This window comes from Dokdonia sp. MED134 (genome assembly GCF_000152925.2).
GTDB lineage: Bacteria > Bacteroidota > Bacteroidia > Flavobacteriales > Flavobacteriaceae > Dokdonia.
In genome coordinates this window covers 57,672-115,342 of the sequence record NZ_CP009301.1, presented here as the reverse complement: position 1 = coordinate 115,342, position 57,671 = coordinate 57,672, and the positions used below count along the sequence as shown (strand labels likewise).

Genomic DNA, 57,671 nt, shown 5'->3' with positions numbered 1-57,671 from the left:
AGTGACAATCCTAATAAAGGCCGTTTTATTTATGATGAACTTAAGGGATATTTCAATATTCACAGTTACGAACCAGCAACGCTATCACAAAAAATAATTAGGGAAACCAAGAATCAGATAGAACGGCATAATGCTCAAAGCATAGCAATTATTAAGGAAATGAATAGTTGCCTCTATCATAATTTCAAATTAATGAAAGAGGATACTAAAATCCCTGATGATGTAATTACAATACCATCTATTTCAAAAGCTAGTACTATCGTGGATACTGAAAACCTTGTGCTATCAAGCGACTATCCTACTGGTATTAAAACTACACTCATCTTTGAGGAAGTTTACGATAATAGTGATTTTGTGGCAAATCCATCTATACTAGGTTTACCTAATGCTGAAGACAAATATCAACTAGAAAAATTTCTAAAGTGGATAAAAGTAAATAGCTATGCGAGATATAAAAGAAGAACAAACATCACCTCAAACCTCGTAGACTATGTAAACTATGTACAAAGCTATGATGGTTATACAAATAGGTCGTCTTACAAATTAGAGTTTCTGTACATCACAGATTTTGAAGAAATACTGAATAGATTATCTATAGAAAAACTAATCCTATGGGTTTATTATGATGATAGGTTAAAACGACAACTATATGATAGCGCCAACGAAGATAAATACGAGTACTATTATTTTAATTACAAGACAGTTTATACCAAGCCTTCCTACATTAAGTATTACTTAACTAAAAATTATAAGTTCAAATTTTCAGACCTTCTTATAGATGAAAAATACTCTTGGGTGAATGATTTTAGAATCAATTACAACCAGCTTATTAATCTAGAGCAGAACCTCAATAAAACAAAAATTAATGAAATCTTAGTCAGCTTAGGTGCTACAGATGATTTTAACGACCTATCAATTAAAAGAGTGGCAGAAATCATCAATAAATTACCTAATATTTATCCGTCTGGTGCTAAATCACAGACATTCTACAAAAGAGCTCTTAGTCACTACAATAAGAACAATGTTGAAATCGAACAACCGTTATCATTATTTGCCAGCAACGGTAATGAATTAAGGTTGTATCCTCAAGAGCAGATATATTTCAGCGATAAAATAAAGCTGCCTAATAAATTAAGAGAAGCCTACCCAATATTTAATTACCCAGCACGCGCAGGTGGAGCAGATGCAATAAAGTTTTTTGGTATAAATGATCTCAAAACAATTAATATCAATATCACTTATAAGAATGAAATTGACGGACTTACAGCAGATTTTGGCAATCTTTTAGATGAGTTAAAACCACTTTTATTAAGCTACAGGTTAAATGTTATCGAGGATATAGAGCCAAGAAAAACGCAAGCATCCATTTGTAAAAAAATTGAGATAATACTATGCTCTGAAATTAAGTATGAAGTATACGATAAAAGCTTTGTGGTATCAGATTACGAGTTTCTTCACCGTTCAGAACAAACGTATTATATAAAAATAAGCGAACACGACACAATTGACTCTTTAAAACGAAATGTTGAGTTCACAAATAGTTTTGCAAATTGTATCTCTCTAGCATTTGACGTAAATAACGATAAAAATGAATACAAGTATATTTTAAGAAGTGATATTGATGATGTGCAAAATAGTATCAAAAATGACCTAGGAATAGATACTTTTAATGATGCTAGAGAATTATTAGGTCTTGCAGACTACAAGCAAGCGTTTTGGCAGGCAGTATTCTTATCAAAAGACAAAGTCTATGATGACTTCTTGGACGATTTAAGTCTTGAAAAACGGATTGCAGAGATCTTTGGATTAGAATACGATAGTAGTTCCATAGATTATGAGCAAATTAATACCGAAAGTGAACTAGTTAAAATAGAGGGGTTATTCAATAAATTGGATATTGAGTTAAGTGTATTTGCATCGCATTACAGCTATAAGATAAGTTTAGCGCAATGGCATTTGTCCACAATAAAAGATGCGATTTTATCAAAAAACCAATTGGTAAAGGCTTCTATTAGGGAAAATCTAAGAAATAGTGACCTAGAGAAAAAGGCACAGTTCTTAGATATTTGTAATAGATTTAACAATTATCTACAATTTGCTCAACAAAAAGCTCACGAATTAAGGCATAACTTCAAAGTGGATAAAACGGCTGTTTACAGGGAATATATCGCTCTAATATATCCTACAATCAAAATAGAATCTAAAGAGAATATCGCTTTAATAAGAAGTAAGAATGAAGAAAAATTTACAACTACTGAACTATATGAAATCAGCCTAAATCCAAGATTGAAAAGTTTGCTTTATTTTGAGGATAAAATAGATGAGATAAAAAAAGAATTGATAGCCGAAAAAGCCAACACCAAGGAAGAAACCATCTCCAACGAGACGTCTGGTCCATCTACAAGACCTAATACAACCAGAGTCTTAAGCAGCAAACTATTAAAACCAAAAAAGGCTGGAATTTTTAAAGGTAGTAATAATGTTTTCACACCTGGAGAAAAAGACCAAAGGAAACTTAAAATAATTGGAAATACATCAGAACAAATTGTTTACGATGAATTGGTGAAAATGAGGTTCACTAACGTAGACCATATAAGTAAAGATAATGAAGGTTTACATTATGACATACGATATACAAATGCAGAAGGTGTGGTGAAATATGTGGAAGTAAAGACCTTCGATACAGGTTCTTTTTTTCTATCAAAATCAGAGTATGATTTTGGTAAACAGAATCTAAAAGATTATGAAATATGGCTTGTTAAAAACAAACAAGACATCATTCCGATTTATGACTTTTTTACGAATAAAAAATACCAAGTAATAACTAACGAGTACATCGTGCATATGAAACTTGATAAAGATTAAAGAATGAATGACAACACCAACGAACAAGCTTTAGAAGCTGCTATACAATTAGCTCTGTCAGGAACTACAATTGAGACTTTAAATGGCGTGCAAGAATCAAATTCGCAATACCTGAAGCAAGGAGATTATTACATAGGCCACCGTAAAGATTATGATGCTACTTATGCCATTGATAAAACTCGTTTTTGGGATTTTCTTGAGAAAACACAAGAAGAAGAACTCAATAAATTAAAGCGCAGTAATGACTGGCAATTAAAAATACTGCAACGCTTAGATCGCATTATTAAAAAGCACGGGATTATTCACGTGCTTAAAAAAGGGTTACCTATAGATGATGCTTTTTTGAAATTCTTTTATCCACTACCCTTAGGTAGCAGTAGTGAGCGTGTTCAAAAGCAGTTTGAAAGCAATCAGTTTAGTGTAATGCGTCAAGTGCCCTACTCTGCCAGTAATCCTCGTGAGGATATTGATATGGTACTTTTTATAAATGGCCTACCTATCATTACTATTGAGCTCAAAAATCAATGGACAGGTCAGTCTGCCAAACTTCACGGGCAAAACCAATACAAAAAGCAACGAGATACCAAAGAGACCCTTCTTCATTTTGGACGCTGTATGGTACATATGGCAGTAGATACAGATGAAGTTTATATGACGACCAAACTTGCTGGTGACAAGACATTCTTTTTACCTTTTAATCTTGGTCACAATAATGGTAAAGGAAACCCGCCTAATCCTTTTGGACATAAAACTGCTTATTTATGGAACGAGGTTTTTAAACCTCAAAGTCTAGCTAATATTATTCAGCATTTCGTACGCTTAGATGGTAAAGCAAGTGATCCACTACCATCTAGAACACTTTTTTTTCCAAGATACCATCAAATGCGCGTGGTACGTAAAATTGTACAACACGTAAGTGATAATGGTACTGGACATCGTTACTTAATTCAGCACTCGGCAGGTTCTGGAAAGTCTAATAGTATTACGTGGGCAGCTTATCAATTAATAGAAGCGTATCCTCAGAATAAGGCCGCAGCTGGTCCAAAATCGATGGATACACCTATTTTTGACTCTGTTATCGTGGTTACTGACAGGCGTTTGCTAGACAAGCAAATACGAGAAAACATAAGAGGTTTCTCAGAAGTAAAAAATATTGTGGCTCCAGCACATTCAAGTAGACAACTACGAGAGAATCTTGAGGAAGGAAAAAAGATTATCATAACGACGATTCAAAAGTTTCCTTTCATCGTCGACGGTATTGCAGATTTAAGTGATAAACGATTTGCCGTAATTATAGATGAAGCACATAGCTCACAATCAGGTACTGCCGCCGATAATCTAAATAGAGCTATCGGGCAATCAAAAAATGAAGATGAAGACTCATCAGATATTCAAGATAAAATCTTGCAAATAATGACTTCGCGCAAGATGCAATCTAATGCCTCTTATCTCGCCTTTACAGCTACTCCAAAAAATAGCACTTTAGAAAAGTTTGGAACTCCAATAGAAGATGGAAAGTTTGCTCCTTTTGATTTATACTCAATGAAACAAGCTATTGAAGAGGGGTTTATACACGACGTAGTTGCAAATTACACAACCTATCAAAGTTATTATAGACTGTCAAAATCTGCCGAAGAAAACCCTTCGTTTGATACGAAGAAAGCCCAAAAGAAACTAAAAGCATTTGTAGAAAAAGATCAACGCACAATAGACAGTAAAGCTGAAGTAATGCTTGACCATTTTATGAGTCAGATTTACAGAAAGAAAAAGCTCAAGGGCAAAGCGAAAGCAATGATAGTCACACAGAGTATTGAATCTGCAGTACGTTATCATAGAGCTATACAACGTATTCTTGAAGAAAGAGGTACACCTTTTCAAGCCATATGTGCTTTTTCTGGTGAAAAAGAGATAGATGGTATCCTATTAACTGAAGAAATTGTAAATATTTTACCTTCAAATCTTGATACTGCAAAACCTAATGACCCCGGCTACATTCAAGATAAAATAGCGCGCTATTTTGATATGGACGAGTTTAGAATTCTTGTAGTCGCAAATAAGTATTTAACTGGTTTTGATCAGCCTAAATTATGCGCAATGTATGTAGACAAGAAACTTCAAGGAGTTCTTGCAGTTCAAGCATTGTCACGCCTCAATAGGTCTGCACCTAAATTGGGTAAAAAAACGGAAGATATTTTTGTGTTAGACTTCTTTAATGATAAAGAAGATTTAAAAAATGCTTTTGATCCTTACTATACAATTACCACACTTAGCAGCGCTACAGATGTCAATGTGTTGCACGACGCTAAAGAATTACTTGATAGTGAAGGTGTTTATGAATGGAGTGAAGTTGTTAGATTTAACGAATTATTTTTTGCTAATGCAGACACAGAATCATTAGGAGCTGCTTTAAGTAAGCCTCAAAATAGATTTGACGTAGAGTTAGAATATGAGGACAAGCAAAAAGCAGATTATAAAATTAAAGCAAGGCAGTTTGTAAAGATTTATGCCCAAGTAGCCGCACTATTGGAGTTCAATAATCCAGAGTGGGAAATGCTGTATTGGTTTTTAAAGTTTTTAATTCCTAAAATGGTTGTACGTGATCCAAATATCGATGATTTAGACCGCTTATTAGACGCTGTAGACTTAGATACCTATGGATTGGAACAAAGGGATAAAATTGGAGCTAAAATCAAGCTTGACTCAGATGAGACAGAATTAGACCCTGCTAATCCAGGCGTGAGAGGTGCCCACGGAGAAAATGAAGAAGATGAGCTTGAAGCTATTATTAAAAGTTTTAATGAACGATACTTTCACGGTTGGGACGCTACACCAGAAGATCAAAGAATAAAGCTCTTAACTATGAAAAAATTTATAGAGGCACATCCAGATTTTACGACTAAAGTTATGGCAAACCCTGATGCGCAAAACAGTGACATAGCATTACGTAAAATAATACAAGATGTTATGTCAAGACAGCGAAGAAATGAGCTAGAATTGTATAAGCTTCATACTCAAGATTCCGCATTTCAACAAGCCTTCTTCGATACTTTAAAAAGAATGATTCAACCTTAATTAGATAGTCATTATTACACACTCCCCAATTACCATAGAAGACCTAATAGGCACATACACCATCACAGGAAGCAACCAAAGCCCAGATGCCGCAGGTTATAAGGGCGAACTCACGCTAGCGCTAGATGAGCATAAGAGAATCGTTGCTACTTGGCTAATAAGTGGTGATCAGCGCCAACAAGGAACTGGTTTCTTTAAGAATAATATTCTGGTGATTAATTTTAATTATGAGGGCGATAACGGGACCATCTACAAAGGTGTCGTGGTCTATCAATGTATCACCAAAGATCTACTAGAAGGCTTCTGGTCAGAAAAACACGGTAATCCGCTATACCTAGGTGAAGAACGCTGCTATAGAAAAGGAACGCCTAAGGAGGTGCTTAATTGAGGGGGCTTTTAGTAGACGGTAGTTGGTAGGCGGTAGACGGTAGTCTTTAGCTGTTGGCTATTAGTAGTTTGTAGTCGGTAGATGGTGGTTCTTAGTATTTGGCTTTAAGCTCTAAGCCGTAAGCTTTAAGCCGTGAGCTGTTTTTATAGTCGTTATTCTACATTCGAGATTCTATAATCGATATTCGATATTCATTCCTCACTGTTTTATTTAGAAAAATCACAATGGGATTACCTGCGGTGATCCCAGTTGGGGTATCCTTTGCAAGCATAAAACCATAACGAGCTGTGCTCGTTGGTTTTTTGTTTTATCCCTTCGCCTTCCAAACTAGCTTGGGCTTGGAAGATAATTTTTGTTATTGGGGATTACCTAAAGGTGATCCCCATTGGGGTATCCTTTGCAAGCATAAAACCATAACGAGCTGTGCTCGTTGGTTTTTTGTTTTATCCCCCTACTTACAAGCAAGCTTGACGTATGAGTATAAAACAAAAAACCTGTAACATACGTTACAGGTTTCTTTTGCGGAGAAAGAGGGATTCGAACCTTATTAGTGCTAGACTATATCAAATGACTAATAATACTTGATTATAAGGGTTTAAGATTAATATTTTTATCTTATTTTCGTAACTATATGCAATAATATATAGTTTTAATAGCACCTAAAATAGAACTTGTGAAATCTTCTTTCAAACTAAAAGAGCCTAAATCAAATCAGGCTACCCTCATATATTTTCAGAGTTACTTCAAAGAAGAAGGTAAATCATTTATATATTCTACCGGTCAGAGAATACATCCAGCAGATTGGGATTTGAAACATAAAAGGCCTAAAAAAAATCCAAATAAAATTGAGTCAGGCATTGCATTTAGAAATCTAAAAAAAACACTCGAAGATCACGTTAATTTACTCGATCGTTTATCTGTACAATATGAAATGATTGACGAAAAGCTCACTATTGATATTGCAAGACAGGCCTTTGACAAAGAATTTAAAAAGTCAAGCTCAAAAACAAATGGATTTTTTAAAGTATATGATATCTTTTTGGAGCAAAAAATCAATGACCCTACAGACAAAGGGAACTCACCCTCAACGATTAAAAGATATCAATACAACAAAAAACTACTTCAAGAATTTGAGTCTTATTTAGGTAAACCCATTCGGTTTTCTGCTCTTAATCAAACGGTTTACCAAACCTTTCTTAGATTTTGTATTGAAGTTAAAAAGCATTCTGCAAACACCTTAAGCCGGAATGTTGGACTACTAAAAACATTTTTATTTTGGGCTGAAAAAAACAAGTACACTTATAACGATGAGTTTAAAAACTTTGAAAACGTAAAAAGGTTTCCAACTGAGGAAATCGCTTTTAATCTAAATCAAGTCAAAGATATTTACTCAGTAGACCTGAGCTCAAATACTCGCCTGGAAAAAGTAAGAGATCTCTTTATCTTAGGTTGTACTACAGGGTTTCGCTACGGAAACTATTCAAAACTTAAAAAGTCGGATGTATATGGCGACTTTATATGTGTCACTGATGTAAAAGATCCTACAAAAAGTTTAAAGGTTCCATTAAATGAAATCTCTAAATCAATATTGGAAAAGTATGATTTTAACCTGCCGTCAATCTCTAATCAAAAATTTAACAAATACGTGAAAGAACTTTTTGAATTACTGGGATTTGTTGAAAATGCTCGAAAATCAATGAAATATGGGAAAGATGTTCATACCTCAGTAGTTCCCCTTTATACAAGGGTTAATAGTCACACTGCTAGAAGAACTTTCATTACCATAATGAAAAATAAGGGAGTGCCTGATAAAATTATTATGGGATATACTGGACACAAGAGTATTCAAAATTTTAACCTGTATTACAAACCTTCACAAGGAGATAGCTTAAAATTTATGAACGACGTGTTTGGATAAAATTTCTTTGAAAATTGATTTTCTTATTACCTACCTACCTGAAAAATACTCATTAAAATATTTTAAAAATGACTTACTTCATACTAGATCAATTATTTGGACTTACACTCACTATCGTTATAAGTTTATTCTTTACAAAATTAACACTCGTTTGGTTTGAACAAAGAAGGGTTAAAGATAAAATGCTACTCAAATATCAAATTATAATTTTCGCAGGATGCTTGACAGCATCATACGTGCTAAAAAATGATATTATAGAATCAGCAAGCAATTCTATTTGGAACTTTGACATTCCAAAAATTACGATATACCTCCTATTTACAGCTATTCTCATTACCCTTACAAGAAAAAACTTTGAAAAGGGAGGTCAAAAGATGTTTGCTACGCCTAACAGCTCCCCTATTTATTTTTTTAAGATCCAAAATATAATTATTGCTCATTTTTTCAAATCAGAGAACGGCCATACACAATCAAACCAAGAGCAATTCAAGGAACATTCTTCTCATACTTATGGAAGCACAAAGGTTAAGCTAGATAATTTTAAAAATGAGCCACAGTTAAAACTATTAACTACATTAAAAAATAAGCCAAGTCAATCAGAAAAAACAAAGGGGAAGCTAGAAAATATTACGAATAATGATAACAATCAGCCCCCTACTCTCACTGTAGAGGTTACTTCTTGTTCAAAAAGTGAACTTGAAGAGAAACAAGAAAATATTAAGGATGAGATTTTATTAGGGAAATCAAGCTCTGAAGCCGATACTCTTAAAGGTCAAGAATCTTTAGGTACACCCCTAAAGAATGAAAGTGAAAGAAATGAAAACCTAAACCTGGTTACTGATTCTACTATTACCCCAGTTAAGAAAGAAGAAAACTCACAAGACCAAACTCAAATAGACTGTGAACATTACAAACCTGCAATAGAAGCTTTCAAACATAATAAAAGAGAAATAGCAAAGAAACTTATAGAATATCTAATAAGTAAAAAAAATATAAACGAAGAAGGGGTTTTTGAAGGGTTCAATCCCCAGAATAAAAAAGAAATTGCTAGAGAATTATCATTTTTAATTCTCATCCTTAGAAATGAAGGATTTCTGTTAGGGTTTACACAGGTAGAACTTAGAGAGAAATTTGAGTGTTTCGGAGTGGATTTGAAACGAACATTATTTAGCAATGTAAATTCTCAATTAAATGAAGAAAAATTTACTAAAAAATATGAAGTTTCATTTGAAAACGTTTGTCAATTTTTACTCCAATTTGACGGTATTGAAAAAAAGGATTTGAAAATCTATAATAAAATGCGTAAAGCTACTAACTAACTCAATAAATCCCATTTTATATTACGAGTAAATTTTATAGTTAAACCCAAAAAGTGCGGAAAGTGCGGACTCCGCGGACAAACCGCTGTATACCAACAAATAAGCACGATATTGCACCTATAAAATTTACAAAATGAACAATCCATTCGACATTATTCAATCTCAAATTAATGAACTAAAATCTCTTTTACATCATCATATAAGAGATAAAGATCAGCAAAGACGTACCAGTCATTACAGTCCGGCTGAAATTGCCAAATTTTACAATAAAACACCACAGACAATAAGGTCCTACTGTAGTCGTGGTATTTTAAAATCTGTACGCATAGGGCGTAGTTACCAAATAAAACATACTACTATCTTCGATGAGAATGATAACCTCATTCCACTCAATCGGCTAAAATAAAAAAAGCACTACCGTGCCTGGTAGTGCCTTATATTTTCAATTTTATTCCAATAATAAAACCTGTGTAAATATACGGGTTAAACCTTTATTTATGAAAAAAAAATCCATCTATCATTTAGACAAACCTCTGGTAAAGACAGTTTTTGATCAAATCTTTGAATACTTACATAAAAAGTACCACATACGATATAATACTATGTCACATACTTGTGACATTAAACCAATCCATTCAAAAAAATGGGAAGTTGTTAATACGGCTTCTCTTTATATAGAATTAAGCCAGAATAATATTAAAACCTCTTTAAAAAATGTAGAAATGTATTTGAAATCACATCTTGTGGAAAAATTTGATCCTATAGAAAATTACTTCTCTCATCTACCTGATTGGGACGGTACTGACTATATAAGTGAATATGTATCCTATATTGATTTTAAAGAGCTAGATCTTGCCATATACCATTTCAAGAAATGGATGGTTAGAGCTGTAAAATGCGCTCTTATTGATGGGTATGCAAATAAGCAATGTTTTGTTCTTTATCAAAAAGCTCAGAATAAAGGTAAAACTACCTGGATAAGAAATTTATGCCCGGAAGAGCTTAGTGATTATATAGCAGAAGATATTGGATTTGATAAAGATTCCAGAGTTTCATTAACTCGTAATATGCTTGTGAACTTAGATGAGTTAGGATTAGCAAGCAAATCTGCAATTAACAACTATAAATCTTTCTTATCTAAGACCCAAATTAATGAGAGGCTACCCTATGATAGGCTTTATTCTATTATTGCAAGACGAGCTTCTTTATTAGCATCTACAAATGATAATGACTTCCTTAATGACCCTACTGGATCGGTAAGGTGGCTTTGCTTTGAAATTATAGGGGAAATAGATTTTAGCTACAAAGATAATGTAGATATTAATATGCTATGGGCTCAAGCTTATCATCTCGCTTTTAAAGATGATGAATTCTACGCCGAAATGACTCCTGAAGACATAAAGTTAAATGAGATTAGAAATAAGAAATACTTTAACCAAAGCAGTGAGTTTGAATTGATAGATAAATATTTTACCAAGACAAACTCTATAGAAGATTTTAAAACAGCTACAGATGTCATTAACCTATTAAGCTTCACCGACGCAAAACTGAACCATATTAGCGCCGGTAAAGCCCTAAGTGCGTTAGGTTATGAAAAAGTGAAGCACTCCAAACTACAAGCATATGGGTACTTAGCGTCTTTTAAGTCTAATCAAAAACTGCAATAGAAAATGGCTGACTTAAAAATAATTAAAGATATCTCCATCATACACCTATTGGCATTGAAAGGCTATCAACCTAAGTCTATTAAAAATAGTAATTACTGGTATTTAAGCCCATTTAGACACGAGCTACGACCTTCCTTTAAAGTTTGTTTACGTTTAAACAGGTGGTATGACCACGGAGAAGGGGTTGGCGGCTCAATCATTGATCTAATAATGAGACTGCATAAAATAAACTTTCACGATGCCATTATAGCGCTATCTAAGGACGAGTTTAAAACTTATAATGTTTCTCAAAAGAAGAAGTCTACTCAGTCTTCAAAGATTACCGTTACTAAGATTTTACCTCCGCAACATCAGGCTTTGTTAAACTATGCAAAGCGAAGATGTATCTCGTCAAATTTGATATCAAAAGAGTTAAAGGAAGTTCATTACCAAGTAGCTGGTCGCAGCTACTTTGGTCTTGGGTTTCAAAATATCTTATCTAATTGGGAAATTAGAAATCAAGGCTTTAAGGGTTGTATCGGTAAAAAAGCGATTTCAGTTATTAGGAACGATATGAAAAACCTTAAAATCTTCGAAGGCTTTTTTGATTATTTAGCATTTCTTGAATTAAGCAGCGGCCCAATTAACTCAGACATTCTTGTTCTTAACTCTATCTCTCTCGTTAATCAAAGCTTTAAATTTTTAAATAAATACGATAAAATTCACCTATATCTAGACAATGATGAGAGTGGAAAAAAAACGTCAAAATCACTTATAAATTCTTGTAAAAATGTTTGTGATAAAAGTCACCTTTATAGTCAATACATAGATATAAATGAGTTTTTAATAAATGGGAAAAATGACGAGCATAAAATTTTTAGATCTGAGTATTTCAAGTAGTGCGCACGTTGGTACTTCTTGCTACGCCGAAGTCCCAAGTACGCAATACTTGGTTTGCTCCTAAGGTCGCAAACAGGTTTCAAATTATGAGAAAATATTATATAACATTTAAAGTAACAAAGCTTGAAAAAAAGCTATTACAACAAGCTGCAAAAGAGGCAGGACTCGATCTCAGTAAATATTTACGCCAGGTAGGTTTAAATAAAAAAATACGGGCTCGCCTATCTAACGAAGAACTAGATCTATTTAAAGAGCTAGTAAAAATTCATAACGGATGGAAGTCGATAGGCAACTTATTTAAAAACAAAGATCCTAGACTTAAAAATGAAGTTCACAAACTAGCCGATGAATTAAGATTAAATCTAAAAAAATTTCAATAATGGTAGGACTGGGACAATCTATAAGTCATTTACAAGCGAGTTTAGAATATGGAAATGATAGTGATAAATCTGCTGTACTTGTTTTAAAGAGAAATATTATGGCAACAGACATAAGAGATATTACAAAAGAGTTCAAATTACTGCACGAACTCAACGCAAATTGTACTCGCAATATGCTCTCGTTTGTTTTAAGTCCAACCATAAAAGACGGTCAAAGAGTCGTGCTTAAAGACTGGAATAAGATAGTTTCAGAATTCATAAAGGAGATGGGGCTAAATGAACATCAAAGTGTTGCTTACTTACATCAAGATAAACCTCATAAACATATACACCTGTACACCTCTAGAATTGGATTTGATGGAAGAGCTGTTTCCGACAGCTATATAGGTGGAAAATCTATGAAAGCTGCCGAAAGGGTAGCAAAAAGATTAGGTTTAGAAACAACAACAGAGGTAAGAGAACAAAAGCAATCTAAAACTAAAGAAGTTAGGACGGAGATATTCCAATTGCACAAAAAGGTAATTAGTGAAATGGTTCCAGAAGATCTATCTAGCTATATCTCATATATGAAAGCGCAAGGCGTATATGTTATCAAAAGCATTGACAAATTTGGGAATTATAGAGGTTGTAGAATTCATTATAAAGAATACAATTTTAAAGCTAGTGAGGTACATAGACAACTATCAAAAAACAATTTGGAAAAAGCTTTCGCGAAAGCGCAACAATTAAAATCAAAAAACAATGACACAATTAGAAAGACTGGCGGCATTACTCGTTGAAGAATTAGACAGCTTTAGTAATGACATCAATAAACTACAGGCAACAAGAAACTACATTAACAATGACTTACAAGTCCTAGAAGCTGAAAATTATCGTTTACAGGAATTGAAAGAACAAATAAAAGCAATACATATATCTCCAGATCTAACAGAGCTAAAAAGGTTTGAGCAATATACGGAGCAAGTATCTCAGAAGTTTTCAAAAGAAATAATGAGTACCACAAAAACACAACTTGAAGTATTTCAACGTACCGGTAAGAAAAAATACCTTTTTTACAGAACGCTTATAGTGCTACTACTAATAAGCCTGATTACTGGAACGGGATTTGGACTTTTTAAATATTCTGAAATCAGTAAAAAATATACTGCAGAATCACAGCAATTTAGCACATTTAAGACTAATCTAGGTGAATTTTTCCAAAGCGATAAAAAAGCCTATAAATCATTTATAAACTGGAAAAAAGAGAAGTTTGAGTAAAATAATCACCATCACCCATCAAAAAGGCGGCGTAGGGAAAAGCACTCTAGTGGCAAACATTGCTCTCAATTTAGCAAAAAGCGCCACAGTTGCTATTGTGGATCTTGATCACCAGGGCAGCTTAGTGAGCCTTCAGTCTCAATTTGAAAATATAGATATATACCCACCAAGTACGTCTGTAGTAGAAATTAGGCAATTAAGATATACGTTTATAGTTATAGATACGCCTCCCTATCTATTCAACAACCTAGAAAATTTAGCACAAATAAGCGATCTCATTATAATACCTACTAAAGCCAGTTTACTTGATGTTATAGCGATCAATAAAACATTAGACCTGGTTCTGGCAGTAATTGACAAAGACAAACTTCTCATCGTTATGAATATGATTAAAGCAAATACAACATTGACCAATGATGTATATCGAGAAATCAAAAAATATGGAGTCGAAATAGCTAAAACTCGGATTAGTGATTTAGTTGATTATACAAGATCCATAATGAATAAGGGTTGTACCACAACAAAAGCACAAATACAAATGAATGCTCTCACTAAAGAAACATTAATAAAACTTTTATGATATGGAAGAACTAGACCTAACATCACTTATAGACCAAGCCAAAAAAGCTACTCAAACCCCAATACAAAGAGTACGACCCGTAAAAAAGGTAAAACCGGCAGAAAAAGAAATACAGATTGCGTTCTACCTACCTAAATCCCTCTACAAGAAGGTAAAGCAACGAGCACTACAAGAAGAGGTAAGTATAAAAAGTATACTCAATTTATCAATCGAAAAATATATCAATGACATTTCATAACTTGCATATGAAATGAATACTCATATAAAACTAGAATTATAGAAAAATAGAAATCTAACATATTTATATAAAGCGTTTAGCTTGGTCAGACCTAGAAATCGGCATAATTTTGTAAGTCACTGTATCATAGTTAAATCGTCCGCTTGGCGCGGGTCGATTTTTCATACAGTGACGGGTGTTTGCCGATACCTTAGGACTTATGATATCGGTCTCGCGCTTTTTCATTTCAAATCTTCAACAATGAAAACTGGAAAAAACAATTGGGAAAGGTTAACACCCATTGAAAAAAACAAAAGAAATCCATTTTTGTACCGACGAGAAGTTCAAAATTTTATCTCAAATAAGTTTGACGGTAAATATGAGCTGGATCCCGCTCCTAGACGCTCTATCTTTTTCAAAAAGAATAATCAGAATCGTAATATTGAATACTATCATTTAAGATGTACAGAGCACGGCAGTACTTTCATTCTACCAGCACAAACTTTCAAATCATCAAAAAAATTTCTAAAAAAATGTAAAGGTTGCATACAAAATCATAACGCCAGCATTGTAACTATATTATCATATGATCAACACGATCAAAAGCTGAGAAATAGTCACTCGAAGTTTATACGAGATTGGCATTATATTCTAGAAATTCCTGGCTTCAGTAAAAAGAAACCTAAATCCTTAAAGTTAAAATGTTTATATCACGGTATCACATTTTATCAAGAGCAGGGACTGCTTGGTCAAAATCACGGTTGTAAAAAGTGTGCTTCATTAGCTTCTAGCTATGGATATACAGAAGACGAACTAAAAGAAATTGTTTATAACCAGCTAGAGAATATTGAAACTGGTCTCTCTGAAATATATACCTACAGGTCTTTTAAAAAAGATAAGTACAACCACTACTCCATAATCTTCCAATGTAAGGGAAATGGTCATAAACACCCTTTTCCTTTTAAATTCCACAAGCATAAAATACACTGTAAAATGTGTCCCAAATGCTACCCTAAGAACAGCGTTTCGTTAGGTGAACAGATTATTTCTGAGATTTTAACAAGAGAACAATTAAGCTTTAATAAAAACAAAACATTTCACGACTTGAAATTCAAGAATAAGTTACAAGTAGACTTTTATGTAAAATCACTAAACTTAATCATAGAATTTGATGGACAACAGCATTTTGGAAAATTTGGTTTTGATAAAAATCCAGAGGTACAAAAAGCAAGACTTAAAAGAGACCTTATTAAAAACGAATATTGCAAGCAAAACAACATCAATCTCTTAAGGATACCATTCACAAAATTAAAGGCAGTAAATCCATTAGAAAATACGCTTTTAGACGCCATCAATTTTATAAATAAAGGTGGTAGTATTCATATTAGCATTGATAAAGAAGTTCTTAAAATGTACACAAATTACTATGAGAAGATGACCGCTAACGGACACTAGAGGATGTCAAAAATAAAATTAGAAGCTCTGGTTTGGAGATACTAGTTTTCTGCCAGTAGGGTTATGCCCACATAAAAAATACGAGACCCTCCTAACTTAAATTAATAATCACGCTTTCGTGAGAACTTAAACAATTGCAAATAAGTGTATATTTAGACTATCAATTAAAAAACAAGAAGACAGGCACTACCGCAATCCCGATAGCTACCTGGAGCCGCACTCGCTTTATGTAGTGGCCTGTTGTAAAACATTTAAAAAAAATCACGAACTGAATTGGGAACTTGGGGAACAGCAATAAAAAGCAACGATACTTCAGCAGATACTTATGCTGATTTTTTTGATTTATACAATGATGGAAAAGAACCTAACAAAATCAAAAACAAACTGATTTCTGAAAACCCAAACGGAACAAATGATTTTTGGTTTGCCTTGGCTTTGGCTCTCTGGGAAACGAAAAGTTTATCGAATGACATTTTAGAAAAAATTCGTGGAATAATAGAAAGTGAATCTGATTTAAAATTGTGGAAAGAACTTGATGCAAGCGAATCGGACATTAAAAAAAGAAAAATTGTCCTTGATAAGTTTTTAGCAAAATTAGAATCAGAAAAAGTAAAACCAAAAGCACGCAAACGAATTGTCAAAAAAGAGCCGATTTTTAAAAAAGGAACATGTTTAACATTCAGATTAGAAAACGGAAATTATGGTGGTGGAATAGTTTTAGAATCTGACTTGGAAACAGGTTTTGGATATAATTTAATTGTTACTACACGAATAAACCAAGCTGAAAAGCCAACAATCTTGGACTTTAAAAAGTGTAATGTTTTAGTTGCAAGTTTTGGACATTGGAAAAATGAACCGAAAGTAACATGGTATTTACCAAATCGATTTAAAAAAGAATTTTCAGAATTGTTGGAGAACATTGGCGAAATTCCAGTCGAATTGAAATACACACCTAATGGAAGTGAAATACACGCTAGTTTTTCGGCAGGTTGGCAAAATATTATCGAACCGATGGACAAACAATTAGAACACGAAAAGATAAACGGAATGACAAAATCCTTTTCGGTTAATAAATTGATAAAGAGAAAAAAGTGGTGGCAATTTGGATAAAAAACGTTTTACAACATCGTATAATCGGAATTACTAAAGCCTTTGCTAAACCGAAAATTAACGCATATTAACCCGTAACTGACGGTTATACGAGACCGTGGCGGCTGATTGCCCAAGGGCTCGCAATTCACGATAAAGTAAGCTTCACAAAAGGCAGCTGTATACTTGGCTATTACCGCAATCGTATGGCTACGCTTCAAAATAGGCTTAAGAGCGATTGGAAGAGCAATAATCAAGGATCTGGCACAGATAGATTATAATGCCAATCTCCTAGGATTTTAAAGCTCCCACCCTACTCAATCAGCCGCCGCAGGCCACTACTCAAAAATGCCTAGGGCAAACATCTTAAGTATAGAAAGCTCACACGTAGTTGCAACCAGCCACAACTATTACATAACGCGAATACGACATTTTTGAAAGCTCTATGCGCGGCGACAGATTCACAAATAAGTGTATATTTAAACAATCAATTAAAAAACAAATAAATACAGGCTATCCAGCAAAATGCCGCACTCGCTTTATGTAGTGGCCTGTTGTAGCCAATTAAACTGAATGCGAAAAACAGTCGAATTTATAGAAGATAGAATTAAGTGGAGAGCTTCTCAACATAATCTGCCGAATAAAACTGTATTTTTATTTGAGAACTTGACTGACGAAGTCAAAATGAAATACTTAAATCATTTTGACGAAAAAGATAGCGGAAAAATAATCTTACTATTTACGGATTCGACGAATAATTGGACAGCATTGGGAACAAAAAGAATTATTGGGTATGATGGAACAAAACTCAACTCTGTAAAATTAGATGCAATTGAAGATGTGGACTCTAAAAATCGGAAAGAATATTTCGAAAAAGCAGAAGCTGGTGAAACTAAACTCAAAAAAATTAAAAAACGCAACGAACGCGAATTGTTAATTACTGAATTTGACGGAAAAGAAACGATTTTTATTACGAAAAAAGGAAGTGACTTATTCTCTCTCTGGAATATTATGATTATGATAACGAGATTAAATAAATAAACTGGCCACAACAACATATATGTGATCATAGCAGCTAAGTAATGAATCGAATGGTTGTTGTATTTTTGGTAAAGCGCAATGCTTGCAGAAAGTAAAAGTTAGCAACCAATACGCAGAAAAATCAAAAAACAAGGTAACAATTTGCTCTGCTACGACACATATATTAAACGTGGCGGCTGATTGCCCAAGGGCTCGCAGTTCACGATAAAATAAGCTTCACAAAAGGCAGTTGCATACTTGGTGATTACCGCAATCGTATGGCTACGCTTCAAAATCGGTTTAAGAGCGATTGTAAGCGCTATAATCAAGAACCTAGCACAGATAGATCATAGAGCAAATCTGCTAAGATTTTAAAGCTCCCTCCCTACTCAACGAGCCGCCACCTTGTGCCTTCCTCTCGGTCGTTCCTCTCTCGTCGGAGGCAGGACTCAAAAATGCCTAAGGCATACATCTTAAGTAGAGAAAGCTCACACGTAGTTGCAAGTGTGCAATCCTCTCGGTCGTTCCTCTCTCGTCGGATGCAAGAACTATTACATAACGCGAATTTATGCCTTCCTCTCACTACGCTCGTCGGAGGCAGGTTTGAAAGCTCTATGCGCGGCGCACAAATCCAAAATTCATTGTATATTTAGTCCAAACAAATCAAGACCACAAAGTAAAGCAAACCAGCAAAATGCCGCACTCGCTTTATGTAGTGGCCTGTTATGTGCAAGCTGAAAAAATGAACATCGAAGAAAAATTAGAATATATAAAAAGTACAGTTTTTCACGAACTAGGTCACTTAACTGGATATTGTTTAGCGAGTAAATTTGAGGAAACGAATTTAGGTAATGTAAAATCATTTGAAGTAGGCTTTCCAAAAAATATAGTTGTTCCAGAAAAATCATTTTACCATATTGAACTTGATTTATTAAAAGAACAAAACAGAATAAAAAAAGAAACTGAAAATATTCCTCGAACGGTTGCTTGGTTTATCGAAGTAATTTGTGGTTGTACTTTTCAAGCAATAGTTGAAGAAAAACATTTTAAAAGTTGTTTTGGTTTTGGAGATAGTTTCGATGGACATATAGACTTTAGCAATTTGGCAGTGGTTAGAAATGTTTCCAGTTTCAATTGGAATTTTGACGAACTTCAAGAGCTTCAGAATGAATTCTTAAAAGCTTTAATTGACAATAATTTTGTTCAAAATTTAGAGCCAATAGTTCAAGAACTTCTAGATAGAATAAGAGTTGCACCTTTACTTCAATTAGAATTGAATCCATCCGATATTGAAAGTTTAGCAAATCAGATTAATGAAAATATTCCACAAAAATTATTGACTAACTATAAGGAAATAGTCGATAAATACACGTTCATATTTTCTAGAAAAGCGGACTTTATCGCTGAATTGAAATATAGAACATCGGAAGAAGGAGGAAGAACCACAAATGCAAATTCTGGATATAGACCAGCTATAAAATTTGATTTTTCAGAAAACCAAACATCAGGAAGTCAAAGGTTTATAAGACGTAATTTTGCAATACCTGGAGAAACTGTTGTTGCCGAAATCAGAGTAGCATCGACTGAATTTTTGAAAAACAAACTTGAAAAAGGGACAGCATTCGACTTTAGAGAGGGTTCTCGAATTATAGGTTTTGGAAAAATAATTGAAGTTGTTAACAAAGATTTGGAACTGTAAAAGCCAGCACATAACTACGTGTATAATTCATTGCTAGTGCTCGCCTACTTGGAAATTCCTTCGGAATTTTCTCGCGTTCGTTTTTGTTTACTAAATTAGTTGCTGAAACACGCAACTAACCATACACAAACACGTTGGCGGCTGAATGCCCAAGGGCTCGCAGTTCACGATAAAATAAGCTTCACAAAAGGCAGTTGCATACTTGGTAATTACCGCAATCGTATGGCTACGCTTCAAAATCGGTTTAAGAACGATTGTAAGAGCAATAATCAAGGATCTAGCACAGATAGATCATAGAGCTAATCTGCTAAGATTTTAAAGCTCCCACCCTACTCAATCAGCCTCCACTTTGTGCCTTCATCTTCTTCGTTCCTCACTCGTCAGTGGCAGGTTTGAAAGCTCTATGCGCGACGACAGATTCACAAATAAGTGTATATTTAAAAAATTAATTAAAAAACAAAAAACAGGCACTCCAGCAAAGCTTGTACTGAGCTTGTCGAAGTATGCCACACTCACTTTATGTAGTGGCCTGTTACAAGCAAGCCAAGAAAAACATTCGTACTTAATGACCGAATTTACTAAATTATACCAAAAGCTGTCAAATAGTGAACTTTTAAAAATTGTTGCGGAATCGGAAAAATATAATCCAATTGCAGTCGAGACAGCCAAAACGGAAATAGAAAGCCGACAACTTACCGAGCACGATTTAAATCAAGCTAAATCCAATATAGCCGAAAAAGAGAATGCTAAAAAGCGTGAAATTGAGAAAAGAAAAGAGCGTGAGAAAAGAATAAAAAAGAGTACTTCCACTCTATTTGAGACTATAAACCCAATTCAAAACGGAATTCAAACACCTGAAAAAATTATAAGATTGACAATTCTAATTTTTGGTTGTTTAGCAGTCTATCGACTTTACCAACAATTCGGAATGTTTCAAATTATATTTCACGAAGGGATTTCAGATTGGGATTTGAGTATGGTAGAATACTTTTTCCCGATAATTATACTTCCGATAGCAGTAATTCTATTTTGGAAAAGCAATAAAGTTGGGTGGATTTTACTCTCAATATTTTTGACCTATTCTGCATTTAATGCAATTATATTGCTCTTTATGAATTTAAGAAGACAACCTTTTGACATTCCAGCACTCGAAAATATTTTTCCAACAGTTTCGCCAGCTGTGTACATAATGACCTTATTATTTTATGGCGGATTTTTATTTCTAAACTGTAAAGATGGAGTTAGAGATATTTTTAAAATTTCTAAACAGACAATGTTTGTTACAATCGGATTAACATTAATCGTCAATTTGATTTTTATTTACTCAATATTTGGATAATGAATTTGATTTTGAACATATTTAAGTGGATTTTGATAATATTATTTTTCCCATTATCATTGATATTTGTTGCTTATTATAAACAGAAAAAAGCGAAGAAAGAATACTATAAAACTGGAAAAAAGACCAGCTTGTAACAAAGAACTGAGTTAAAAACAAGCCTACTTCTACAGAACTCAGCACTGGCTTTTAAGCTAATTTCAAATTATAAATCTTATCGCAATGTCTTCTTGATTTTAAGCTTTCGCGAAAGCGTAATCTTTCTCAAATACTTGTATATTTAGACTATCAATTAAAGAACAAGAAAACAGGCTAACCAACAAAATGCCGCACTCGCTTTATGTAGTGGCCTGTTAGCAGCAACTTAAAACGAACATTGGGAATATTTAGTTTCATAAAGAAAAAACGAGTAGAATCATCGCCTAAAAAGATAATTACGCGAATGATTGACTATATTCCTGAATTCTATAAAAAACATAGACAATTTCAAAACAGCATAAAATTTTACGAAAAAAACGAATTTGGACTTGCTTTGGAAAGTCTTGTTGAATTAGCAGACGAAACCAAACATTATTTTTCAGAAGAATTTTGGACTGAATTAGCTAAAGCAGCCAAAATAATGGAAATGGACAAAGTGAATTCTTATTGTAAAAAGCAGTCGAAAAAAACTTTAAAAGGTTTGGACTATAAATTACCTTTTGGTTGGACAACTTATAAAGTAAGTGAGAATAATTTTCAAGTACATATTTCAGAGAAACTAAATGGAGAATGGAAAACAGAAAGAAGAAAAAAAGACGGAATTGAAAAACTGCTCACAAAAAACGGAATTCATTTCTCGAATAAAGGAAGAAATGGATATATTTATTTTGTAGAAAATGGCAAACTGATAGAGTTCGAATGGGAATTAGAAATTGGAGGAATAAGATTATGGTTTGAAGCTGAAACTCATTGGTGCTTGCCTACCAAATCGGAATTAAAAAAAGAGGACAAATCAAGAATTAAGCAATTTATTATTGATTGGGCTGAACAGAATAAAGAACGAATTGAATTTGATTAAAAAGCAGCTGCTAACAAGAACTGAGTTAAAAAACAAGCCTACTTCGGCTGGGCTCAGTACAAGCTTTTAAGCCGAATTTTGATCTATAATTTTCATCGTAGGGTCTTCCTAATTTTATGATGGCAAAGGCTTGTTTTAAGAGCTTATTTGCACTGTGATGAGGGCTAGTTTTTTACGCTTCTATGTTACCCCAAAAATATTTCATACTAAATCCAAAACTTTAAGATATTAATTAAAACAAACTCCCTTGATTAAACTGAGGATCAAAGGCATCAACTCTTTTTTGGGTCTTGTCGCCTTGCATCGTTCTATTTTTATAAATTTCGTTGGTCACTGGGTGATATTGAAATGGAGTGTTTGTAAAGCCAGATGTTACAATCTCGTTTACCTGGTTTGTGTTGAGATCTGAAATCCAAACTTCCTGAAGGCTATCATCTAGCACAAGAGGCATTCTTTTTTTATTGTTATGCACGAGTTCAAAAGTTTTATTTGCCTCCACTGTAACGATTGTAGTGGTGTATAATTCGTGATCTAGCTTCGTGTAAAGACCAGCAAAGGCAAATAGTGCTCTGTTCTCTAAATAACAGAAGAAGGGTTGTGACTTTCCTTTGTAATGATGTGGTTCATAAAAACCATCGGCTAGTATGAGGCATCTTTGGCCTTCTGCACTAGATTTATAGGAGCGCTTTTCAAAGAACTCCTCCCCTCTCGCATTAAAAGTTTTGTACCTGTTTACATACTCACTGGGAGTTAGTGAGCTGTCTGCAGTATTTATAAAATCTGGAACCAAGCCCCATACAGCCGGATAAATCTTAGCAGGTGCATCTTGAGGTATAATATAGAGATTAGGCTTAGTAAAAGCATCATTATGCTTATAGGGTGTAAACTCTTCAGGTATATGAAACGATCTTCCAGTTTGTTTAGTAATCTCCTCTGCTTTTTTATCTAAGGCGGTTTTATAACACATAGTCCAAAATATTTATTTAAAGTTAAGACAATAAATCAATACCAAAATTAGGAATAATTCCTAATTTTGGTATTATGCCTTTACAACCCAAAATAACCATTATAAATCGTGACCCAGTAGCCTTAACCTTTATGCTGCGTGCTATGGGTAAGGAGGTGTTTCTAGAACGATTTAGACATTCTCTAGCTGAGTATCCTCGCTTTTCTGAGCTTTATCTTCTTATAGATCAAAATACCTGCTGGCTGATGTCTAGAGGACAATATAGAGATCGTATGCTTTTTGCCTTAAGACAGGAAGAGGTACCAATGTATGGCTGGCAAGTCACAGCAAAGCTAGAACGAAGGAGGAAGAATAAGTAGGTCCTCCATCATTCTACAATTCTAGAAAACTACATTACTAGAATTATATTTTTCTAGAATTTTACGGTTTTCCGTAATTTCCTACAGATTAGAATTGCTATTTTAGGATTCTGTAAAAGTTTATTTAATAATATAATCCACACCTCTTTAATGGCAATCACTAAAGGAGCTCAAGTAAGGTATTCTATTCTAGACAGGTGCTTTAGCAATCCAGGAATAAATTACACCAAAACAAAGCTTTTGGATACAATCAATTCCGAACTTGTAGAATTAGGATATGAGGGCATTGCTTTGAGGCAAATGCAATATGACATTGCATTTATGGAATCTAGTGAAGGCTTTAGTATTGAGTTAGCTCAAGACCTTAAAGATGGTAAGAAAAGAATATATCGCTATGCAGATCCAAAATTCTCATTGGCAGATCATCCTCTCAATCAGTCAGACCAAGAGCAACTCAAAACAACACTATCTATACTATCAAGATATAGATACCGAGAAGATTTTGAATGGTTAGATGAACTTCTTCCTCGTATAGAGGCAGCTTTTGAATTTGCACATAGTGATTACAGCTCGCTTATAAGCTATCAATCTAATAGAGACTATGTAGGACAGTCCTGGGTAGGGAAAATTTACAATTATCTTATTCAAAAAAAAGTACTTGAAATTACCTACAGGTCTTTTAATCAAGAGCAAGCAGAAAATCGAGTCATACATCCCTATCACTTAAAACAATTTAATAACCGTTGGTTTCTATTTGGACATCAAATTTCTGAGAATGGATATTCCGGGTTGACCACTTTAGCCTTGGATCGTATTATTGATATTCTACCAAATGACAACAAATTTATTGAGACACATATCGACTGGGGAGATTATTTTGATGAAATGATAGGAGTATCTAAAAGTGATGAAGAGCCAGTATTGATCACCTTACGCTTTCGCGAAAGTAGAATAAAATATATTGATACAAAGCCTATACACGGTGCTACCCAAAAGAAGGTTACTACAGACCCATCTGGGCTTACCCGAACTATTGAAGTAATTCCAAATCGGGAATTATATCAACTACTCTTATCATTTGGCGAAGATGTCACAGTAGTTTCTCCAGAATCTGTTAAACAGAAGATGAAGGAAAAAATCAAACAGATGAAAGAAAATTATTAGTATGCACAATGAGTGCATACTTTAAAATTACTTTTACAACGTAATCAAAAAAGAATAAGTTATGAGTGTTGAAAATACTAGTGTAAAATGTCCAAATTGTAAAGAGACTTTCAAAGTAGACGATAGTGTCTATACAGATATTGTGAAGCAAGTACGCGACCAACAGTTTAATGATGAGCTCAACCAGCGTCTTAGGCAAGCTGATAATGAAAAGAATGCAGCTATCGCTCTTACCAAGGCAGAAACAGAAAATTCATCTAAAGACCTTATTGCTAATCTTAATGAAAAGATTATAAAGCTTGAAGCAGAAAGTAAACAAGTACTCGCAAGTGAAATTTCTAAAAAAGACAATGAAATAGCTCAGAAAGAGGCACAACTTAAAACATTAGAGGACAAAGCAAAACTTGCTACAAACAAGGCTATATCTGAAATTGAGAAGGAGAGAGATGCTCTTAAAAGTGCTTTACAACTTCAAAAGGCAGAAGAAAAGCTTAATATAAGTAATGCCCTTAAAGAGGTTGAACAAGAAAGAGATAGATTACTAAATGACCTGTCTAATAAGGATATAGAAATACAACTGAAACAACGTACTCAAGAACAGCAACATTCTTTAGCACTACAAGCAAAGGAGCAAGCAATTCGTCTGCAAGAAGATGAGATTAAACGCCTGCAGGATTACAAACAGAAGCTATCAACAAAGATGTTAGGTGAAACCTTAGAACAACACTGTGAGACTTCGTTTAATCAAATACGTGCTACAGCTTTTCCAAATGCCTATTTTGAAAAGGATAACGATGCTAGTGGAGGTACAAAAGGTGACTTTATATATAGAGAACACGACGAAGAGGGCAATGAGATTATTTCAATAATGTTTGAAATGAAAAATGAAAATGATCAAACTGCTTCCAAGAAAAGAAATGAAGACTTCTTTGCAAAACTTGATAAAGACCGACGTGATAAAAATTGTGAATACGCCATCCTCGTTTCACTACTAGAGTCTGACAGCGAACTGTACAATAATGGGATTGTAGATGTCTCATACAGATATGAGAAAATGTATGTCATACGCCCTCAATTTTTCATTCCTATTATAACCGTCCTAAGAAATGCTGCGCTTAATACTTTAGAGTACAAATCTGAGGTGTCTCGTATGCGTAATCAAAATATTGACATAACAAATTTCGAAGACAAAATTGAAACCTTTAAAACTGGATTTGCACGTAATTATGAGTTGGCCAGCAAACAGTTTGGGACTGCAATTAAGGAAATTGACAAGAGTATTTTACACCTAAATAAGATTAAAGAGGCACTAACAAAATCAGAAAACAACCTGCGTCTCGCAAATAATAAGGCGGAAGACTTGAGCATTAAGAAATTAACTTATGGAAATCCTACTATGAAAGAAAAATTTGATAATCTCAATTAAGACTACCTATGAAACATATCAAACGTACAACTTCCTTACTCCATAATGTATTAGCTGCCATTCAAAACTTTGACTCCTACAACCTCAATACCCTTTTAGACAATACAAAGACGTATCAAGATGTGTCATTACTTGAATTTACAGAAATTCTACAATCAAAATTTCAGGTTTTCAAAGATGCTGGAGATAAAGAACTTCTATTAAGTTCTGACATTTGTAATGGTTGCAAGTGCAAAGAGCCTGTTTTCTTATTTACTGGAGACTATTCTCAAAAAACACTCGCCCTCTATTTTGAATTTAAAGGCGATGATATTATAGATATTTTTGAGTGTACCTGGTATGGAGAGATGACATTTATAGATAGTTTTTAAAGTATGCAAATTCAATGCACACTTAAATAATACTTTTACCAATAGAAACAAACTTTAGAATGACTAATACGATGCAAAAAGAAAATATAGACTTATACTGGCGCTTAATCCAAGAGGAATTTAAAACGTTTGGCATCTCAATTGAAAGCTTTGATGCATTTCTCTATTTACTTGCATTGTCATATTTTAATAAAACGAATACTCATTTAGAAAAGACTAATCTTTTACCAAATTCAAACGGCTTGTTTGGTGGTCTTGCAAAAGGTTTATTAAAATTAACTGAAGATAAAGACGATAAGTACATTATCGAAGAAACTAATTCTGTATTTAATGACATTATAAAAAGATGGCCGGCAGCTTTTCTTGAAAATTTAAAGCTAAACTTTTTAAGTTCATATGCTTTAAAAACAGATTATAATATTGGGAAAGAAAATTTTCCGCTCTTTTTTGAAATTCTCTTAAAAAGGTACCTCGAAACGCAAGGTAGGAATGCAGGCCTCACTATACTTCCTGAAGAAATATCAAAGTTTATTTGTGACATTACGGCGACTAGCTCCGAACAGGTAATTTATAATCCATTTGCAGGTTTAGCATCTTTTGGAATGTATAGTAATGAAAATAGTGTTTATGTTGGTGAAGAGTTAGATGAGAGAATTGCAGCACTTGCAAATTGTAGACTTTGGCTGCGTAAAAATAAAATGCACAAAGCAGTCTACTCCGGAGATAGTTTTGATTCAAAACTAGAGTTTAATAAAAAAGTTGATTTGTTTGTAGCCTCTCCTCCCTTCGGGCTCAGAATATCAAATTTTGAAGATAAATTAATAGCCCATTCTCTTAAATCAACCTCAGGTAAAGGGAAAATTCTATTACTTATACCAAATACTTTCCTCATAAGCGAGCGAAAAGATCATAAGGAGCTTAGAAAAAAACTGATTGATGATGATTTAGTTGATATGGTTATATCATTTCCAGGAGGTTTACTTCCTAATAGTGGAATAGCGTTCTCTATATTAATACTTAATAAAAGTAAAAAGGTTCCTAAAGATGTCACCTTTGTAAAAGCGGATGCATTTGTCAAGTCTAATAGGAGACAAAAGATACTTGTTTCTTCAGATTTGAAGGCTGCAATTCTTGAGGATGTCAACTCAGAATCGATTAAACGGGTTTCCATTTCAGATATTAAAGGTACTCAACTACACCCCAATCTTTATTTCACAAAAGATTTTAAGGGAGAACTGTTAGGGACTATTCTAAAGTCACTAAATCCAAAAAGAATTTATAAAAAGGAAAATATTACTGGTAAATATTTCCAATTTGGATCTGATCAAAAAGTCGAGTCTAGCTTAATTGTAGACATCTCTAAAATAGAATCTGTAAAAATTCCAAAGTCTGCAGTTGAGATATCTCAAACTTGCCTAATAATAATCAACAGAGGTAGTGATCTAAAAGTCGCGCTATTTGAATATGCAGGAGTACCAATCTATGTTAGTCAATTATCGAATTTTTTCATACCAAATCCAGAGTATAATGAAGATATTAGCCTAGAATATATAAGCTACACATTGCTAAGTGATACTGTACAGGAGCAACTAAAGCTTTATAATAGTATGAGTTCAGTTTTTATAATGAACAAAAACGATATTCAAAAAATCAGAATTGAGATCCCTTCATTCAAAGAGCAGTTAGAGAAGTTAAATTTCCTAAGAGATACACATTATAATTTTCAATTAAACAAGCGAGAGTTTGATAAACTAATTGCTAAAACAAAAGATGAAGCGTTACGTAATTATCAGTCTTTAAATCATTCGCTTAGACAATATTTAAATAATCTCAAATCAAATGCTGCTGGTACTAAATCATTTCTCTTGAAGAATGAAGGGAAAGCCCTTGATCTGGATATAATCTATAGTAAAAACCTTAATATAACCTTTAGGGAACATCTTGAGCATATGAATGCAAGTATAGAATCAATGAATACATTACTAAAATCATTAGATAATGAAAAAAAGCAAGTTAAAGTTGAAAAAATGTCGCTAGACAAATTAGTGTCGTCTGCTCTTAGGCGTTTTAATAGTCTTGACAACTTCAAGTTTAGCAAGACATATAAGGATGAATCCTCATTTGTTACAGAAAAGGGCTATTTTAATGCAGAGATCGAAATGAACAAAGAAGACTTTCTTATTGTTTTTTCTAACATCATTAACAATGCTTATCACGGCTTTACTGATCCATCAAAGGAGTATGTGATTGCCACGTCTATAATGAATGATTTTGAAAAAGGGGAGCTTATTCTTGAAATCTCAAACAACGGTGACCCTATGCCTGAGGGCTTTACGTATAATAAGTTAATTACAAGAGGTGAAAAGAGTTCACGGAGTTCAGGTACTGGTATTGGCGGGTCTGATATTAAACAGGTATTAGAAAAACATAATGCCTACTTCGAAATAATTAGTGATCCCGAAGATGCATTCCCTATAAAATACATCTTACATTTCCCCGCGGTAAATAGTGCCACTTTTGACAAAATAACTGAACAACTAAAAAATAATAGCAATGATTAGTGTATTATGGATAGATGACCAGTGGAAAGATCAGCAAGATTTTATAGGTTATGCAGAACAAAGAGATATAAACATTGACGCTGTAGATAATAGCATAGATGGGATAGCTATGTTAAAAGCTAACAGTAGTAAATACCACGCAGTAATTCTAGACGCAAAAGTTAAACTTAAGGAGGATTCTTTAGATACCAATCTAGAGGGCCTTAAAAAGTCTCGCGATTATTTAATAGAATTAAATGTAAACTCATATTTACCATTTTATATTTTTACAGGACAACCAGACTATGTCGATAGCGAGCTATTTGAGCAGTCCTTTGGAGAATATTTCATTAAAGGTGATGGAAATGAAAAACTTTTAGAATCAATAATTAAAGACGCGGGCAAACAAAAAGAAATGCAAGCGAGGACTTTGTATAACGAGGCTTTTAAAATTTTCGATTTTGGAATCATTGATTCACAATACAAACATTTACTTGTAGATATCATTTCTTGTCTTATGGAACGTGATTATCGCAAAAAGAACATTCCAGTTATTAGAGATCTATTTGAGGCTATTCTAAAATCACTAAACAAACCGTATCAAATAATACCAGATGCATTAATTAAAAATGATGGAGCTCCAAATCTTGCACATTGTGTACGTTTCTTAGAGGGGCTGAATACAACCGCACTTGATGGTACTGAACATAGCTACGATAAAGAAATACCGAGAGCGATTAAAGGTTCATTGAGAAAACTGAAGGAAAGCACCAGCGAATATTCTCATTTAAATGAAAATGACATACTTAAATATGAGTTTTTATCTAATGCGCATACAATGCTTGAATTACTCGTTTTCTTACCTAAGTTTATAAAAAAGGAATACTTGGATTAATGAACCTGAAAATATGTTTATTTAATTGTATCTAACCATTCCCCTTTTCGCGAAAGCATAAAAACAAAAAACACAACCCACAATAAATGATCACAACCACACATAAATCAAAAGTAGATGCCATATGGGGCACTTTCTGGAACGGAGGTATCTCAAATACATTACAAATTGTAGAGCAACTCTCCTACCTCATATTTATTAAAAACCTTGATGAAGTAGAAACTCGTAGCGAACTCAAAAAGCAGCGTACCGGTGTAGACTTCACTCCAATTTTTAATGAAGAACAACAACAGTTTCGCTGGAAGAATATCAAGGAGATGGATGTAAACACTCGCCATATGCTCTTTGCAGATACCGTGTCCGGTATCTTCCCCTTCTTACGTAATCTTGGTGTGGAGACCAGTGCCTTTGCAAAGCATATGCGTAACGCCAGCTATGGGATGAAAGCCCAAGTGCTAGATAGTGTGATTGAGCAGCTGGACCAGCTAGATATGGATGAGCAAGATGCAAAGGGTGACATCTTTGAGTATATGCTCTCTAAGATGGAAGGCGGTGGTACCTCTGGGCAGTTTCGTACACCTAGACACATCATACGGTTAATGGTAGAATTAATGCAACCTACACTAGAAGATACCATCTGTGACCCCAGTGCGGGTACTGCAGGCTTCCTTGTAGGAGCAAAAGAATATATAGACACCCATTATGATGTGATGGAGCGCGAGGCTGCAAAGGAGCACATAGACACGATGATGTTTAACGGGATGGAATTTGACGCCACGATGTTACGTATTGCCTCTATGAACCTCTTTTTACACGGTGTAGAAGCGCCTAATATTATAGATGTAGATGCCGTCTCTAAGGATAATGACATTGCAGATGCCTACACACTTGTACTTGCAAACCCACCTTTTAAAGGAACCATAGATAAAGAGAGTATTGCCAGCGACCTTAAGACGGTTACAAGCACATCTAAGACAGAGTTACTCTTTCTTGCCCTAATGTTACGCCAAATGAAAATGGGTGGCCGTGCGGCGGTAATTGTGCCAGATGGAGTCCTCTTTGGTAGTAGTAAAGCACATAAGAGCATACGTGAGGAGATCGTGGCAAACCATAAACTAGAAGCAGTGATCTCTATGCCTAGTGGAGTGTTTAAACCCTATGCGGGAGTAAGTACTGCCATTATGATTTTTACAAAAACAGGTTCTGGAGGTACAGACCACGTATGGTTTTATGATATGCTGGCAGATGGTAAGTCACTAGATGACAAGCGTAACCTACTAGTAGATGCAGAGACTTTTGACGCTTTTTCTTTTGGTGACGCTTTCACGAAAGTGACCTCAGAAGAACTTAAAACCCTACACGACAACTTTAACCTCCCACAAATACTAGATCACTACAAATACCTTAAAAGTGACTACTTTGAGAAAATGCATACTGCCGAAGGAGAGTTATTGCAAGTAAAAGACACTCCTGAAAACCTAGGATTTAGCAACTTTCTAGACGGCACCTGCACCCATAACTATGCAGACCGTACCTCACAATCATTTTTAGTACCGCTAGCCGAAATAAAAGAGAATGACTGGGATCTTTCTATTAATCGTTACAAGGAAATTGTGTATGAGGAGGTGGAGTATGATGCGCCTACTGAGATAATTGGAAGGATAAACAAATTGTCGGAAGAAAGAATTGATCTTATGCAACAGCTAGCACAGAATTGGTAATGAAACAAAAAACTCAAACATTAACTACTGTTTGCGCTATCAAAAATGGTTTTGCATTCAAGAGTAAAGACTACCTAACCAAGGGAATACCATTATTACGTATATCGAATTTTAATGATGGAGAAGTATATATTAACGATAATCAAATATATGTTGATGCTAAATATCTAAAATCAAAAAATGATTTTATTGTTGAAAAAGGGGATGTACTTATTGCATTATCAGGTGCTACAACTGGCAAATACGGTATATATAATTTTGACTTCCCAAGTCTCTTAAATCAACGTATCGGACTAATTAAAAGTGGAGAATCAGATACGTTGAATAGTCGATATTTTTATTATTACCTAAATATTTTAAAAAGTGAAATTCTAAGAAATGCGGGAGGGGCTGCACAACCAAATATAAGCACAAAGAAAATTGGAACATTCGAAATCCCTCTCCCACCCCTAGAAACTCAAAAGCGCATTGCTCAGATTCTTGATGATGCCGCTGCCTTGAGAGATACCACGGCACAACTCCTTAAAGAGTATGACCTGCTCGCGCAATCTATTTTTCTGGAGATGTTTGGGGATCCTGTGATGAATCCTAAGGAATGGATAAAAACGAGATTCGCTAATTTAGTATCAAGTAATTGCCCATTAACATATGGAATTGTCCAGCCAGGGGATGAATATGAAAACGGAATCCCTTGCGTTCGACCTGTGGATTTAACAAGTCAATATATCTCAGTTGATAATTTGAAAAAGATTGATCCTGCAATCTCTAACAAGTTTTCACGAACAATTTTAGAAGGTGGAGAAATATTATTATCGGTCAGGGGTAGCGTCGGTGTAATTTCAATAGCCGATGATAGTCTTAAAGGGGCCAATGTAACTAGAGGAATTGTACCAATTTGGTTTGACAAAAAAATTTCTAATAGACTTTACTTTTATTATTTATATAAGACAAAAAGAATCCAAAATCAAATTAAGAGACTCTCTAAAGGTGCAACACTTGTTCAAATTAATTTAAAAGATTTGAGAGAATTAAAGATAATACAACCACCTATTGAATTACAAAATCAATTCGCAAATAAAATAGCGCTAATCGAGCAACAAAAAGCACTTGCCAAACAAGAGCTTCAAGAAAGTGAAGATTTGTTTAATTGCTTGTTGCAAAAGGCTTTTAAGGGGGAGTTGGTGTAAAATAAATAATATGATTTTTGAATTTCCTGAAGTAACTGATTTTTTTAAGAGGGATTATTTTGAAGAAGAAGATCTTCAGAATCTTAAACTTAAAATATCTGAGCTATATCCAACTAAACAACAAAGAAAGGCTGCCATTTCTGCAATTAATCTAAAATTAGTTCATTATAAATTAGGTGGTGTAAGCAATTTAAAGAAAAAGGAACCACAATTCCTTGTCAGTTCATCACACAAAAAGAGTGTAATTCAAAATTTTCTTTATTTGACAGTAAATAAACCTTTAATAAAACTAGCAGCCGCTTTAAATGTTTCTAATGATTTTTTAATCAAAACCTTTGAACTATCGTCAGATGTCAATTTAAAAAAGATAATGTTTACAATGGATAATTGGAACGCCCATAAAGCAACCTTGATCCCAATACTAAAGGGCGTAGAAAGACAGTCTAAACCAACTAAACTTAATCGCGTAAAGCCCAGCCAGATGAAATATGAAAGTAGTGCTGGTGTTTATGATGCAGTAAAGAAAAATGGAGGTGTAGGAAGAGTAATATACATTCGAAAAAAGTAAATATGATTCAAGAAATTATCATATCGGTTTTAGTAACCACTATTATATGTGCAATAGTAGCTTATGGCCTTTATAGAGGTCATAACAAGCGACAGCTGTTACTTATAAATAAAACAAATCTAAAACTAGAGAATTTAACTCAAAGTCATAATTCTAGGTTACGAGAAGAATATCAAAAAGGATATAACGATGCACTTAAGCATAAAGAGTTTACCGTTCAAGTATATCCTTGGAGTGAAGAAATAGACGCTAATACATTTTGGAAAAATAAGAAATCTATTTCCATAGGTTATAAATATCAAATTTTCTCAAATGGCATCCCCCTGTTTTCTCCTCAGATTATTGAAACCGAAAAGTTAACTGTAGATAAGGTAAATAAGGAAAATATTGAAAAAGCCTTTGAAAATTTGGAGTCTATAATGAGTAAAATACCTACAGCCCAAGCTATGGCTCTCAATATTCTAGGGAGCACCAAGAAGCTGTCAAGCTCGTTAATAAACAAGGTGAAAAGTAAAAAGTAAATATGAAGCAAGTTAAAATCATATCATCCTTAGACATCAATGCGGGGAAAGTAACTACAATACTAGGTGATGAGTATATCCCTATATTCTTAAAGCAAGGTGATGTAGATGGAGCTTGCGGTCCTTACTGTGTCTTTATGGCCTTATTAATCTCTGGCGAGATATCAAGAGAAGATATAGATGACCTCTGGAATATAAAACTAAGTACTCGCCTAGGAAAGCTTGTAAAAGGTATGCGTGATCACGATACATTATTTCGATCTGGAACCCACATTACAGAACTTAATACGTTATTAAACAACTCTTTTGGCAAGGTTATAAAAACAGATGAAAATCTAAATAGTGGTAAATCGCTTATTCCATTTATAATTGAGGGCTTACAAAAAGATGCCCCAATAGTTGTTGGTGTAAAAAATAGAGATATGGGACACTGGCTTCTAGCTGTAGGATACGAAGAAGTGAATGATAAAATTAGCAAAATATTTTTCTTAGATCCCTCTGGAGTAAATACTTCAAATTACTGGAACGCAGCGATAGATATTATTGACCCTCAATCTGGAATCTATCCCTACGCTTGGATAGACCATAATGAAGACACTAATGAGTTTATCCAACTTGATGAGGCATTATTGATTCAAAAATTATAATTATGCTATCAAAGAGTGAAAAAGAAGAGATTGAATATCTCAAAAAAGAAATTGCAGGTCTTGAGTTTAAAAAAAGGCTAGCAGAGGCAAAAATAAATACAATCAAATCTAGAGTATTAACTCAAAACAGTTCTCTCCCAAAGTATATATGCGAACCACAAGATGACATTTACAAACGTTTTTTACTATCAAAAAAAGGAAAAAATAATCTAGTGGTGATATGTTTAAATCCTAACACCGCAAATCAATTTGAACTAGATGGCACTTCACAAAACATAGATACTATTGCAGCAGCAAATGGTTATGATGGCTGGGTTTTGTTTAATCTTTCTCCAGAACGCGCTTCCAATCCAAGCTTATTGAGTGATACCTTGAGAGACGGAGATATAGCGAGCACTGCAAATTTATTACGAGGCGTTGTAGATAGTAAGGTCATTAAAGCTAATAATGTTTTAGTCGCTTGGGGTAACACTGTAGATTGGTCATTCCCTTACCTAAAAAAGTCTATAGTAATTATAGGGGAGCAACTAAAATTATTAGATGTAAACTACTGGTGTATAGATATCACAAAATCCGAAAATCCCCTGCACCCCTCTCAACAAGCGCTTATGACAAAAGGATTAACAGCGAGTAAAGTAAAGCTGAAAACTTTTGACTTCTTGAGGTATCATAAAGAGATGAAAAGAGTGACTAAATTCTAATTATAAAAAATTCTTAGGGAATTTAATAAAAATTTAAGCTATGCAGAATCACTGCACAGTTTGGTTCTTTCTTTGTTGAAAATTAAAAACTATGAGATTACACAGAATTAAAATTCAGGGATTTAGAAGATTAAAAGATGTTGACATAACTTTTGGAGATGCAACATTCCTTATTGGTCATAACAATGTTGGAAAGAGTTCTGTTTTAAAAGCTATAGGTATATTGTTATCCGGGAGTAAAACTCTTGATAGCTCTGAATATTATTCAGAGCTTGATGAAGAGTCTGGGGAATCTATTCCAATTGCAAAAAAAATTGTTTTAGAAGCAGAGTTCAGAAATGTACCAATAGAAGCAAAAACTTGGAGAGGTTTTAAAGGGAGGATATTAAATTATGAGAGTGAAGATGAAACTGGGCTTTCACTAGTCTACAAAAGAACATATCCAATTGGTGGTACGGCTATACCGGAACTACAAACTAAAGTACGAACTCTTAAGGAAGAATTTAAAAAATGTGTAACATGGCAAGATTATATTGATGTCGGAGTTCCACAGGAAGTTGTTGAAGGAGAATCTGATGATTTAACCAAAAAAGTCGGTAAATCTGCCAAAGCGCTTAAGTCTCTTGAAAACTTTGATGAAATATGGGATGTTTCAAACGAACTAGCTTGGGTGACTAATCCTGGTGGGATTATGCCTATTGTAATAAATAAATTGCCTAGATATTTACTGATTCCTATTGATACATCTATAGCCGAGCTTCAAGGTTCGGGAACAGGAGTTTTGAGTAAAACACTTAAATCACTATTTGACACCGTGCGTGACAAATCTGATAATTTTCTAGAAGCACAAAAGCATCTAAAATTATTATCTGATGAAATGGATCCAAATGATGAAGGCTCGGAATTCGGAAAAATGATGATTGAACTCAATAGTGTTCTATCGAGTGTTTTTCCTGATACAGCGCTTCACGCGAGTACTGACCTTAGTAATCCGATTTCGTCCATAAGACCAACATTTAATGTTGAGATGTCTAGTAATATTAGAACGTCGATAGAAAATCAAGGAACTGGAATGGTTAGAGCTGCAGTCTTTGGGATGCTTAGATTTAGACAACAATGGCTATCTAGACACGAAGACGCCCAAGATCGTTCGCTTATTATATGTTTTGAAGAACCTGAAATATATCTACACCCTAGCGCAGCAAACCAAATGAGAGATGCCATTTATGAATTGAGTGATTCTAATTCTCAAATTATTGCTTCTACTCATTCGCCTTACCTTATTGATATAGCTAGAAAGCCAAAGCAGGTCCTTAATAGACTTTCGCTTGTTGATGAATCTGTAAACAACACCCCATTTTCAGTTAGTGAGGGGTTTAAAAAGTTACAAGATGACGATAAAACGTATGTCAAAATGTTACTAAAAATAGATGACTACATCTCTAGAGTTTTCTATACCGAAACTGTGGTCATCGTTGAGGGAGATACAGAAGATATTATTTTGAGGGAATCACTAGATTGTCTTCCAAAGGAGGTTAAACATAGAATTACTTCGAACTTTGAAATAGTTAAAGCTAGAGGAAAAGCCACAATTATCGGTTTAGTAAAATACCTTATATCAATGGGTATACATCCCATTGTAATTCACGATAGAGATAAGGGAACCCCTGGCGCAGAAAAATTTAACAACCCTATTTTAGAGGCTACTCAAGGATATGGAAAGGTGATAATATTAGAAGAAAACATCGAAGATGTTTTAGATTATAAAGCAAATAGCGAGAAGCCATTTAAGGCTTATGAATATGTTTCTAAATGGGAAACCAAATGGGAAAATATACCTCAAAACTGGAAAAATATATTACTAGATGTGTTTGAAGGTTATATCTAAAATATGATATGTGTGTTAACTTTAATCATTCGCAATCTATAATGTAACTAATAGCTATGACAATTTATAACCCTTCAGAAAAAATGCCATATGGTAAAAATAAAGGTGTGGAACTAAAGGAAATCTATAAATACCAACCTAGCTACATAGAATGGGCAATTATAAATATAGATGACTTCTGTATAGAAATAGACGCCTTTGAAAGCTTAGGTAGTGTTACAACAATAAATTACCATCCAAAGCATTTTGATCTTTCAAGAATAAAACCTATCGACCAATCAAATTTGACTCCCGAAAACTTAGATTATATCCTTAATGAAAGAAACGCTATGAACGCTCATATGGATGTTGAAACAATAAAAGAGTTTGTATTAAATAATCCTTTAAGTATTGAAAAACTGGATGATTTTAAATTTCCAGAACACATAAGAGCGATTAATGCTTACAAGATTTTTTTAGCTACAAAAAAGTGATTTTTATTATAAGATTTTGCCCAGTATTAAAAATCCAATAATAATCTACAGAAGGTATTGCTATGTGCCACCAGATTGAGAACACCTATAAAAGAAACATAAAAATCCTGCTGAACTACATTCACTTACTACGGGAATCCTCAAAAAAATTATAAAATATAATTCTAGATTTATACATTTCTATAATTATAGAATTTACCTACAAAAAATACCGATATTTGAGAAACTAACAAACTGATTATGAGTTCAAACTTTTCTTTTATTGAGGCCGTAGATCGTGAAATTTATGACAGATGTCTCACAGCAGAGCGCACTGCATATACAGATCCTCGTACTTCGTTGGCTCATTCTCGTATGGCTCTAGAACTTGCTGTCTATTGGATTTACAACGAAGACCCCAATCTGACACTACCCTATCGCCCGGATCTTAATCTATTAATGAAAGAGAGAGGGTTTCGATCGCAATTCAACAACAACTTTTATTCCCAAATCGACAGTATACGAATCGTAGGAAACTTTGCTATTCATAATCGTAAGGTTTCAGAAGAAGATTCTTTAAAAATTATAGACCATTTATATTATTTCTTGCGCTGGATGGCTAGTGGATATAAAGAAGTCCCAGTCGCGGGGTTAGGTATTTTTGAATATGACTTAATTCCTAAAGAAGGTGCAGATGCAATTTCGCGCAAGCGTATAGAAGAACAACAAAAGATGTTTTATCAAGAGATTGATAAAATACAGGATAAAATAAATGCAAAAGATGAGGCCTTTGCTGAGAAGGTCAAAGAAAATGAAATCCTTAGACTTCAATATGAAGAACTTAAAAAGTCACAAGCTCTTACTAAGAAAGTAGCTACGCAAGAGATTGAAAAAGTTAACCCTACAACAGAAGCAGACACTAGGAAATTCTTTATTGATGTTTTATTGAGAGAAGCTGGATGGGATATAGATGCACCTAATGTAAAAGAATTTGAAGTAAGAGGAATGCCTCTTACAGATAATCCTAGTGGTCTAGGCTATGCAGATTATGTATTGTGGGATGATAACGGAAAACCACTGGCGGTAGTTGAAGCAAAAAAAACACTTATAAGTGCCACTCAAGGAGAAAATCAAGCTGAGCTGTATGCAGATTGTCTTGAGGAAATGTATGGACAGAGACCTGTTATCTATTATACTAATGGTTTTGAGACCTATCTACTTGACGACTGTTTTTATAAATCTGCAAGAGAGGTATTTGGATTTTATACTAAAAAGGAACTCCAGACCATTATCTGGAGGCGAGAGAATAGACAAGATATACGCGCGATGCCTATTGATATGGCAATCACAGACAGACCTTATCAAATGCGAGCTATACGATCTGTTGCAGAGCACTGGGCAGGAAGTGATACCCGCACAGGGCAACTTATAGGAACAAATAGACGTGCGCTTCTAGTACTAGCAACTGGCACAGGAAAAACAAGAACTGCCATTAGTCTTTCTAAAATATTACTTGAAGCAAACTGGGCAAAAAGAATACTCTTTCTTGCAGATCGCATAAGCTTAGTAAAGCAAGCAAAGCGAAACTTTGTTAATCTCCTACCCGATCACTCTACAGTAAATCTTATAGAGACAAAAGATGATACAAATGCACGAATTGTATTCTCGACATATAAGACCTTAATGGGTCTCATAGACTCTAGTCGTAGCGAGGATGGACGTTTTTACGGTGTAGGCCACTTTGACCTTATCATTGTAGATGAGGCGCACAGAAGTATCTATAATAAGTATCAGACCATTTTTGAATATTTTGATGGCTTGTTTTTGGGTCTTACTGCAACACCTAAAGGTTCTATAGATCATAATACATATGATGTTTTTGGGCTCGCAAAAGATAATCCTACAGATGCGTATGATTTTGACGAGGCAGTCGCACAAAAATTTCTAAGCCCTTACAAAGTTCACGACGTACCGGTAAAATTTTTACGTAAGGGTATAAAATATAGCGAGCTAAGTGAGGAGGATAAATTGAAGTTTGAAGATGAATTTTTAGAAGGACGCAAAGCTTCTGGAGATGAGCACATACAAAAGACTGAACTAGGCAAGTGGTTATTTAACAAGCCTACAGCAATCAAGGCATTATCCTACTTTTTGAAACACGGAATTAAGGTAAATGGCGGTGATGAGATAGGTAAAACCATAATTTTTGCCAGAACACAAAAACACGCAGAGTTTTTAAGAGACGTTCTCCTAGAAATGGATAGGGAGCAGTTTGGAAATAAGTATGTGAAAGTTATTACTAACCAAACGCCCAAAGCCCAAACATTTATTGAGCGATTTTGTGAAGATAAGAAGGACTTACTGCCACAGATAGCCATATCTGTAGATATGATGGACACAGGTATTGATGCCCCTAAGGTGGTAAATCTGATTTTTTATAAACCTGTAAAATCATATTCTAAATTTTGGCAGATGATTGGTCGTGGCTCACGTTTAAGTCCAGATCTTTTTGGACCTGGTGAAGACAAAAAGGAATTTCTCATTTTTGATTTATGTCAAAACTTTGAATTCTTTGAAGAAAATCCTGAAGGCATAGAATCAAATGTTCAAATAGGAATTACTGAAAAAGTATTAAGACTCAAGTTACATCTTGCTCAGTATTTAAAAGAACCACAGTTTGAAGAGAAACCAGAATATATAACCTACAGAACTAACCTACTAGATGAGCTATTTCAAGAAGTTGTTCTGCTAGATAAAACTAGGTTTGATGTCCGTATGAAAATAAAACAAGTCACTGATTATGGAGACGGTAAGAGAGCACTCTGGGATCATTTAGACAACAAGGATATAACAGAAATACAAGATATTCTTTTCCCCTTAGTAAAACCGCGTAAAGAGGAAACTGCTCTTGCAAAGTTTTACGATAGACTATTATATACTTTAATGATTAAGCGTCTTGAAAACCAAGACGATTCTAGTTTTGTAGCTGGTTTCAGTAATCAAATAATGAGGGTAAGTTCGCTTTCGCGAAAGCTACTTAAAAAAACTACCATCCCAGCAGTAAAAGATAGAATGGAAGTCATTAAGTTACCGCTTGAAAAACATTTCTGGCTTAATCCTGGAATTAATCACCTCGAGCATTTACGTAAAGGTCTACGGGACTTGATAAAATATATTGACAAGGAGGACCAACCATATGTCACAACAAATTTTGAAGATGAGCTAGACGAATCAAAAGTGATTATAAGAGAGCCTAAAGGTTTTAGTACTGCTAGTGCAGGAAATACTGGCACTAACGAGCCTAAGTATGCTAATAATTACTATAGATTAGAAGAAATCATACGTGAGAACAAAGATCACTTGGTTATACGCCGTATTCATAATGGAGAGCAAATCACAAAAGCAGAATTAAATTCATTAGAGGAGCTATTATTCTCATCTGTAGATAAAGAAGCTCTTGAAAAAGATTTAGGCCATCCGATTAACCTCGTTGAAACCATTTTAGTACTAGTCGGTCTATCTCAAGCTAAGGTTGATAAAGCATTTGCAGACTTTATAAATAAATACAAGCTCGACTCCAAGCAAATACGATTTCTAGACACTATTAAAAGTTTTCTTACTTCTAAAGGTAAAATTGATCCAGCAAAACTCTATGAATCACCCTTTGCAGGTTACCACCCAAAAGCTATTGATGGTGTTTTTAGCAAAACTCAAACAGACCGCATTTTTGAAATAATTGGGGATATTAATTCTGGGAATGCTAGTTGAAAGTAAAATATACCAATTATACAATTTATAAATTATGAGTGCAGACTTTAATTATAAAAAACATGTACCTGAAATTATAAAATCCCCAGATGGAAATAAAAGGATAAGATGTCGGGGATGTAAAATTCAAGTTTACGCGGCTGCTGAATAAAAGTTTAGTAATCCTTTAACCCCAGTAGCTGAGTATAGACTTGGCTTTATAAGACCTTTAAAGTAAATCACCAAGTTTGTTATGAGCCCTCAAATTATTTTAAATTTTACAACCTAAAAAAACATTTAAATGAAACATCTCTACCTATTTATATTTTCAATGCTGTTATTAAGTTGTATCAATGGTCAAGGTGACGGTAAAGATGAATCGAAAGGTAACTCTCCTAAAGATGAAGCAGCCCAAATACAAAGCACCACTCCCTTCACAGAAGAGCGTATTTCATTTTTATATGACTCCCTGTTTGGAAAGATGCCTCGACAAGACATTGATCCTTATATAGATAGTTTACAAGGTATTGAGTACGTTTTTAAAACGCCAGAAAGTTGGAAGTTAAAAGAAACTCAAGCAATTGCTATACTTTATGATTGGAATGAAAAACACAATAATCATACAGCATCACATCAAACCATTGAATATATGGATTATGTAAACTTTTATGGAAGTGAAAAGGAATTAAATGAAATCACGGAAATAAAACAACGATTATTTAAACGTTATCCAGATTTTAAACAAAGAATTATAGCCTCTAGTATAAAAACTGTAGGTGATGACGAAATTGAGCGTATCGAGTTTACAAAAGAGGTAATTATGGGTGGAGAAACAAAATTGTATAACTCATTTTTAGAATTTAGTGGCGGGCACTATGGCGCCTTCTTCATTACAGGCGAAGGTGATATTGTTGAGTAAGTAAATGTGGAAACAAAAATGTTGCACCTCCTACAAATACCGTTTTAAGTTAAGTGCTTAAATACTTACGACTACCGTTTGGGTATATGCTTGCTTCACTCTCCTAATATTTTTACTGACACAACTTTCCATCAAAATAACACAAGATAAAATTAATAGTAGATGCACTTTCATCAAAAAATACACGCCTACCTTCTTAAGTATAGGGAAAAAGTAGATAGTAGTTTTAACTTTATTGTGAGACAGCGGGCAAGTATAAAGGACAAAAATTACAAAGGTGGAAAATTTGCTCAAGGCCTAGTTTTTCAAGGAACTAACGATTATTGCTTTGTAGCACTTGTAGATCGAAGTGGTGGGGCAAATGCCACCAAAAGTGTTGGTCTGGTTTTTAAACCTACAACAAACGCCTTTACATCACACCTAACAATCGTTTTTCCAGGTGAAGAAGATGAGAAGCTAATTAAATTTTATAAAACATTAGCATCTAAGTTTGAAGATGTAAAGTGGGATCAGAAAAAAACGAGGGCTCAGGTAGATATTGGAATTTTTGAGGAAGGCAAACCAGAACTTATTTATAATTGGTTAAGAGAAAACTATCCTATTATCAAACAAGTTGCTGATGAGTCAGGAATACCTAATTTAATTATAGACAATCAAAGATTTCAAGAACTACAAGAGAATTCTAAGAAGAAACAACAAGAAGCCATCGAAAATGCTAGAATTTTAGAAAAAGAACCCAACTACTGGATCTTCCAAGGCAATCCAAAAATCTACAATATTACAAATGCTCTTAAGGCTGGACATCTTAAAAGCTGGAAAGTAGCCGCTCATAAGGACAAAATAAAGCCTGGTGACAAGGTAATCATATGGCAAACGGGAGATCAGGCCGGGTGTTATGCACTAGCAGAAGTAACATCAGAAGTAGGTAAACTTGAAGAAGCACCTTTTGAAATGCGTCATTATTTTACCCCGCAAGAGGGTAATGAAACAGTAGATAGAGTTCAACTTGAGATTACCCATTACAATGCAGATATACCGCTACTAAGCAAAGACTTAGAGCACGTAGATGAAGTTAAAAATTTAAAAGCAGGTAATCAAGGAACAAACTTTACTGCTACTCAAGAAGAGTATACCTACTTTGAAAATTTTATAAACGATCAAGAGGAGTTTGTAAAAGCCGCAAAGAAATATAACGACAAAGACCTAGTAGCATATTTTACAATCAGAGATCGTATCACAGCACATTTTAATATCCAATACAACGATACACGAATTGTCAATAATGTGCGAGATAAAAGACTTTCTCTAACAATAGGACAGCGTTATTGCTGGACCCTTTTCTATAAGTCTTCAAGAGGTAAATTTGGGATAATTACTACTAAAAGTATCAACGATAACACAACACAATATAGTGGTGGTAACCCACTACCCTACTATACTAGATTTAGTGATATTAGTCTCGCATTTGAGAATCTAGATGATTGTATTCAAGCAATAGATTTAGAACTCCAACGCACTACAAAATCTTCGTTTGACAAGTATAACAACCTCTCATTCGAAAAATCTATTCTTGATTTAGATTATAGAAAACGACTCTTTCCACAAATTGATTTTTCTAATACCGCTTTCGCGAAAGCAAAAAAAACTATGGTAGCACCACTTAATCAACTTTTTTACGGTCCTCCAGGTACAGGAAAGACCTATCGTACCATCTCTGAAGCAGCAAGTATTATCCAAGGACAAGCCATAGATAATTATGCTACTGCCAAAGCTATATTTCAAGAAAATCTAGGCGAGCGTATAGAGTTTATCACCTTTCATCAAAACTATAGTTATGAAGACTTTATACAAGGCCTACGACCTGATGTAACAAACCAGGCACTTAGTTTTGAGCGTACAGACGGAATATTCAAAAAAATTGCCACAAAAGCCTTATTTGAATTTTATAGGGTTTATAAAGAAAGAGAACTACAATCATCACTAGAAGAGCCACAAATACTCCCCTTTTCAGACGTTTACAAGGCTTTTTTAAAGACGCTTAAGTCTGGACAGTCGTTTGAGACGATAACGGGCAACACGGTCATACTAGATGCTATTTCAAACAACAATTTACGTTTTAAACACTTTGAAGGTGGGCAATCTTATGTTGTATCAGAAAAGAGATTAACGAAGCTCTACCAGGCATATGATGATATAGATAAGATAATAAATATTAATAACGACATTAGAAACGCCATCGGAGGTAGTAACTCTACCGTATACTATGTGGCTTTGAGAGAGATTATTGCCTTCAAGAAAACTTTAGAAAGTAATCAAGATATCCATATTAGTAATGAAGATAAAATTGCAGAACTTAAGTACGAAGAGTTTGATTATGAACAACAAAAAGAAGCTCTTAAAGATATAGACTTAAACCTATTAAAATCTGTATCAAGTCAAGACGTTCCATCATACGTGATCATTATAGATGAGATTAACCGCGCAAACATCTCAAGAGTATTTGGTGAACTCATAACTCTTATAGAGCCAGATAAACGCTCACACGGTGATGTGCCACTTACCTGTACCCTACCTTCTGGAGAACGCTTTATAGTGCCTTCTAATTTGCATATTATAGGTACTATGAACACGGCAGATAAATCTATTGCACTGCTAGATATTGCGCTACGTAGACGTTTTGAATTTATACCTATGTATCCAGACAGTACTATTTCTGGGGTACAAAGAGCAGATATACTCAATAAAATCAATGAGCAAATCACGCACCTTAAAACTAGAGACTTTACGGTAGGACACTCCTATTTTATGGGTGATAACTTCCAGCTATCTTCAACTATAAATAATAAAGTGATACCACTACTATTGGAATACTTTATGAATGATGAAGAAGAAGTCAAATCTATCTTAAAAGAAGCAGGGCTAGAAGTGGGCGGCTGGCCATTAAAACTTCTTAATGAAGTAGCCGATGCTTAATTTATTTGAATATCAAAATAAAGAACGCTTTCGCGAAAGCGAATATGAAAACCTAGAATTCTTTCTTGATGAGATCTGGGGCAAGAGAGAGAAATCTAGCTACTTTACCAGCACTACAGAAAATGAAGAAGAGATTGTTGAAAGTCAACGCTTTTTGCAATTTTTACGTAAGCATAAGGAGCTAAAGTCTAATAAATATGTTGGGGTTATACATTACAAAGGTGACGTAATAAATTTACTCCCTAAGATCTTTTATGACCCAAAAAAGAAATATGACCAAAAGGCATTAAGGCATATTAACTCCAATATATTCTGGTGGCTTAGCTACTGTCGTAAATTAAGATTCCCAAATTATAAGACGGGTCTCTCTGGAGAAAAAAATGACTTTTTTGAAATACTTATTTACCTATTTAGTAAATACACGAAAGAGCTGCTCAATAATGCAATGTATCAACGCTATGTCGAAATACACAGAGAAGAACAATTTGTAAAAGGTCGTATTGATTTCACTCGCTATACTAACGAAAATTTGTCACGAGCAAACTTTCATAAGATATCTTGCACCTATGATAGTTTTGAAATGGACAATCAGTTTAATAGATGCATAAAGTATGTAGCCACATTACTGTTTTCTGTCACAAAAGATAGACAGTCTAAAAATAATCTTAGAGAGATTCTTTTTATACTAGATGAAGTATCTGATGAGACTATGAGCGCTAGCGCTTGTAGAAATATCCAGTTTAACCCTATGTTTAAAGAGTTTGAGACTATAAGGGATTACTGTGTTTTGTTTTTAGAAAATTGTGTCTCATATAACTATAAGGATGCTTTGCAACTCTTTGCCTTCCTCATCCCTATGGAATATATATTTGAGGATTTCATTTTTGGATTTATAGATAAAGAGCTTCACGAGGTCACTGCAAAAGCTCAAAGCGGACAAATATCCCTTGATCAATCTAAGAACTTTAAACTCAAACCAGATTTAATTCTAGAGGTTAATGGCAAGCGTATTATTGCAGATACAAAATACAAAATGCTCAACCTAAGCGGTAACGATCCTAAAAACGGCATAAGTCAAAATGATTTATATCAAATGGTCGCTTACGCCATAAGACTACAATGTGACCATATTATATTATTATACCCAGATCACATCTTAAACCCCGGTTACAGAGCTCTAGAACCCATTGAAGTAGTTGATGAGTTTAGCAATAAAACAATTATAGTATTTTCTTATCAAGTTTCCTTTATAGGATCTTCATTTAAGAATCAAGCAGACTGGAAACTAAAACTAGAAGAGGATTTGAATGAGATCCTCTCTTATATTCAGGTTAAATAGGTCCTACTCCATTTAAAATTTCTATGCATCAAGTTACAGTAATTATTGCACTTCTATGAAGAGAACTGATTGATTAATAAATAGGAGTTTATTTTAAACTTATTATTCTACTATAGGTAATTTGAAAAGTAAAAAGTTAATTAAACATCAACTCTAACACATGAAGAATAATTATTTTTTTAGGTAGGTAGGTAAGATGTTTTACTAGTTATTTTTTTTTGAGTTACTTGACTTTGAGTAACACCAGCATTTAAACACGCAAATTCTATTTTTTTTCTTTCATAGAAAACTAGCGTTTTAGCACCTAATTTAGCACCATAAAACACAAAGCCCCGTCATCATTGCGATAACGGGGCATTTTGCGGAGAAAGAGGGATTCGAACCCCCGGAGGTGTGACCCTCAACAGTTTTCAAGACTGCCGCATTCGACCACTCTGCCATTTCTCCTTAAGTGTCTCACCAAGCCATCTGCTTGATTGCGGGTGCAAATATACAGCGCTTTTTTAATTACCAAAACCTTTTAATGAGTTTTTTTGAAAATAATTGCACACCCCTCAACACACCACTATCTACAGTATACATAGCCTACTCACTATAAAGGAATTAGAAATTTTGTTTATCTATTTTTAAAATATGTTAGACAAATAAATTATTTACTATTATTTTTATAAAGCCAATCAAACCCAACATACAATGTACACCATCTGTTATTTAAGCAAAGTGTCGCCACACCTTACAGAAACCCAAATACAAGAGATCTTTGATCACACCTATGCTCAAAACAATAAAAAAGGCATCTGTGGTATCTTACTGCATACGATGGGTAATTTTTTTCAAGTGCTAGAAGGTGATGAGGCATATCTTACAGACCTCTATGAGAATAGAATTAAAAAAGACCCGAGGCATCACAGCATTTTTGAGGTGATACACAAAGAGGGTAGCGACCCCGTATTTACATCGTACAGTTCGCGTTTTCTCACCATAGAGGACAGCGATGCCCTTAATGATATTAAAACCTATGTAAAAAAGCACGCAGTGGTCTCCTCTACCTCAGATAAAATCGCAAGGTTACTTAACACCGTAGAGATGCTCACCTACTAAAGAATTTACCTCATAAAAAAAGCCTCTCTCATCACAGAGAAAGGCTTTTTTAATTCTATAGTATAGAAATGGGTACTCCTTATACGTTAAATAAGAAGTGCATTACATCACCATCATTTACAATATAATCTTTACCCTGCACGCCTAGCTTACCAGCCTCACGTACCTTTGCCTCACTACCGTACTCCACAAAGTCATTATACTTAATAACCTCTGCACGTATAAATCCTTTTTCAAAATCTGTGTGTATCACTCCGGCAGCTTGTGGTGCCGTTGCTCCTATGTTTACCGTCCAGGCACGTACTTCTTTTACACCTGCTGTAAAATAGGTTTGCTGGTTAAGCAGCTTGTAAGCTCCGCGTATTAATACGGCACTTCCAGGCTCCTCAAGACCTATATCTGCAAGAAACATCTGGCGCTCCTCATAATCATCTAGTTCTGTAATATCTGCCTCAGTACCTACGGCAAGTACAATCACCTCTGCATTTTCGTCTTTTACTGCCTCACGTACCTTGTTTACATACTCATTACCAGCTACAGCAGCATCTTCATCTACATTACATACGTAAAGTACTGGCTTGTCTGTAATAAACTGTAAAGGCTTTACAAACTCCTCGCGTGTATCTTCATCTATATCTATCGCACGTACAGAAATACCTGCTTCTAGACCTTCTTTTATTTTAAGTAAAGCTGCTTCTTCTGCCTGGGCTTCTTTATTACCCGTACGAGCCGCACGTTTTACCTTTTCTAGTTTCTTATCGGCTGTTTCAAGATCTTTGAGTTGTAGCTCTATATCTATCGTTTCCTTATCACGTATAGGGTCTACACTCCCGTCTACGTGCACAATATTATCATTATCAAAACAACGTAGCACGTGCAGTATCGCATCTGTCTCACGTATGTTTCCTAAAAATTGGTTTCCTAGTCCTTCTCCCTTACTTGCCCCTTTTACAAGACCTGCAATATCTACAATCTCTACCGTAGCAGGGATCACACGTTCTGGGCTTACGAGCTCCTCTAGTTTTGCTAGCCTGTTATCTGGTACATTTACCACACCCACGTTAGGCTCAATAGTACAAAACGGATAGTTTGCACTCTGTGCTTTGGCATTAGACAGACAGTTAAAAAGGGTTGACTTCCCTACATTAGGTAATCCTACGATTCCAGCTTTCATATAATAGTATGTATTAGTAGTACGCTTTCGCGAAAGCGGAAAACCATTCTTTCCACTTTATTTTTAGGGTGCAAAGATAATCCTATTTTATTGATCTACCGAGTGGCTTATACGACGAGCCGCAGAAAGCATCACTTTTGTGTTAATTTAAGTTAATCGCCTTGTGAGCCCAGTAATATTGGGAAAGGCTTAATAAAGTCTTACCATCCCGTTGGCTATCACAAGCAGAAAAGGATTTTAAATTTGTATAAACAAAAAACAAGACCGATGAAAAAATCACTTATCATAGCAGCACTAGCTGTATGTACCGCAACAGCCGTACAAGCCCAAGAAAAAATAGAAAAAATCACAAAAACCAGAACGACCGTAAAGTCTTCACTAGGTAATGAGACCGTATATAAAACGGTAAAAGAAACTGAGGTAACCCCTACTTCACTAGCAGATAGTGAGGCAGGACAACTTAACCAGTCACTAGAGCGTGGCAAAACAATGGTAAAGCGAGAAGTTACTTATACGTATAACGACTCAGATTTTCGCCTAGAGGAATCACCAAACGGATATACTATTAAAAGAACACGAGAAAACAATACCTCTGAATATGGAACTATGCGTAAACTGGCAAAAGGTGACGTATACCTTATGAAAACCAAAGAGGGTATCTCTGTAAACTATTTTGACAAAGACGGAAATATGGTGTCAGAAAAGTATAATGACAAAGATGATACGGTAACAACCATCACCTATAAAGCAAAACCAAAAGATAAGATGTATAAGTAATACATTCCCCCACTGCGTTATTAAACGCAACACAACTTTGGTTGGTTAGATTCCCGAGTGCGAGAGCCTCGGGTTTCTTTTTTTTACGCTTTCGCGAAAATGTATTTCCCTCATTAAAATCACAATAATAACAACTACCTTAGTCATAGACTTATATACAGTATACCTATGAGGACTCTTATCATTCTAGCCGTTACCTTCTTAACTAGCTTTATATCACACGCCCAAAATGTCACAGGCGACTGGAAGGGAACGGTAAACTTTCAAGGTCAAAGCATAGACTTTGCCTTTCACATCACGCAGCCACAAGATAGCCTACACACCACAATGGACATCCCGAGCCAAGGACTTACAGGTGGTAAGGCAGCAAACACGACCTATACAAACGATACCCTTAAAGTAGACTTTCCGCAGTTTAAAATGCGCTATATAGGCGTGACTAAAAATGATAGCATACAAGGCAACTTGATACAGAATAACTTTCCCGTACCGCTTACGCTCGTAAAAGGTGCGCTTGTACTTAATAGACCACAGCAACCTAAAGCTCCTTTTAATTATGATGTACAAGAGGTAACTTTTAAAAACAAGGAAGATGGAATCACTCTTGCTGGCACACTTACCTTACCTAAGGATATAAAAAATCCACCTATCGCGGTGATTATAAGTGGTAGCGGCCCACAAAACAGAGATGGAGATATGTTTGGCCACTCGCTATACTACGTACTTGCAGACTACCTATCAAGTAACGGTATAGGTGTATTGCGTTATGACGAGCGTGGCGTGGGTGCATCTACAGGTACTTTTGAAACGGCAGGTATCGCACAGTTTACAAGTGATGCCACAGCAGCCATAGCTTATTTAAAGAAGTATAAGAAAACCAAATATTCTCAAGTAGGTCTTATAGGTCACAGTATAGGAGGTATCATTGCTCCTCAAATAGCAGCTACAAATACAGATGTGGCTTTTACCGTTATGCTTGCAGGACCTGGCATACCTGGTAATGAACTTATGCTCTCCCAAAAAGAAGCGATGGAGCGCCTTCTGAACGTCCCAGAGGCACAAATTAAACAGGGTCAAGACCTCTTAGGTTATGCTTATGATGTTATTATACAAAATGACGGTACAAATGCGGCTATCAAAGATGCTGTAAATCTCGCTCTCAAAGAGAAGCTGGGACCTATGGTTCCCATACAGCAGGTAGAAGCTATTACAGATCAAATCACCACTCCAGAGATAGTAAGCCTCCTTAAAGCTACACCAGCTAGCTACCTGAGTGCTATAAAATCACCTGTTATTGCGCTCAATGGTAAGAAAGATTTTCAAGTTCCATACGAGCAAAATATTGCGGCTATAAAAGAAGCCTTTGCGGCTGGAAATAATAAGAATGCAAGAACTGTTGCCTTTGACGATCTTAATCACCTATTTCAAGAAAGCACCACCGGTGCCCTATCTGAGTACTCAGAGATAGAACAAACTATGGCCCCAAAGGTTCTTGCCTTTATCACAAAGTGGATTAAAGAGCATACCAATGACTAACTACTCAAAAAGCGCAGCCGTCGCTTTTTGATACGCCTCAAACTCGCTCAGGTTATTGTGATCACCACCAGGTACAGTTACAAAAGTCTTTGCTGCTGTCGTAATGCTATCATAAAGGGCTTTACCGTGCTCATAAGCCACTACACTGTCTTCTGTGCCGTGTATGATGGTTATAGGAGCTGCCACCTCATTTATAAAGCTATAGGTAGGCAATCTATAGTTGAGCAACCGCTCTACCGGAAGAATCGAAAAGCGCGATTGTGCCTCGTCTAGTATACTGTAAAAAGGAGTTTCAAGCACCAGCTTACTGACTTCTTTCTTTGATGCCACGTAGGTTGCAAAGGTCGTCCCCAGGCTCCTGCCGTAACTCGTTATGGGGGTTGTGGGATATTGCGCTTTCGCGAAAGCGTACCACAGCAAACTATCATCATAAAGCGCCGCCTCTGTGAGTGCTCCCCCACTCTTGCCATACTGCCTGTAATCCATAATAATAACCGCGTAGCCCTCTTGTACAAATGGCTGGGCGATTTGTCCCCACTGCGCGAGACTGCCTGCATTACCGTGGTGATAAAGTATCACGCCCTTTGGGTTTGTAACCGTAAAGTGCAAGCCATTAAGCCGAGCTTCATCTGGCGCATCTACCCAAACCTCCTTATAATCGCCATCAAAATCAAAAGCATACTCCTGCGGCAGTTGCTGCGGGTGGAAAATGAGGTTGTCTTGAAAAAAATACAGTCCGCCACAAAGGATGGCATATAAGTTTGCAATGATGAATATGGCGATGAGCGGTTTTTTTATCTTTTTCATTTACTAGTTTTCATATATCCTACAGCAACTACCTCCTCTACTCATTGTGATAGCCAGCGCTAGTGAATGCTATAATTAATAATCAAAGTTATCTATAATATTACAGACGGTATGATACATTTTTAAGCAAGCTACGAGGATATGTGCTGTAACAGCTACTTGCGTAATGAATTAATAATCCAGACGTGAGGAAATGTAATAGCCGCCAAAAATGCAAAGAATATGGCATTAAAAAGATAGGTCTTATCACCTAGGTAATAATAAAATATTGATATGCTAGTAATGGCTAGTAGCCAGTAAGCTAGCGAAGACCTTAGGTAGCCTACAATAGATTTTTGACTCGTATTACCGTATAAATAGATAATCTGACTTTTCATAGAAGGAATGGCGTGCCATACTACAAAATATAAAGCAAATGACAATAGTAAAGTTGCCATTTTAAACACAATGGCTAAAATGATAAGGTGTACAATTTCCTGGAGAATAGTGCTTGTAGTATTCATTTGCGCTTTTGCTACTATAAATGACAAGATACTTAGGATAGCAAAAAATATAAGCCCTACTAGGTAATAAAACTTAGCTGGTGTAAATCCTGTGATGGCAGATATGATCTCTGTAGTCTCCTCGCTGTTAAAATAAAAAATAAGGAATAAAATAAGGAGACCATATGCTGTATAAAACAAATAATGCCCATTACCTTTTGTAACGATAAGCTTATCCCAATGCTCTTCACCGAAATGAAAACCACTCACTAGTATAAAAAGAATAAGAGCAAGGCTAGGTATCACATAGAATAAGATAGCAATAGCGACTACAATAAGTAAGTAGCGCCCTAATATGACATATTTATGATTAGGAGACGAAGACACGTTTTTTTCTAATAACTTAATATCATTTGCTCCGTGCACAAGGCCTAATGTAAAGATGGCTACATATGCGATTATATCTTCTATTGTTGAGTTAAATTGAATACTTAACCATAAAAGGAAGAAAGTTATTACGATTCTGATATTTTTCACGCTATAAAATTAAATATTTAATAATTGTAATTTGATATTTTGTTTAATTATTATTAACTTTGGTTAAACAAAAAAATAATTGCTATGAATTTATTACTATTAAGTACTGCACTTGACAAAATTGCATCAGATGATTATGTTGCATTCACGTTTTTTGTAGGAGCTATGGCTATGATGGCCGCAGCTGCCTTTTTCTTTTTATCTATGAACAGCTTTGACCGTAAATGGAGAACATCCATTCTAGTGTCGGGCTTAATTACATTTATTGCCGCCGTCCATTATTGGTATATGCGCGACTACTGGCAAGCAAATGCTGAGTCACCTACATTTTTTAGGTATGTAGACTGGGTTCTTACAGTACCACTTATGTGTGTTGAGTTTTTCCTAATACTAAAAGTTGCAGGAGCTAAAAAGTCACTTATGTGGAGACTGATTTTCTTATCTGTCGTAATGCTAGTAACCGGATACATAGGCGAAGCTGTAGACAGAGATAATGCGTGGCTATGGGGATTAATCTCTGGAGCGGCTTACTTTGTAATTGTTTATGACATCTGGCTAGGAAGCGCGAAAAAACTTGCTGTAAGGGCAGGTGGAGCTGTACTAAGCGCGCACAAAACCCTATGTTGGTTTGTACTTGTGGGATGGGCAATTTACCCTATAGGGTATATGGCTGGAACACCGGGATGGTATGAAGGCATCTTTGGAGGATTATCTCTAGATGTAGTTTACAACCTAGGTGACGCTATTAATAAAATTGGTTTTGGCCTAGTAGTATACAATCTAGCTACCATAGCTTCTAATACAAAATCTCTCGAAGAGACTGCATAATTAGAAACCAATAAATCATTACTAAAGGGAGATCGTGTACAGCGATCTCCCTTTTTTTTTGCTTTCGCGAAAGCGTAATTAACAACCACACTGTTAACTCTTTAACATTTTATTAAGAGACGGTACCTACTTACTTATTATCTTAGAGGATTATCAAAAAACACTAAAAATGATCAAATCAAACAGTTTTAAAATGATTGCTGTTGCCGTGATGGTAACTGCTCTCTTATGTACTTCTTGCGAGGGTAATAAAGATACCGCCGTAGCAGAAGATGCAAAACTATCTATTGATTATGAGAAGTACGAGCTGGAGAATGGTCTAGACGTGATCTTACATCAAGATAGTAGTGACCCTATTGTATCACTCGCGATACAGTATGCGGTAGGTTCTAACCGCGAGAAGACGGGACGCACCGGTTTTGCTCACCTATTTGAGCATATGTTATTTCAAGAGTCTGAAAATGTACCACAAGACTCATTCTTTAAAACGGTACAAGACGCAGGAGGAACCCTTAATGGTGGTACCTGGAAAGATGGTACAATCTATTATGAAACGGTACCAAATAATGCACTTGAGACTATTTTATGGCTAGAGTCTGACCGTATGGGATTCTTAATTAATACGGTAACAGAGAGTGCCTTTGAAAACCAGCAAGAGGTTGTTCAAAACGAAAAAAGACAACGTGTAGATAACAATCCTTATGGGCATACGAGCTGGGTACTTGATAAAAACATCTATCCAGAAGGTCACCCATATAACTGGCAAGTTATAGGCGAGCTAGAAGATTTACAAAATGCTACGGTAGATGATGTACGTGAGTTTTATGACAAGTTTTATGGTCCTAACAATGCGACACTCGTACTAGCAGGAGATTTTAAAACTACAGATGCAAAGGCGCTTATTGAAAAGTACTTTGGTGAGATTAAAAAACGTCAAGAGGTTGCACCACTTGAAGCACAACCAGTAACAATCACAGAAACAAAGAAGCTTTACCACGAAGATAACTTTGCACAAGCACCACAACTACACCGTGTGTACCCTACAGTGCAGCAGTATACAGACGATGCATATGCGCTAGACTTTCTTGCAGAAATTATCTCAAGTGGTAAAAAAGCACCTTTATATAAAGTGCTAGTAAAAGATAAAGACCTTACCTCTAGAACAATTGCATATAATAATAGTCAAGAGATTGCGGGTGAGTTTCATATCATCATCACGGCAAATAGCGGTGTAGATCTAGACCAAGTAGAGGCTGCTATAGATGAAGGTATTGCAAAGTTTGAAGCAGAGGGCGTTACAGATAAAGATGTAGAGCGTATTAAAGCTGGTCTTGAAACTCAGTTTTACAATGGTATAAGCAGTGTAAACGGTAAAGCGTTTCAACTAGCGAGTTACAATGTATTTGCTGGCGAGCCAGACTTTATAGAAAAAGATATAGAAAATATAAAAGCCGTTACAAAAGAAGATGTAATGCGTGTTTATAACACTTACATAAAAGGCAAGCCTTTTGTACAAACTAGTTTTGTGCCTAAAGGACAGATGGATCTCATCGTGGAAAACTCTGTAAAAGCAGAGGTGGTAGAAGAAGAAATCACAGAGAATGTTACTAAGGTTGTAGAAGATGAAGCAAAGGAAATTGTAAAAACACCTTCAAAAATAGATCGCTCTACGCCACCAGTAGTAGGAGATGCACCAAAACTAAGTATTCCAGAATCTTGGGAAGCACAGCTGTCTAACGGGATAGATGTATATGGTATTTCTCAAAATGAGATTCCTACCGTAAACTTTAACCTAGTAATAGAAGGAGGTCACCTACTAGATAGTATGGAAAAGAATGGGGTTGCAAACCTTATGACAGATATAATGATGGAGGGTACTGCAAATAAAACTCCAGAAGAGCTTGAAGAGGCTATCGAGTTACTGGGAGCAAGTATTAATATGTACACTTCTCGTGAGGCTATTACAATACAAGGTAACACGCTTACGCGAAATTTTGCCGCAACTATGGATCTAGTAGAAGAAATTCTGTTTGAGCCACGTTGGGATGAAGAAGAACTAGGTCGTATCAAAACAGCTACTATAAACAGTATTAAACGTCGCTCTGCAAACCCTAATGCGGTGGCAAGCAACGTATATAACAAAGTGCTTTATGGTGAGGATCACATCTTCTCATACCCTACTAGCGGTACTGTAGCTTCGGTAGAAGCAATTACAATGCAGGATCTTAAAGATTTTTATGCAAATAACTTCTCACCATCTGTGAGCCGTTTTCATATAGTAGGTAAAATAGATAAGAGTGATGCACTTGCAGCCCTAAGTGACCTTGAGTCTAAGTGGGAAGCAAAAGAAGTTACCATACCAGAATATCCAGTAGCAAATAATAGAGATAAGTCTTCACTCCTATTTGTAGACATTCCTAATGCAAAGCAATCTGTAATAAATATAGGGTATATCGGGATGGCTCGTACAGACAAGGATTTCTACCCTGCAGAGGTGATGAACTATAAACTAGGAGGATCTTTCTCTGGAGCTGTAAATCTTATTTTACGTGAAGAAAAAGGATATACCTATGGAGCACGTACTTACTTTAATGGATCAAAAATACCAGGTACATTTACAGCATCATCTAGCGTACGTACTAATACGACAGGAGAATCTGTTGAGATTTTTAGAGACCAGATCAAGGCATATAAAGAAGGTATCTCACAAGATGACCTTGACTTTACAAAAAATGCGCTTATCAAATCTAATGCACGCCGCTTTGAGACGCAGTTTGCCCTTCTAGGTATGCTTCAAGAGCGTAGCGCTTACGACCTTCCAACAGATTATATTGAGAAGGAAGAAGATATTATTAGAAATATGACACTAGACCAGCACAAAGCACTGGCAAATAAATATCTTGATGAAAACAAGATGGCATACCTAGTAGTAGGTGATGCTGCCACGCAGTTTGCTCAATTTAAAGATATGGGCTTTGATGAGGTAAAAATGCTAGACAAAGATGGTAATGAAGTAGACCTTACAAAGGTGAAGCAATAATCACAATCCATTATAAATATGAAAAGAGCCTCTTCGGAGGCTCTTTTTTTGTGGGTATGAGTACGCTTTCGCGAAAGCGCATAAAAAAACCTCCTACAGTAATTGCAGGAGGTTACATATCGTAAAAGCGAGAGATACTAGTTGTTCTCTTGCTCCCTCTTAAGCTTACGTTCTTCTCTTTTTTCTTTCATAAATTCAATAAATGAACCTCCTACCCAGTAAGGGATTACAAAAGTAAGAAGGAAAATCATTAACCAAAATCCTATAGTAAGGATGGTTAAAAATGCGAGAAAACCTAAATATTGGTCAAAATCGAACATAGGATGGTGTCTTTTCTAATTTGTAGCAAAGATACTTGATAATATATATGTCACACAAGAGAAAAAATAGATTTATTGACACCTTATCAACGATGCAAAATGAAGCCAAATGTTTAAATTTGTCTTCCTAATTTCTAACATAATCACAATGGAATATAGAATCGAAAAAGATACAATGGGCGAGGTAAAAGTACCCGCAGATAAATTATGGGGAGCACAAACTGAGCGCTCTCGCAATAACTTTAAAATAGGAGCTCCTGGCTCTATGCCTATTGAAGTGGTACACGGCTTTGCGATTCTTAAAAAAGCAGCGGCTTATACAAACTGTGAGCTAGGTGTACTACCGGTTGAAAAGAGAGATCTTATTGCTGCTGTATGTGATGAGATACTTACAGGTATGCACGATGACCAGTTCCCACTAGTAATCTGGCAAACGGGATCTGGAACACAAAGTAATATGAATGTAAATGAGGTGATTGCAAA

Annotated in this window: 48 protein-coding genes and 1 tRNA gene (2 of these 49 cut by a window edge); 43 read left to right on the top strand and 6 right to left on the bottom strand. The window is 35.1% G+C overall.

Going from position 1 to position 57,671, the window contains the following annotated elements; genetic code table 11:
- The 19 genes from MED134_RS00505 to MED134_RS00415 form a co-directional block, all read left to right on the top strand.
- A protein-coding gene (locus MED134_RS00505; RefSeq protein ID WP_021779354.1) for a DUF3883 domain-containing protein crosses the window boundary here: on the top strand, positions 1–2,865 show its 3' portion. It extends 1,638 nt beyond the left edge of the window; 2,865 of the gene's 4,503 nt are visible here — the last part of the coding sequence; its start codon lies off the left edge, out of view; the stop codon is at positions 2,863–2,865.
- Between the two features lie 3 nt (positions 2,866–2,868).
- Positions 2,869–5,937, top strand: coding sequence for a type I restriction endonuclease subunit R (locus MED134_RS00500; RefSeq protein WP_021779355.1), 3,069 nt, complete (start codon positions 2,869–2,871; stop codon positions 5,935–5,937).
- A gap of 28 nt (positions 5,938–5,965) precedes the next feature.
- Complete coding sequence (locus MED134_RS00495; protein ID WP_038596699.1) at positions 5,966–6,325, top strand: hypothetical protein; 360 nt, start codon at positions 5,966–5,968, stop codon at positions 6,323–6,325.
- A gap of 673 nt (positions 6,326–6,998) precedes the next feature.
- Positions 6,999–8,243, top strand: a complete 1,245-nt coding sequence (locus MED134_RS00490) for a tyrosine-type recombinase/integrase (RefSeq protein WP_021779357.1) — start codon at positions 6,999–7,001, stop codon at positions 8,241–8,243.
- Positions 8,244–8,311: 68 nt separating this feature from the next.
- Positions 8,312–9,562, top strand: a complete 1,251-nt coding sequence (locus MED134_RS00485; RefSeq protein WP_021779358.1) for a hypothetical protein — start codon at positions 8,312–8,314, stop codon at positions 9,560–9,562.
- A 133-nt stretch (positions 9,563–9,695) separates the two neighbouring features.
- The gene (locus tag MED134_RS15455) at positions 9,696–9,968 is read left to right on the top strand and encodes a helix-turn-helix domain-containing protein (protein ID WP_021779359.1); all 273 of its coding nucleotides are present in this window, start codon (positions 9,696–9,698) and stop codon (positions 9,966–9,968) included.
- Positions 9,969–10,059: 91 nt separating this feature from the next.
- Complete coding sequence (locus MED134_RS00475) at positions 10,060–11,229, top strand: VapE domain-containing protein (protein ID WP_021779360.1); 1,170 nt, start codon at positions 10,060–10,062, stop codon at positions 11,227–11,229.
- 3 nt (positions 11,230–11,232) lie between these two features.
- A complete protein-coding gene (locus MED134_RS00470) occupies positions 11,233–12,108 on the top strand; it encodes a toprim domain-containing protein (RefSeq protein WP_021779361.1) in 876 nt (291 codons plus the stop codon).
- Between the two features lie 86 nt (positions 12,109–12,194).
- Positions 12,195–12,488, top strand: coding sequence for a plasmid mobilization protein (locus tag MED134_RS00465; protein ID WP_038596684.1), 294 nt, complete (start codon positions 12,195–12,197; stop codon positions 12,486–12,488).
- Entirely contained in the window at positions 12,488–13,267 is a 780-nt protein-coding gene (locus MED134_RS00460; protein ID WP_021779363.1) for a relaxase/mobilization nuclease domain-containing protein, read from the top strand. The genes MED134_RS00465 and MED134_RS00460 overlap by 1 nt, the downstream gene beginning before the upstream one ends.
- Positions 13,230–13,745: a hypothetical protein gene (locus tag MED134_RS00455; RefSeq protein WP_021779364.1), complete on the top strand. Its 516-nt coding sequence runs from the start codon at positions 13,230–13,232 to the stop codon at positions 13,743–13,745. Before MED134_RS00460 ends, MED134_RS00455 begins: the two co-directional genes overlap by 38 nt.
- Entirely contained in the window at positions 13,738–14,325 is a 588-nt protein-coding gene (locus MED134_RS00450) for a ParA family protein (protein WP_021779365.1), read from the top strand. Before MED134_RS00455 ends, MED134_RS00450 begins: the two co-directional genes overlap by 8 nt.
- Position 14,326: 1 nt before the next feature.
- A complete protein-coding gene (locus tag MED134_RS00445) occupies positions 14,327–14,563 on the top strand; it encodes a hypothetical protein (RefSeq protein WP_021779366.1) in 237 nt (78 codons plus the stop codon).
- Between the two features lie 240 nt (positions 14,564–14,803).
- Positions 14,804–15,997, top strand: a complete 1,194-nt coding sequence (locus MED134_RS00440; protein WP_021779367.1) for a hypothetical protein — start codon at positions 14,804–14,806, stop codon at positions 15,995–15,997.
- A gap of 273 nt (positions 15,998–16,270) precedes the next feature.
- Positions 16,271–17,107 carry a hypothetical protein gene (locus MED134_RS00435; protein WP_021779368.1) on the top strand — a complete coding sequence of 279 codons (837 nt, stop codon included), beginning with the start codon at positions 16,271–16,273 and terminating at the stop codon, positions 17,105–17,107.
- A gap of 552 nt (positions 17,108–17,659) precedes the next feature.
- The gene (locus MED134_RS00430) at positions 17,660–18,127 is read left to right on the top strand and encodes a hypothetical protein (RefSeq protein ID WP_021779369.1); all 468 of its coding nucleotides are present in this window, start codon (positions 17,660–17,662) and stop codon (positions 18,125–18,127) included.
- A gap of 721 nt (positions 18,128–18,848) precedes the next feature.
- Positions 18,849–19,805, top strand: coding sequence for a hypothetical protein (locus tag MED134_RS14620; protein ID WP_148305621.1), 957 nt, complete (start codon positions 18,849–18,851; stop codon positions 19,803–19,805).
- A gap of 403 nt (positions 19,806–20,208) precedes the next feature.
- A complete protein-coding gene (locus MED134_RS00420; protein ID WP_021779371.1) occupies positions 20,209–21,144 on the top strand; it encodes a hypothetical protein in 936 nt (311 codons plus the stop codon).
- Positions 21,145–21,586: 442 nt separating this feature from the next.
- Complete coding sequence (locus tag MED134_RS00415; protein WP_021779373.1) at positions 21,587–22,201, top strand: hypothetical protein; 615 nt, start codon at positions 21,587–21,589, stop codon at positions 22,199–22,201.
- A gap of 232 nt (positions 22,202–22,433) precedes the next feature.
- On the opposite strand, the gene MED134_RS00410 is transcribed toward MED134_RS00415, so the two are convergent.
- On the bottom strand, positions 22,434–23,168 hold the full coding sequence (locus MED134_RS00410) for an SOS response-associated peptidase (protein ID WP_021779374.1): 735 nt from the start codon (positions 23,166–23,168) through the stop codon (positions 22,434–22,436).
- A 74-nt stretch (positions 23,169–23,242) separates the two neighbouring features.
- Here MED134_RS00410 and MED134_RS00405 point away from each other — a divergent pair, with 74 nt between their 5' ends.
- The 18 genes from MED134_RS00405 to MED134_RS00320 all read left to right on the top strand — a co-directional run bounded on the left by MED134_RS00405 (position 23,243) and on the right by MED134_RS00320 (position 46,586).
- Entirely contained in the window at positions 23,243–23,527 is a 285-nt protein-coding gene (locus MED134_RS00405; RefSeq protein WP_021779375.1) for a hypothetical protein, read from the top strand.
- 300 nt (positions 23,528–23,827) lie between these two features.
- A complete protein-coding gene (locus tag MED134_RS00400; protein ID WP_158407693.1) occupies positions 23,828–24,691 on the top strand; it encodes a helix-turn-helix transcriptional regulator in 864 nt (287 codons plus the stop codon).
- A gap of 61 nt (positions 24,692–24,752) precedes the next feature.
- Positions 24,753–26,117: a DUF2130 domain-containing protein gene (locus MED134_RS00395; RefSeq protein WP_021779377.1), complete on the top strand. Its 1,365-nt coding sequence runs from the start codon at positions 24,753–24,755 to the stop codon at positions 26,115–26,117.
- A gap of 8 nt (positions 26,118–26,125) precedes the next feature.
- Complete coding sequence (locus MED134_RS00390; RefSeq protein WP_021779378.1) at positions 26,126–26,488, top strand: hypothetical protein; 363 nt, start codon at positions 26,126–26,128, stop codon at positions 26,486–26,488.
- A 71-nt stretch (positions 26,489–26,559) separates the two neighbouring features.
- Entirely contained in the window at positions 26,560–29,049 is a 2,490-nt protein-coding gene (locus MED134_RS00385; protein ID WP_158407692.1) for an N-6 DNA methylase, read from the top strand.
- Positions 29,042–29,923 (top strand): hypothetical protein, encoded by an 882-nt coding sequence (locus MED134_RS00380; protein ID WP_021779380.1) that lies wholly within the window; start codon positions 29,042–29,044, stop codon positions 29,921–29,923. The genes MED134_RS00385 and MED134_RS00380 overlap by 8 nt, the downstream gene beginning before the upstream one ends.
- Before the next feature lie 86 nt (positions 29,924–30,009).
- A complete protein-coding gene (locus MED134_RS00375) occupies positions 30,010–31,644 on the top strand; it encodes a class I SAM-dependent DNA methyltransferase (protein ID WP_021779381.1) in 1,635 nt (544 codons plus the stop codon).
- Positions 31,644–32,831 (top strand): restriction endonuclease subunit S, encoded by a 1,188-nt coding sequence (locus MED134_RS14615; protein ID WP_021779382.1) that lies wholly within the window; start codon positions 31,644–31,646, stop codon positions 32,829–32,831. Before MED134_RS00375 ends, MED134_RS14615 begins: the two co-directional genes overlap by 1 nt.
- A 10-nt stretch (positions 32,832–32,841) precedes the next feature.
- Positions 32,842–33,399 carry a hypothetical protein gene (locus MED134_RS00365; RefSeq protein ID WP_021779383.1) on the top strand — a complete coding sequence of 186 codons (558 nt, stop codon included), beginning with the start codon at positions 32,842–32,844 and terminating at the stop codon, positions 33,397–33,399.
- Positions 33,400–33,401: 2 nt separating this feature from the next.
- Positions 33,402–33,920 carry a hypothetical protein gene (locus MED134_RS00360; protein WP_021779384.1) on the top strand — a complete coding sequence of 173 codons (519 nt, stop codon included), beginning with the start codon at positions 33,402–33,404 and terminating at the stop codon, positions 33,918–33,920.
- Between the two features lie 2 nt (positions 33,921–33,922).
- Positions 33,923–34,567: a hypothetical protein gene (locus MED134_RS00355; RefSeq protein WP_021779385.1), complete on the top strand. Its 645-nt coding sequence runs from the start codon at positions 33,923–33,925 to the stop codon at positions 34,565–34,567.
- Between the two features lie 2 nt (positions 34,568–34,569).
- On the top strand, positions 34,570–35,268 hold the full coding sequence (locus MED134_RS14610) for a DUF1643 domain-containing protein (protein ID WP_021779386.1): 699 nt from the start codon (positions 34,570–34,572) through the stop codon (positions 35,266–35,268).
- A 91-nt stretch (positions 35,269–35,359) separates the two neighbouring features.
- Positions 35,360–37,156, top strand: a complete 1,797-nt coding sequence (locus MED134_RS00345; protein ID WP_021779387.1) for an ATP-dependent nuclease — start codon at positions 35,360–35,362, stop codon at positions 37,154–37,156.
- Between the two features lie 56 nt (positions 37,157–37,212).
- A complete protein-coding gene (locus tag MED134_RS00340; RefSeq protein WP_021779388.1) occupies positions 37,213–37,629 on the top strand; it encodes a hypothetical protein in 417 nt (138 codons plus the stop codon).
- 240 nt (positions 37,630–37,869) lie between these two features.
- Positions 37,870–41,376 carry a DEAD/DEAH box helicase family protein gene (locus MED134_RS00335; RefSeq protein ID WP_021779389.1) on the top strand — a complete coding sequence of 1,169 codons (3,507 nt, stop codon included), beginning with the start codon at positions 37,870–37,872 and terminating at the stop codon, positions 41,374–41,376.
- Between the two features lie 280 nt (positions 41,377–41,656).
- The gene (locus tag MED134_RS00330) at positions 41,657–42,274 is read left to right on the top strand and encodes a hypothetical protein (protein WP_038596677.1); all 618 of its coding nucleotides are present in this window, start codon (positions 41,657–41,659) and stop codon (positions 42,272–42,274) included.
- A 162-nt stretch (positions 42,275–42,436) separates the two neighbouring features.
- Positions 42,437–45,247: an AAA family ATPase gene (locus MED134_RS00325; RefSeq protein ID WP_021779391.1), complete on the top strand. Its 2,811-nt coding sequence runs from the start codon at positions 42,437–42,439 to the stop codon at positions 45,245–45,247.
- The gene (locus MED134_RS00320; RefSeq protein ID WP_021779392.1) at positions 45,240–46,586 is read left to right on the top strand and encodes an McrC family protein; all 1,347 of its coding nucleotides are present in this window, start codon (positions 45,240–45,242) and stop codon (positions 46,584–46,586) included. The genes MED134_RS00325 and MED134_RS00320 overlap by 8 nt, the downstream gene beginning before the upstream one ends.
- Positions 46,587–46,948: 362 nt before the next feature.
- Here MED134_RS00320 and MED134_RS00315 read toward each other — a convergent pair.
- Positions 46,949–47,033, bottom strand: a tRNA-Ser gene (locus MED134_RS00315).
- Between the two features lie 246 nt (positions 47,034–47,279).
- On the opposite strand from MED134_RS00315, the gene MED134_RS00310 reads away from it, so the two are divergent.
- Positions 47,280–47,687, top strand: a complete 408-nt coding sequence (locus tag MED134_RS00310) for a BLUF domain-containing protein (protein WP_021779394.1) — start codon at positions 47,280–47,282, stop codon at positions 47,685–47,687.
- A gap of 79 nt (positions 47,688–47,766) precedes the next feature.
- Here the strand turns inward: MED134_RS00310 and ychF are convergent, their stop codons facing one another.
- On the bottom strand, positions 47,767–48,861 hold the full coding sequence (gene ychF / locus MED134_RS00305; RefSeq protein WP_021779395.1) for a redox-regulated ATPase YchF: 1,095 nt from the start codon (positions 48,859–48,861) through the stop codon (positions 47,767–47,769).
- A 267-nt stretch (positions 48,862–49,128) separates the two neighbouring features.
- Here ychF and MED134_RS00300 point away from each other — a divergent pair, with 267 nt between their 5' ends.
- On the top strand, positions 49,129–49,638 hold the full coding sequence (locus MED134_RS00300) for a hypothetical protein (protein WP_021779396.1): 510 nt from the start codon (positions 49,129–49,131) through the stop codon (positions 49,636–49,638).
- 168 nt (positions 49,639–49,806) lie between these two features.
- Entirely contained in the window at positions 49,807–51,174 is a 1,368-nt protein-coding gene (locus tag MED134_RS00295) for an alpha/beta hydrolase family protein (protein ID WP_021779397.1), read from the top strand.
- On the opposite strand, the gene MED134_RS00290 is transcribed toward MED134_RS00295, so the two are convergent.
- Both MED134_RS00290 and MED134_RS00285 read right to left on the bottom strand, forming a co-directional pair.
- On the bottom strand, positions 51,175–51,981 hold the full coding sequence (locus MED134_RS00290; RefSeq protein ID WP_021779398.1) for an alpha/beta hydrolase: 807 nt from the start codon (positions 51,979–51,981) through the stop codon (positions 51,175–51,177).
- A 155-nt stretch (positions 51,982–52,136) separates the two neighbouring features.
- Positions 52,137–53,000, bottom strand: a complete 864-nt coding sequence (locus tag MED134_RS00285) for a Brp/Blh family beta-carotene 15,15'-dioxygenase (RefSeq protein ID WP_021779399.1) — start codon at positions 52,998–53,000, stop codon at positions 52,137–52,139.
- Positions 53,001–53,084: 84 nt separating this feature from the next.
- Between MED134_RS00285 and MED134_RS00280 the strand changes: the two genes are divergently transcribed.
- On the top strand, positions 53,085–53,828 hold the full coding sequence (locus tag MED134_RS00280; protein WP_021779400.1) for a bacteriorhodopsin-like: 744 nt from the start codon (positions 53,085–53,087) through the stop codon (positions 53,826–53,828).
- Between the two features lie 211 nt (positions 53,829–54,039).
- Positions 54,040–56,868: a M16 family metallopeptidase gene (locus MED134_RS00275; RefSeq protein WP_410470305.1), complete on the top strand. Its 2,829-nt coding sequence runs from the start codon at positions 54,040–54,042 to the stop codon at positions 56,866–56,868.
- Positions 56,869–57,005: 137 nt separating this feature from the next.
- Here the strand turns inward: MED134_RS00275 and MED134_RS00270 are convergent, their stop codons facing one another.
- Positions 57,006–57,188, bottom strand: a complete 183-nt coding sequence (locus MED134_RS00270; RefSeq protein WP_021779402.1) for a hypothetical protein — start codon at positions 57,186–57,188, stop codon at positions 57,006–57,008.
- A gap of 148 nt (positions 57,189–57,336) precedes the next feature.
- Here MED134_RS00270 and fumC point away from each other — a divergent pair, with 148 nt between their 5' ends.
- On the top strand, positions 57,337–57,671 hold the start of the coding sequence (fumC, locus tag MED134_RS00265; protein WP_021779403.1) for a class II fumarate hydratase. 1,051 nt of this gene lie beyond the right edge of the window; only the first 335 of its 1,386 coding nucleotides appear in the window; it begins with the start codon at positions 57,337–57,339; its stop codon lies beyond the right edge, outside the window.

Excerpts from the sequence above, each read along its gene's own strand:
- MED134_RS00500 (WP_021779355.1), top strand. The coding sequence starts at position 2,869 with ATGAATGACAACACCAACGAACAAGCTTTAGAAGCTGCTATACAATTA.
- MED134_RS00485 (WP_021779358.1), top strand. The coding sequence starts at position 8,312 with ATGACTTACTTCATACTAGATCAATTATTTGGACTTACACTCACTATC.
- MED134_RS15455 (WP_021779359.1), top strand. The coding sequence starts at position 9,696 with ATGAACAATCCATTCGACATTATTCAATCTCAAATTAATGAACTAAAA.
- MED134_RS00475 (WP_021779360.1), top strand. The coding sequence starts at position 10,060 with ATGAAAAAAAAATCCATCTATCATTTAGACAAACCTCTGGTAAAGACA.
- MED134_RS00470 (WP_021779361.1), top strand. The coding sequence starts at position 11,233 with ATGGCTGACTTAAAAATAATTAAAGATATCTCCATCATACACCTATTG.
- MED134_RS00465 (WP_038596684.1), top strand. The coding sequence starts at position 12,195 with ATGAGAAAATATTATATAACATTTAAAGTAACAAAGCTTGAAAAAAAG.
- MED134_RS00460 (WP_021779363.1), top strand. The coding sequence starts at position 12,488 with ATGGTAGGACTGGGACAATCTATAAGTCATTTACAAGCGAGTTTAGAA.
- MED134_RS00455 (WP_021779364.1), top strand. The coding sequence starts at position 13,230 with ATGACACAATTAGAAAGACTGGCGGCATTACTCGTTGAAGAATTAGAC.
- MED134_RS00445 (WP_021779366.1), top strand. The coding sequence starts at position 14,327 with ATGGAAGAACTAGACCTAACATCACTTATAGACCAAGCCAAAAAAGCT.
- MED134_RS00440 (WP_021779367.1), top strand. The coding sequence starts at position 14,804 with ATGAAAACTGGAAAAAACAATTGGGAAAGGTTAACACCCATTGAAAAA.
- MED134_RS00430 (WP_021779369.1), top strand. The coding sequence starts at position 17,660 with ATGCGAAAAACAGTCGAATTTATAGAAGATAGAATTAAGTGGAGAGCT.
- MED134_RS14620 (WP_148305621.1), top strand. The coding sequence starts at position 18,849 with ATGAACATCGAAGAAAAATTAGAATATATAAAAAGTACAGTTTTTCAC.
- MED134_RS00420 (WP_021779371.1), top strand. The coding sequence starts at position 20,209 with ATGCGCGACGACAGATTCACAAATAAGTGTATATTTAAAAAATTAATT.
- MED134_RS00415 (WP_021779373.1), top strand. The coding sequence starts at position 21,587 with ATGATTGACTATATTCCTGAATTCTATAAAAAACATAGACAATTTCAA.
- MED134_RS00410 (WP_021779374.1), bottom strand. The coding sequence starts at position 23,168 with ATGTGTTATAAAACCGCCTTAGATAAAAAAGCAGAGGAGATTACTAAA.
- MED134_RS00405 (WP_021779375.1), top strand. The coding sequence starts at position 23,243 with ATGCCTTTACAACCCAAAATAACCATTATAAATCGTGACCCAGTAGCC.
- MED134_RS00400 (WP_158407693.1), top strand. The coding sequence starts at position 23,828 with ATGCAATATGACATTGCATTTATGGAATCTAGTGAAGGCTTTAGTATT.
- MED134_RS00395 (WP_021779377.1), top strand. The coding sequence starts at position 24,753 with ATGAGTGTTGAAAATACTAGTGTAAAATGTCCAAATTGTAAAGAGACT.
- MED134_RS00390 (WP_021779378.1), top strand. The coding sequence starts at position 26,126 with ATGAAACATATCAAACGTACAACTTCCTTACTCCATAATGTATTAGCT.
- MED134_RS00385 (WP_158407692.1), top strand. The coding sequence starts at position 26,560 with ATGCAAAAAGAAAATATAGACTTATACTGGCGCTTAATCCAAGAGGAA.
- MED134_RS00380 (WP_021779380.1), top strand. The coding sequence starts at position 29,042 with ATGATTAGTGTATTATGGATAGATGACCAGTGGAAAGATCAGCAAGAT.
- MED134_RS00375 (WP_021779381.1), top strand. The coding sequence starts at position 30,010 with ATGATCACAACCACACATAAATCAAAAGTAGATGCCATATGGGGCACT.
- MED134_RS14615 (WP_021779382.1), top strand. The coding sequence starts at position 31,644 with ATGAAACAAAAAACTCAAACATTAACTACTGTTTGCGCTATCAAAAAT.
- MED134_RS00365 (WP_021779383.1), top strand. The coding sequence starts at position 32,842 with ATGATTTTTGAATTTCCTGAAGTAACTGATTTTTTTAAGAGGGATTAT.
- MED134_RS00360 (WP_021779384.1), top strand. The coding sequence starts at position 33,402 with ATGATTCAAGAAATTATCATATCGGTTTTAGTAACCACTATTATATGT.
- MED134_RS00355 (WP_021779385.1), top strand. The coding sequence starts at position 33,923 with ATGAAGCAAGTTAAAATCATATCATCCTTAGACATCAATGCGGGGAAA.
- MED134_RS14610 (WP_021779386.1), top strand. The coding sequence starts at position 34,570 with ATGCTATCAAAGAGTGAAAAAGAAGAGATTGAATATCTCAAAAAAGAA.
- MED134_RS00345 (WP_021779387.1), top strand. The coding sequence starts at position 35,360 with ATGAGATTACACAGAATTAAAATTCAGGGATTTAGAAGATTAAAAGAT.
- MED134_RS00340 (WP_021779388.1), top strand. The coding sequence starts at position 37,213 with ATGACAATTTATAACCCTTCAGAAAAAATGCCATATGGTAAAAATAAA.
- MED134_RS00335 (WP_021779389.1), top strand. The coding sequence starts at position 37,870 with ATGAGTTCAAACTTTTCTTTTATTGAGGCCGTAGATCGTGAAATTTAT.
- MED134_RS00330 (WP_038596677.1), top strand. The coding sequence starts at position 41,657 with ATGAAACATCTCTACCTATTTATATTTTCAATGCTGTTATTAAGTTGT.
- MED134_RS00325 (WP_021779391.1), top strand. The coding sequence starts at position 42,437 with ATGCACTTTCATCAAAAAATACACGCCTACCTTCTTAAGTATAGGGAA.
- MED134_RS00320 (WP_021779392.1), top strand. The coding sequence starts at position 45,240 with ATGCTTAATTTATTTGAATATCAAAATAAAGAACGCTTTCGCGAAAGC.
- MED134_RS00310 (WP_021779394.1), top strand. The coding sequence starts at position 47,280 with ATGTACACCATCTGTTATTTAAGCAAAGTGTCGCCACACCTTACAGAA.
- ychF (WP_021779395.1), bottom strand. The coding sequence starts at position 48,861 with ATGAAAGCTGGAATCGTAGGATTACCTAATGTAGGGAAGTCAACCCTT.
- MED134_RS00300 (WP_021779396.1), top strand. The coding sequence starts at position 49,129 with ATGAAAAAATCACTTATCATAGCAGCACTAGCTGTATGTACCGCAACA.
- MED134_RS00295 (WP_021779397.1), top strand. The coding sequence starts at position 49,807 with ATGAGGACTCTTATCATTCTAGCCGTTACCTTCTTAACTAGCTTTATA.
- MED134_RS00290 (WP_021779398.1), bottom strand. The coding sequence starts at position 51,981 with ATGAAAAAGATAAAAAAACCGCTCATCGCCATATTCATCATTGCAAAC.
- MED134_RS00280 (WP_021779400.1), top strand. The coding sequence starts at position 53,085 with ATGAATTTATTACTATTAAGTACTGCACTTGACAAAATTGCATCAGAT.
- MED134_RS00275 (WP_410470305.1), top strand. The coding sequence starts at position 54,040 with ATGGTAACTGCTCTCTTATGTACTTCTTGCGAGGGTAATAAAGATACC.
- MED134_RS00270 (WP_021779402.1), bottom strand. The coding sequence starts at position 57,188 with ATGTTCGATTTTGACCAATATTTAGGTTTTCTCGCATTTTTAACCATC.